Below are 57,671 nucleotides of genomic sequence, written 5' to 3'. Positions count from 1 at the left end.
TTGTAACTAGTATGTTTAGCACGACTAATAGCGATAAAGCATACGCAGAAGACCATTCATATGATGGGAAAAGTCCTTATTATAACAGCTGTGATCAATCTGCAGTAACGAAAGAAAAGAAGTGGATTGATTCAAATTCGTATGTGGAATTAAAATTTAGCACGACGTGTAAAACAGCGTGGGCAAAAGTTACTGTAACGCGTGCAGCGGTTTATAATAACGAAGCTGATGCAAGGATTGTTAGAAAAACAGATGGAAAGGCATACACTTGTGGAAGTGCTGGAGGAAATGGTGTTGTAAATAAAGGGCAAACATCATGCTATACGCCAATGGTATATGACTTAGATCCAAGAAAGGCGCAAGCGCAGGGGAAACATGCAATACCGAATAGTGATGCTTATAATTATGCGGAGACTATTTGGTATTGATGAGGATATGGAGATTGTAAGATAGAATATTTTAAGAGCATGTTTTGATTGGATTTCAAAACATGCTCGTTTTGTATTCATTCTAATTTTTTCGGTAATCATGGACCATTGAATTAACTAAGGTCTGTATCAGGAGGATTGTATCCAAGGTGACGAGCCATTGATACAATTTGTCCTTTATGATGAAACTCATGAGTCTCTGTATGAGTTAAAAGCCATAGCGGAGTTGTGCTCCAAGGTTCTCTTTGCCATTTCACTTCATTTGCTATGTTTTCAAGCCAACGATCATTGTATTCATTTAAAAAACTTTGTACAGTCTCATCTACTAATTTAAATCTAGCACGGACTTTCGCGACATCTGCATGCTCAATTTCGTAATCGCTAGCAAATGAAAAATCTGCTCTTTTTTGCTTGAATGCGAATGACCCAAGCCAGTATCGATAGCAATCGGCTACATGAATATGTGTCTTTATAATGCTACCGCTCCCGAAATTCGGAACAGTGCTATGTAATTTTTCTAATGGGATTTCTTCTAAAAATGTGAATAGAGTTTCTCTTGTAGAGCTAATAAGATTATATTGCTGTTTTAAAATATGTAACATGCAAGTACACTCCTCTTTTATTTACATAGTAAGTAATTCTATATTTACGAGGAGTGAACCTTTTTATTATTTTTAATAAGCATATTAGATGTATTTATTATTTGTTTCTGATAGATTAAACAAGGTGAAACTTTAATAAGTTGAACATTCTTAGTTCATAATAAATTGTACATCAAGAAGGAGAACGATAAAATGAATAGACTAGTGGGTTTAAAACAATTTGAAATAACGCGCGGGGCGTTACTTAAATTTATGGAAACGTTAGATGATAAAACTGCGGATACGCAGCCAGAGGGTTTTAACAATACAATTCGTTGGCATATCGGTCACGTGTTAACAGCAGCAGAAGTTTTCATGTTTGGAAAAGAATTCAAACAATTACCAACTGAATATCCAGGTATGTTTGGGTATGGATCACGACCATCTAAATGGAAAACAGAAGGACCATCGTTAGAAGTATTAACGGCTCAATTAAAAGAACAAGCAAAACGTATTAACGAAATTCCAGCAGAAGCATTTGAAAATAAACTGCCAGAGCCATTCCTAGGATTGGAAACAGTAGGGGAGCTTTACGGTATGATGCTTTATCATGAAGCTGATCATATTGGGCAAATGAAAGCGATGGAACGTATTATTAAAGCTCTTTAGTCTTAATTGCATATAACAAGCAATACAGTTGTAATGTTAAATAATATATACAAAAAAGGTAGATAAATTATTATCTACCTTTTTTGTATAACTTCTTGAAGGATTAGGGATTATCATCGTGGTGCTGATGAAGAAGGATAAGAGAATGTTATAATTTTTATGGTGTGATTATTAATTATAGTATTCCTAAATATGGAATATACGTATAATAATAGAGAAGAACTAGAAATAGGGGTGAATACTATGATTACATTAGAGCAAAAGTTGGAGCAATATAAACATACATATGTACAGTTAAAGGGAGAACTAAAATGGAAAACGAGTGATTCTCGAACAGGAATGATGATTGCTGCTATGTATGCAGGTAGTGATAAATTGTTTGATCTCGGACGTTTTTTAGAAATTAGTAGTTATATTAAGAATCAGGTAGGGATGTTTTCATACTTAAAGTCTTATCATCGTTTTGTAGTGGCCGCAACATTAGATATTCACTTTACAGATTACAAGGAAGCTTTTCGGACGTTTTTAGATTTATATGAACAATTGGTCACTGGTGGCTTTAGCCGGAGTATATTTACTTATCTCGCAGCAGCTGTGCTTTTAACAGAAGAAAATGAACAGCATGGCACACATATTCAGCGTTCGATGCAAGTATATAAACGCATGAAAAAGGATCACCTCTTTCTTACAAGTACAAATGATTATCCGCTCGCAGTTTTATTAGCAGGACAATCAGAGCATGTAGAAACACTTATGGACCGAGTGGAACGTCTTTATCAGAAACTAGCGACAGCTGGTTTGCGTAAAGGGAATGATCTTCAATTTTTGAGTCATATTCTTTCACTAAAGAAGGATGTCAGGGAAGAACTATTAGTTGCAAAATGTACAAATATATGGAATTTGTTAAAGCAAGAAAAGATAAAAGTAAAACAGATGCATTACCCAGCTATCGGGCTACTAGCGTTACTCGAGGACGGAGAAAAAGAGATTCATTCTATTCGAGCATTTATTGAAAAATTGCAGGGGGATAAATTATTCCGTTGGCATACAGATACAAATATTCTTATTGCTATTCAACTGTTCGTAAGTCAGAAAGGTGAGGAAAGTAAAGCTACCAACACAGGTTTACAAACAATGATAGAAGTCCTCATACAAGCACAACAAGCAGCTATGATGGCAACGATTGCCGCTTCATCTGCAGCAACCTCTTCTGCTAGTAGTAGTTCATAATATGCAACTGCTTATGCTCTTGTAAATTATAACTCCTTTGATAAGGACTGTTTAAAAAATATTACTAAAAAAGCCCATCACTCTCTTATGAGTGATGGGCTGCCTGTTTTTACATAATCAGTATTATCTTTTTGATTCCTTCAAATGTTTGAGCTGCGTGACAATCATAATGCTAATAACAACGAGTAAAAACCATGAGCTAATTTTACTTAAGTGAACGAGATTCCACGCTTCCCGTTGATTTGGATATTGCCATGCACCGAAAAATGTTGCGATGTTCTCTGCAATCCAAATGAAAAATCCGATAAGGAAAAAGGAGAGAATGAGTGGCATTTTATATGTAACACCTTGTAATGAAAATTGTACAAATGTGCGAGAGAAAACAATGAATAGTAGTAAAGTTAATATCCATCTAAAGTCGTATGTAAAGTGGTGTGTGAAAAAATTGAAGTAAATCATAGCTCCTAACGGTACGGCAAAAATAGCTTTCGGCCAATGATGCATTTGTAAATGCAACCTTCTCCACGCTTGGCATATGTAACTTGCGACACTAGCATACATAAAACCGCTGTAAAGCGGGACTCCAAAAATCTTTGAATATGCCTCTTCAGGATAACTCCATGAACCAAAATGGACTTTATATATTTCTAGAAAGAGTCCGATGAGGTGAAAGACAGTGATTACTTTTAACTCGTCTTTCGTCTCAAGTCCAGTCTTGTACATAATCCACTGCATAAGAAGGCATACGATGAGTATGAAATCATAACGATATAACCCTGGGATTGAAACAATTTTTGACAGGGCTAGTGTTAAGAAAATAACGACTGGGAATAAGCAAGATAATGCTTGCTCGTAAGTGAAATATAGTAGTTGTTTTATATAGAACATTGTGTCACCTTCGGTATCTTTATTAGAAAAATCAAAATAATTAATAAGTATACTACAATTTAAAAAATAATCCAGTAGTCTATTTTGCATGTATTTGTAAGTTTTAGAAGGGAATTGTAATGAGTATTTTAATATTGTAGCAAAGTAAAAAAATAGTTTGCTATTTAAAAAAAGTGGGGATATAATATCTAAATGAAAATGATAATTATTATCAATAATAATTACAAATAAAAAATAATTATAAAAAACAACTGAATATAAAGGATGAAATGAAACATGTTACATAAGTCTACTGTACATGCTGGTAGTAACCGCTGGATACATATTAAGTTCATATGTTTCATGAGCTTAACAATTTTATGTTTAATTGGATCTATATTTTTAGCCATTTCATTTGGTGCAAAGGATATTCATTTACAAACGGTGTGGACAGCGGTTTTGGATTACAATCCGAAATTAACGCAGCACCAAATTATTTATGAATTAAGGCTCCCGAGAGTAATTGGAGCAGCAGTTGTAGGGGCAGCTTTTGCGGTCGCTGGAGCGGTTATGCAAGGAGTAACACGAAATCCTTTAGCTGATGCAGGTGTACTTGGCATAAATGCAGGAGCGATGTTTGTAGTAGCACTTAGTTTTGCTTTTTTTCCGCATATGCCGTATTCCTATTTAATGATTGTTTCCTTTATTGGAGCAGTCTTAAGTACAGTACTTATTTTTGTTATTGGATCAGCAACATCAGGTGGGTTAACACCAATGAGGTTAACGATTGCTGGAGCTGTTATGGCAGCGCTTTTACATTCATTAAGTTCAGGTGTTGCGATTTATTATGATTTAAGCCAAGATTTAGCGTTTTGGTATGCTGGTGGTGTTGCAGGGGTTAAGTGGGAACACTTGAAATTTTTAGTGCCTATTATTCTTATAACGATTATTTTTGCGATAGTGTTAGGGCGATCTATTTCACTCATATCAATGGGGGATGATGTTGCTACAAATTTAGGAGTGAAAACGAACCGAACGAGAATACTAGGGATGACTATAGTAGTTATTCTGGCAGGTGTTTCTGTTTCAGCTGTTGGTTCTATTGGATTTGTAGGATTAGTTATCCCACACATTGCTAGAAAATTAGTTGGTGTTAATTATAGACTCATTATTCCTATGTCAGCATTATTAGGAGCTATGTTATTAGTTGTAGCTGACCTAGGAGCAAGAACAGTAAATCCTCCTAAGGAACTTGCGATAGGGATTATGGTAGCTCTTGTTGGAGTTCCGTTCTTCCTCTATATAGCACGTAAAGTCGGGAGGGAGCTATAAGTGAAAGATCTTTTTAACACGGATAAAAAGAGAGCTATTACTGTAACTGCAATCTTCGGATGTGTAAGTATCGCTGTAATTTTAATTAGTTTAAATACAGGGACACTGAGTATAGCGCCACTTAAAGTAATTGAAACACTTTTTGGTTATGGTGATTTTGAGAGCGCAACCGTGCTATACGATTATCGTATGCCAAGAATTATTATCACAATGTTAGCCGGTATTGGCCTTGGGATTTCCGGTGCGATTTTGCAAGGATTATCACGTAATGCACTTGCAGACCCTGGTATTCTTGGACTGCATTCAGGTGCATCTTTCGGGCTAATTATATTCGTTACATTCTTTCATTCTATTAATGAAAGTGCATCCATTTTAATACCGTTATTTACATTTGGCGGAGGAGTATTAGCTGCATTTCTTATTATTTTACTTGCGAGTGATCGGTCAAAAGGTTTACTTCCTATTAGACTTATTCTCGTTGGTATTGCAGTTTCAGCTGGTTTTAGTGCAATTTCGTTATTTTTCTCTCTCAAGTTAAATGATGAGACGTATACATTCGCTTCTAGATGGCTAGTTGGTAACGTGTGGGGAAGGGATTGGATTCATGTCCTTGCATTATTACCTTGGATTTTCATACTAACCCCTTATGCGTGGCTAAAATCTAAAACGTTAAATGCGTTGTCACTAGGTGATAGTGTAGCGGCAGGACTTGGTGTTTCTGTTCAAAAAGAACGGTTATTACTATTAGCTACAGCGGTTGGATTATCTTGCGCAAGTGTATCGATGGCAGGAGGGATTGGTTTTATCGGTTTAGTTGCTCCACATATTGCAAGAAAGTTAGTAGGTACTACCTATCAACATTTTCTTCCGCTAGCTGGCATTATCGGAATGATTATTTTAGTACTAGCAGATACGATAGGTCGTTCTATATTCGAGCCAAATTCTATTCCAGCTGGTGTAGTAGTGGCAGCTTTAGGAGCACCTTATTTTCTTTATTTACTTACAAAAACAAAATAAATACTTCAAAGAGGAGAACATATGAAAAAGAAACTTACTATTTTATTTAGCATCATGTGTATTTTAGTATTAGCAGCATGTGGTCAAACGAAAGCTAATGAAGAGGCAACGAAAAAAACTGAAAAAAGTAATAATCCGAAAATCGCTTCTATGTCCATTCACTTAACGAATAATTTACTTGCATTAGGAATTACACCTGTAGGCTCTGTTATTGGTGGAGATTTAAAAGATTTCTTACCGCATGCTAAAGAGAAGTTGAAAGATACGAAGAAGCTTGGTGTTGTAACAGATCCGAATATGGAAGCGTTGCTTCAGTTAAAGCCATCTGAAATTTATGTGGATGAAAAATACGCTGGCAAAGATTTAGCGAAATACGAAAAAATTGCAAAAACACATTCTTTCAATTTAGATGAAGGTACGTGGAGAGATCATTTAAAACAAGTTGGTAAACTTGTAAACCGTGAGAAAGAAGCAGATAAATATATTCAAGATTACGAAGAGCAATCAAAACGAGTAAAAAGTTTAATAGATAAAGAGCTAGGTAATAACGAAAAAGTAATGGCAATTCGCGTTACTGCAAAAGAATTACGTGTATTTAGTACGAAAAGACCGATGGGACCAATTTTATTCCAAGATTTAGGATTACAACCTGCAAACGGTGTAGAGAAAATTGATGGAAACCGTCCTTTCGAAGTCATTTCACAAGAAGTATTACCTGACTTTGATGCAGATGCGATTTTCGTTGTTGTAAACAGAGATGATAAGGCAAAAGCTGCATTTAAACAACTTCAAGAAACACCAATTTGGAAAGATTTAAAAGCAGTTAAAGGCAAGCACGTATACATTATCAATGATCAACCATGGCTTGACTATTCTGCTTTAGGAAACAAAATGGCAATGGATGAAGCGGAGAAAATGTTTACGAAATAATATCGATTCGTTGTTAGGAAGACCCTCTAAATTTTGAGGGTCTTTTTTTATTGTTAGAATAAATGAAAAATTATACAATGAATTTAATTTAACGTAGAGGAGATATGCCAATGTCAGCGCTTATTGTAAGTATCCCGTTTATGAAACAAGGGGATAAATAGGTTAAAATAAGTATCCCCGCTATTAAAAAAAGGGGAGTTTGAAATGACAATGAATCTTTTTCGAAATAAAACGATTAAATTATCAGCTATTAGAGAAGCTGATGCTGAAGTAATGGCTATGTGGCAAGAGGATAGTGAATATTTAAGAAATGTAGATACAGATGTAGCATTCCCGCAATCGATACAAGAAATAGCAAGTGATGGGCTATTAAAAGGACGGAAATCGAATAGTGTATCTTTCATGTTGAGGACAGTTCAAGATGATCGTTTAATTGGTTTTGTGGCGATTCATGGCATAGAGTGGAATAACAGAACAGGGTTATTAGCAATTGGTATAGGAGATGCGAATGATAGAGGGAAGGGATATGGAAAAGAAGCGATCCATCTTATCTTAAAATATGCTTTCTATGAATTGAATTTGCACCGCGTCGGTCTTGATGTTATCTCTTATAATAAAGCTGCGATTGAGTTGTATAAAAAGATGGGTTTTCAGATGGAAGGTTGTATGAGAGAAGCAGTTCAAAGAGATGGGAAGTGTTTTGATCGTATGATTATGGGGATATTGCGGGATGAATGGATAGAGCTGCAAGATTAGCGAATACATTCAATATTATATATGTAGTATGCAGGAGATATAATGATAATTGGCGAAAATTTACAGTGAACTGATTGAATTTATAAGGAGTTATGTAAAATGAATTTAGAAAAAGCAAAACCAGTAAATGAAGAGGTCGCTGAATTAAAGGAACTAATTAAAGAGTTACACGGAAGTGTACATCAACTGCAAAGCGAAGTGCAGCAACTAAGGCACGAAAGACCAGTTGTTGAAGTGAGAAAAGGTGTTCAATTATCACCAACAATTGTCGGACAAATTGGTGGTATGATTTTAGGTGGGTTAGCAATTATCGGTATATTTTGGTGATGAAAAAAGGTTTGCAGCACGATGCTGCAAACCTTTTGTATTTGACGATATAATTTCATGCAATACAACTTTTACATTAAATAACGTAAATATATATAAGCATGTGATAACAAGAGTGCAACAATAGTTAATGGTAAACCAATTTTTAAGAAGTCCATATAAGAGAAAGCATGTCCTTCACGTTTTGCAATACCAGCAACGACTACGTTTGCAGATGCTCCGATTAGCGTTCCATTTCCTCCTAAGCAAGCTCCAAGAGATAACGCCCACCATAGTACTTCGATTTGCGGAGAATCGACAGATAGTCCGAGTCCTGTAGCTAAGTCTTGAATAAGAGGAATCATCGTAGCGACAAATGGGATGTTGTCGATTGTCGCAGATGCGATGCCAGATACCCATAAAATAAGTATAGCTGCGAATCCGATGTCACCGTTTGTTACGTCGATTACTTCTTTTGCAAGTGAAGAGATAAGTCCGATATCAATTAACCCGCCAACGAGAACAAATAGTCCGGCGAAGAAGAAAATGGTTACCCATTCAACGTGGGCAAATACATCTTCAATGTCATGTTCTTTCACGCCGATTAACATAAGAAGTGTAGCGCCTGTCATCGCGATAACAGCAGCGTCTACATGAATAATCGAATGAAGTACGAAGCCTAAAATAGTTAGTCCTAAAATCGAAATAGATTTTAAAAGGAGGCTTTGATCTTTAATGTAATCTTTTTCGTTTAATGCCATTAGTTTTTCGATTTGTTCAGGTGTTGTTTTTAGTTTGTTACGATACATGAAGTAAATAATGCCAAGTGTCACGATAGAAATAATAATTACGATTGGAGCTAAGTTAAGTAAAAAGGCGTTAAAGTCTAAATGCTTGTTTGCTGATCCAATCATAATATTAGGTGGATCACCGATTAATGTTGCTGTTCCGCCTATATTTGAAAACAGCACTTCTGAAATCAAATAAGGCACAGGATTTACTTTTAAAATACGTGTAATGGATAATGTAACAGGAACGATTAATAAAACAGTCGTTACATTGTCCAAAAATGCTGATCCGACAGCAGTTAATAGGGATAGTAATAATAAAATGCGAATCGGTTTTCCGCCAGCCGCTTTTGCCGCTTTAATGGCCACAAATTCAAAGACGCCTGATTGACTCGTAATATGTACGAGAATCATCATCCCAATTAAAAGGGTAATCGTTTCCCATTGAATATGTGATGTGAAAGCAGTATGTAAATCTACAACTCCAAAAATAATCATAATAGCAGCACCGAATAGTGCGATTACAGCACGATTCAATTTCTCAGAAATAATAAATCCGTACGTGATTAAAAATACGGCAATTGCAAAATAATATTGCCAATTTGCTACTTCATGTGCTGATTGTTCCAATCATGTCACCTTCTTTAAATTATGTATTCAATTGTCGAAATGTATCTCGCTGCAATAATGCGGGATAAAATATATTGTAGCAAATTCAAAAAAGAAAGAAAACTATTTAACAAAGTGAAGGAAAAAATGTATTTTTTACATATCATATAAAAAATATAAAAAACACAGTGCAAATTATTAGGAAAAGTGAGCGTTGTCCTCTAATATAGAGATAGCAATTTACATTATTTTTGCGTAAAATGGTTTAAAGAGGTGAATTCCGATGGAAATAGTAAAAGATAGTTCTCTTATTCAAAATGAAATTGAACGTTTTGTAAATAAAGATGTATATATTCATTTAGAAACGACAAACGGAGCGTATGCATCACACATAAATGAAAAGATGATGACAGTTGGTGCTTTCATTCGAAATGCAATTATCCGTTTTGAACGCGGGAAGATAACTGGAACAAATCCATACCGAGTTGGTTTAAAAATGGATCATGGTTGGGTATATGCTGAAGGTATTACGCACTGGGAAGTAGACGGTCAAGAGCGTTTATTACTAGCTGGACATGATAATTTAGGTCGTCTAGCAGTCGCACTTGAGTTAAGCTTAACACCATTTAAGTAAGAAGGAGGGAAACTTATGGAGAGACATGTACTTGTTGTATTTCCGCATCCAGATGATGAAGCATATGCTGCGGGAGGAACAATTCGCTTATTAACAGATCAAGGAGTACCTGTAACATATGCATGTGGTACTCTAGGACAAATGGGACGTAACATGGGTAAGAACGTATTCGCTAACCGTGAAACGATTCCAAATATCCGTGAGAAAGAATTGAAAGATGCTTGTGAAGCGATGGGGATTAAAGATTTAAGAATGCTTGGCTTCCATGATAAAACGTTAGAATTTGAAGATGTTGATTTCGTTGCTGACAAAATTGAAGCAATCATTCAAGAAGTAAATCCATCTCGAATTATTACATTTTATCCAGAGCACGGTGTACATCCAGATCATAATGCATTTGGCCGCGCTGTCGTTCGCGCTGTATCACGTATGCCAAAAGAAGAGCGCCCAGTTATTCATGCGGTTGCGATTACGAAAAATCGTGAAGCAGTATTAGGAGAACCGGATGTTGTAAATAACATTAGTGAAGTATTTGATCATAAATTAACTGCACTAGGTGCGCACCGTTCACAAACAGAAGCAATGCTTGAAGACACGCATGCAAAAATAAAAAACAAAGATGCAGCAACATTAAAATGGCTGCAACTTGAACAATTTTGGACTTATAAATGGGAGTAGGCTAGAAGGGTATCTTCTAGTTGCTCTTACATAGAAAAAGCGCCGTCACTTGTGATGGCGCTTTTTCTTGTTGAAGACTATATATTTCTTAGGGTGCTTCAAAATTTTAAAATTAACGTGCAGTATAGCCTCCATCAACAAGAAGTGTTGTACCGTTAACAAAACTAGCATCATCACTTGCTAAAAATAAGACAGCTTTAGCGACTTCTTCTGGTGTTCCAAGTCTGCCTTGTGGATGAAGTGAAGCTAAATATTCTTTCTGTTGAGGATTAACACTACCTAGTAAAGGGGTGTCAATATAACCAGGGCACACCGCGTTAATACGTATTCCATATTTAGCGTAGGCAGTACATAAATTTTGAGTTAATAGTTTCACACCACCTTTTGCAGAGGAGTATGCTGTTGGGGTAGGTAATGAAACAAAACTATGAATCGAACCAGCGTTAACGATGACACCACCTGTACCTTGTTTAAGAAATTGTTCAATCGAATATTTATCAGAAAGGAATACCCCAGACAAATTAATATCAATAGTTCTTTTCCACTTTTCATAGGATAATTCGTTTGCCGGTGCATCATCAGCAACGCCGGCATTGGCATACATAATATCTAATTTACCGTATGTACTTACTGTCTCATGAATTAGCTGTTTAATATCTGCCTCTTTTGTTACATCGGTTTTAATAAATAACGTATTATATCCATGTGCATTCAATTCATCTGATAGTTCTTTTCCACGTTCAGAAAAGTCAGCAATAACTACTTTTGCACCTTCTTCGATAAAAAGACGAACAGTAGATTCGCCAATTCCACTTGCACCACCAGTTATGATTGCTACTTTGTCTTTTAATTTCATATAAACCTCTCCATTCATCAATGAATTTAAGTCGAATTTTTAAATCTTGTTACTAAACTATTAACCTTAAATAGTAAGTAGATAGAAGAAAAAGCTCGCGTTTACTTAATCGTGAGAGTGCTTTTTTTCTTTAGTGTACTTTTTGATACAGGTATGGACGAAAATATTAATTTGGTCAATTTTATCATTAGATTGAATATTTGGTAAAGAGCTCTCGAACAGAGCGAGTACGGATGCTGAAAAATTAAAATAAACATGCAGTATTATTTGTAGGGTAAGGAACAAAGAAGAGAGATGCATAACGAAAACTACTACTCTAGTTAAATAGGAAAAAGCCTTGCAGGGGGGCAAGGCTTTAAACAGGGTATTAAAAATTATTGATTTATTAAGAATAACTTCTTCTTGTGAATAAACTAATTTTAGCATGATAACTCATATATATGTGTTACGAATTTGTGAATAAAAACTTAATGATAAAAGTATGAGTGAAAGGAAATAATGTATTTGAAATATGCATTATTACACAAAGTTCAGTTGAAATAGGGATGGAAATAAAAAAGCGCAATGAGCAAAATAATTAAGAGACGAATTATACGAAAGATCAGTGGAACGCCTAATATTTAATTTGTTTCACTATATTATTATTTCCGATGCTACAAAATTCAAGAAATGAATTATTAATATAAAAACAAAAAATCCTCAGAATCTATGGCTTTAAAATGAAAAAATTTTAATCATTGGGCATAAGGGAATTCTATATTGATTGGTTGAAAAAGGGGATTTGTATATTTAATTTCTTTTTGCATTTAATTCTTTAGAACTGATTTTTAATAATGTATATAAGAAGCGTATATTTTGAATTATTTAATAGAATAATATATATTTATATTGATTTAATGATTTTAGTTTGTTAAAAATGGGGAAATCGATATGAAGGTTAAATTTGCTGTAATAAAAGATGAGAATTTTGATTGTAGTTTATTGGAAACAAAATTATTGAAAACTTTTAAAGAAGTAGATTGTGAAGCAGATATTGTAAAGGTTGAGGATGAAATTATTGAAAACAATGATATACAAACGCATTTATCAGAAATAACCATTCATGTTACTGGAAAAAATATCGGATATAGATCCGTTTCAGCCAGTATATTTATTGTTCTAGAGAGTTTATCAATACAGCTATTTCGTATTAATATTAGTATACATTAAGCAGCTGAAAAAGTGGATTCTTCAGAAAATCATACTGATTATATTGAGTTGTAAATATGAAAATGGTGATGAAAACAATAGAAATTATCGTAGGTGCTCCCGAATGTTGGATTGCATCTTGTTTGTTGTTAAATAAACAAGGGATTCCTTTTCTAATTTTAATTTATCTTAACGCTAATTTATAAATAGAAAAATGGAAACATGTGAGTAATTCAATTAGATTGTACAAATAATTTGGTACGCGGATATACGCAATGTATTCACAGGTAAGAGGGTTGTCTCATAATATATATAGATTTTTCTATTAAGATGAACAGAGGGTGTGAATATATGGAAGATGTTTACGCTAAAATTGACAGTCTCAAGGCGGAGCAAAAAGAAATTATGAGAGACATTCGAAATTTAGAAACGCGTACTACTATTAATGAGAAAGATATAGCAACAATCAATAAGCAATTAGAAAAAATAAGTACAAACACAACTTGGATTTTGCGGATTATTATTAGCGCGATAATAATGTCAGTTTTAGGATTAATATTAAAAGGAATGATTTAGTCTTGTGAAATAGAACGATAGAAAAGAAAGAGGGGAGCTCCCTCTTTCTTTTCTGTAAATGAGAAGCTATAAATTTTCCGTTTCCTTTTCACCTGCATATTTTTCCTCTAAAGAAATTAATAGAGGAATGGATACAGTTACTAGAATAATTAAAGTAGTTATAAAAGATTTAGAAAGAGAAAAAGAACCTTCAATTAAAGGTGATAAAAACTTGAATGAAAGTATACTTGTTATGAAGGAAATTACTAAAAAGCTCAAAAGAGATATATTTTTATTCTTTATAGATGTCTCTATAAAGTCTTTAATACAGGTTATTACGACAAAAATAGTTAATATGATAAGAGAAATAAAATAATGTGTTACATTTGTCATACTAATAGTAGGATCGTCTATTATGTAAGCAAGTAACTTAGATACTAACATGCCTCCAAACAATAAAATAATAAAAGCGAGTAATCCTTCCGATATATAAGTGCTTAAATTGTTTTTCTTGTTAAAGAGTTTATAGTTTAGAGTAGATTGGGTTATTTGAATTAGGAATAGGGTAATAATCCATACATAATATACAAATGGTAATTCTCCTGAGAATAGAGAAATTAGAAAGTTTACTACTGTCCTTAAAATTTCAATCATTACGAAAGTCCTCCTGTTTGTAAGCTTGTGACATTAAAATATACTAGTCTATCGTTTAATAATTAAACTTATGAATTCAAACTATTTCTAATTATTCCATAAAAAGGTGACTGCATCAAGTTATCTTTTTAACAATCCTCCAAGGCCGAGCACTAGTAAAAGAAACGCAATATGTAATATAATTGAAAAAGTATATTTAAAAATCAATGTTAATATTACCCTCCTATAAGTATTAACATACGTAATTGAGGTGTTTTCTTTGTTGTTTTATGATCGAATTTCTATAATGGCCCCTCCTGTTCCGTAGCTAAGGAAAGTCTTTTTATTTCTGAGATTTTCAAAGTTATAGGAGGGTATGAAAAATGAAAAAAGTCTCAGTACCATCACTTTTGTTAATGATTATTCTTGTCGCATTTCCGCAAATTAGTGAAACGATTTACACACCGTCTTTACCGGACATTTCAAAGGCGTTACATGTAAGTAATAATGAGGTGCAGTTAACACTTAGTGTGTATTTTGCTGGATTTGCGTTAGGTGTATTTTTTATTGGGTGGTTATCAGATATAATTGGTCGTCGCCGAGCGATGTTACTTGGAATTTTCATATATGGCGCTGGGAGTTTCTTATGCTATATTGCAAGTTCCATTGAAGTTTTATTGATAAGTCGTTTTATTCAAGCGTTTGGAGCAAGTGCAGGATCCGTGGTTACACAAACGATTCTTCGGGAAAGTGTAGAAGGGCATAAGCGGCATGTTATGTTCGCTCAAATTTCGGCAGTCATTGCTTTTACACCAGCTATAGGACCGTTAATTGGTGGCTTTCTTGATCAAATGTTTGGATTTAAAATAGTATTTTTAAGTTTAGTTGTTATGAGTGTCGGGATTTTTCTGTATACGTTTGTTTCTCTTCCAGAAACAAAAACGGACTCAGTGACAAATGAAATAAATGTCTTTTCAGTATTGAAAAGATTAATTACAAATCCGAAAGTAGTAACATATGGGCTATTAATTGGAGGAGCAAATGGTGTTTTATTTAGCTATTATGCAGAAGCGCCGTTTATCTTTATTGAATACTTTCAATTATCACCTAGTATGTATGGATTTTTAGGAATTGTTGTAGCGTCTGCTTCTATTGTTGGAGCGAAAGTTTCAAAACGTTTACTTGCTACTTATAAACCAGAGAAAATTATATATATCGGTTGTCTCGTAATGATAGGAGGAGCTATCCTTTTATCTGTTATTACGTTTGTTGGATCAAATCCGAATGTTATATATATGGTTGTATTTTTAATAGCGATGTTTATATTGTTATTAGGGATTGGAGTAGCGTTACCTAACTGTTTAAGTTTAGCATTAGTAGATTTTCAAGATGTTATTGGTACAGCAGGTGCATTGTTTAGTTTAGGGTACTATGTAATTGTAACGATGACAATTTGGGGAATGAGTCAGCTGCATACAGGCTCGTTACTGGTGATGCCACTTTATTTTCTGGTTATTGTAGTTATAATGGCAATGTTTACTAAAGTGTTTATCTTTGGTAAGAAAACTTCGAAATCGATTTAAATATGAAATCGTAAAAGAGTCTCATTTTTTAATGAGACTCTTTTATATTTTATGCCTCAAAATTGGACTGGACTAAAGAAGTTAGTAATTTATTAATATATTAAATTTCTGATTGGTATATGAATCTAGCGTTTGGGAAATTACGTTATCAACTATGAAGATTGAAGTGCATGAAGTATGAAACCGAGGAAGATAAGATCTCCTCGGTTATTTATATTGTAATAATATACATGCCGGAATCATATTGAATAGATGTATTTTATTGTTAATTTAGTTAAAAATTAAGTGCGATCATGCATATTGATTTATTGAAAAAATAATTGAATTTTTCAGATTAATGAATTAATATAAGGTGAGTAATTTTAAGATTTATAGAATATTGGAAGATGAAAGGTTTTGAGAATTTTATTAGGAGCACAAAACGATTTTAGGATAGCTTTAAAGCTAGTGTAAAATGACGTTTGCTTCATCATTTTCAGGGCCGAAAGGAATTAGGGGAAAGCATCTTGTTTTAAAATGCGGCTATGAATCATCTAAGAGGGGGAAGTGAAGTGGCAAACAAAGAATTGAAAAGAGGTTTAGAAGCACGTCATATTCAAATGATTGCTTTAGGCGGAACGATTGGTGTTGGTTTGTTTATGGGGTCAGCCAGCACAATTAAATGGACAGGTCCGTCAGTAATGCTTGCTTATGCAATTGCAGGTATTTTCATCTTCTTCATCATGCGTGCCATGGGAGAAATGTTGTATATGGAGCCAAGTACAGGCTCATTTGCGACGTTCGGTCATAAGTATATTCATCCGCTAGCTGGTTATATGACAGCTTGGAGTAACTGGTTCCAGTGGGTTATCGTTGGGATGTCAGAAATTATCGCGGTTGGAGCGTATATGCAATATTGGTTCCCGGATTTACCAGCTTGGATACCAGGTATAATCGCAATGGTTATTCTTGGTGCAGCTAACTTAATTTCAGTTAAGTCATTTGGTGAATTTGAATTTTGGTTCGCGATGATTAAAATCGTTACGATTCTATTAATGATTATTGCAGGGTTTGGCCTTATTTTCTTTGGAATTGGTAACGGCGGAGAAGCGATTGGCATATCTAATCTTTGGTCAAATGGCGGTTTCTTTACAGGTGGTTTTTCAGGATTCTTCTTTGCATTATCACTTGTAGTTGGAGCGTATCAAGGTGTGGAATTAATCGGAATTACTGCTGGCGAAGCGAAAAATCCGAAGAAGACACTTACAAGAGCGATTCAAAGTACAATTTGGCGTATTTTAATATTCTATATTGGTGCTATTTTCGTTATTGTAACTGTATATCCGTGGGATCAATTAAGTACAATTGGTAGCCCGTTCGTAGCGACTTTTGCGAAAGTTGGTATTACGGCAGCAGCTGGACTTATTAACTTCGTTGTAATTACAGCGGCAATGTCTGGTTGTAATAGTGGTATTTATAGTGCTGGACGTATGCTTTATACGTTAGGTGTAAATGGACAAGCACCGAAATATTTCACGAAACTTTCTGGAAATGGTGTACCTTTATTCGGTACAGTTGGCGTAATTATCGGTCTGGCGGTTGGTGTTGTTTTAAGTTACATCGCACCGAAAAATTTATTCGTATATGTATATAGTGCGAGTGTACTCCCTGGTATGGTACCATGGTTCGTCATTTTAATTAGTCAAATTAATTTTAGAAAAGAAAAGGGAGCAGAGATGAAAGATCATCCGTTCAAAATGCCATTTGCTCCTGTAACAAACTATTTAACGATTGCCTTTTTAATTATGGTATTAATCGGAATGTGGTTTAACGATGATACTCGTATTTCATTAGTTGTAGGTATTATTTTCTTAGCTATCGTTACAATTAGTTTCTATGCTTTTGGAATAGGAAAGCGAGCTCCGTTAGACGTTCAAAATAATAAAGAGATTTCAAGTAAATAAAGAAAAGGCTGTTCATCTGGAACAGCCTTTTCTTATTGTTGTTATTTGTCGATAAATCGATATACCTTGTCGAATCGTTGATATAATTTGGTTTGTGATAGATATATTTGAAAAATCGTTGATATATTGTACGTTATGATAGATATATTCGAAAAATCGTTAATATAATTTTACATACTATCTGTCACTATCATGATTAAAATTTCTCTAATACGATTTTTTCAATGGTGTGCCCGCTTTCAAGTAGTGCATGTGCTTTCTTTAAGTTTTCAGCGTTAATCGGTGTTAATGTTTCATTTTTATGCAAGCTGTACTGATAGTCTAGAAGGAGTTTATTTCTAAAAAGAAGAATTTTTTACTGTATTACTTTATCCAAAACTAAATGTAAAGGTGGATACATAATGACAGTAAAGAAACTTTATTTCATCCCAGCAGGTCGTTGTATGTTGGATCATTCGTCTGTTAACGGTACTTTAACTCCAGGGAAACTATTAGACTTGCCGGTTTGGTGTTATCTTTTGGAGACGGAAGAAGGTCCTATTTTAGTAGACACTGGTATGCCAGAAAGTGCAGTTAATAATGAAGGGCTTTTTAACGGTACATTTGTTGAGGGACAGATCTTACCGAAAATGACTGAAGAAGATAGAATTGTCAATATTTTAAAGCGTGTAGGGTATGAGCCAGAAGACCTTCTATATATTATTAGTTCTCACTTACATTTTGATCATGCAGGAGGAAACGGTGCTTTTACAAATACACCGATTATTGTACAACGAACGGAATATGAGGCAGCACTTCATAGAGAAGAATATATGGACGAATGTATATTACTGCATTTGAACTACAAAATTATTGAAGGGGATTATGAAGTGGTACCCGGTGTTCAATTATTGTATACGCCAGGGCATTCTCCAGGCCATCAGTCGTTATTCATTGAGACGGAGCAATCCGGTTCAGTTTTATTAACGATTGACGCATCGTACACGAAAGAGAATTTTGAAGATGAAGTGCCGTTCGCAGGATTTGATCCAGAATTAGCTTTATCTTCAATTAAACGTTTAAAAGAAGTTGTGACGAAAGAGAAACCGATTGTTTTCTTTGGCCATGATATAGAGCAGGAAAAGGGTTGTAGAGTGTTCCCTGAGTATATATAGTGCAAAAAGTCATGAGCTCGCGTGCTCATGACTTTTTCGTTTAAATAATTTTTTTGAATAAGTTATATACTTTTTTCGAATTGTCTTCATTTAATTGGTAATACGTAAGGTTTACATCATCAGGAGTATCTTGTTGCGCAATCATCACTTCGCTATTGTGATGATCAACTACCCATATGAAATATTTTTTATAAGTTCCATCTTCGAATGTAATCCACATATCACAATCTATTAAATCTGATCCTTCCTCATCCAATGTTAATTTTCCTTTTTTTGCGGTATTCATACTCGTAATAAACGTTTTTAATTCATCTGTTTTTGTGAGAAAGATATCCTTTTTTGTTTTAATTGATTCTACATGTATATCTTTTATTTCCTGTTTTCCTAAAAAAACAGGGGGCTCATTTGGATCTCGCGAGCTTGAAATAATAGTAGCTTTCTTTTTCAGTTGATTTGCAGTATAGAGATCTTGAATAGATTTTCCCGAGTTTATAAACCATACAATTCCAGAAATAATTAATACGCTACCTAGCAATAAAATAATTTTTTTAATAGGGTTTTCTCCTCTCTATTACTTCGTGTGAAGAGCTTTTCTATTAATATATGATAGGTAAGCGTAAAGTATTATAGTTGAACTTGGTTATGCTTCACAGTTTTTATCGGGCGATCTATGAGTAAATTGTAAGTGAGCCCAATTAATACGAAAATGCCACCGATAACTTTACCGATTGAGAGTTCATTTGTCAGGAAGAAATCAATAATAGTCCCCGCAAATAATTGTCCGATAAAGATGAGTAATGTTAAATAAAAGGCTGATATTTTAGGAGTAATATAGTTGGATAATGAAATAACGATAACGCCTACTAATCCACCTAAGTACACGGCGATAGGAATAGATTGCAACGTATGAATAGGAATATACAATGAATCTGAACTGAAAATTAAAAATAACATAGAGAAAAATAATCCAGTAATATAATTGAAAAACGTGCCTTCCCAGTTTCCAATTTCCTTTGCTAAATTCGCGTTAATAATTCTAGCAATGACGATAGAAACACCAGCTAAAATAGCGATCGTAATATATAACATATTTTTGCCCCCATTAATATATTGTCATGATAATAATCCCAGAAGAGATGAATGCCAATCCAACTAGTTTTTTCTTTTCAAACTTTGCAACTTTCATTCCTAATAAACCGAAATGATCAATAACTATGGAAGCAATGGATTGACCGAGTAAACTTAATGCGATCGTAATAGAAGCACCAAGGACGGAGAAACTTATATTGTTAAAAAGAACAGTGAATACTCCAATCGCTCCAGCGCTATATAAAAAAAGTGGAATACTTTTATCGAAACGAATTTTGTTTTTGTTTATGATTAAAATGAAGATAACTGCAATTAAACCGACAAGGTGAATGACCACGCTTGCTGTGTACTTGCCAATTAACTCAGATAAAATCCCATTCAGTGGAAGCATAACGGCGATGAGCACACCAATAAAGACAGAAAGAAAGTTATACAATGTAATATCCCCTTTATATTTCATATTTGTAATGACTGTATCATGCTGAAATTGTGTATTGTTATGACATATGTCATAGTGGAAGAAGAAAATTTTGATTACAATGGGGATGAGTTGTAAAGGTGGGGGACTATGAAGAAAGTATGTAATTCTATTAAATTAGCAGAGTATATGAAGCAAAATAATATTGATTCATTTTTTAGTAATGATATGAAGCCATATATGGAACTTATATTTTTTAAAAAGAATGAGTTTATTTGTAGAGAAAATGAAGAGATAGATTATTTATATTTCTTTGTTGAAGGAAAAGCGAAAGCGTTTAACACATTAAGTAACGGGAAATCGGTATTATTATGTTTTTACGATAGTTTGCAGTTACTTGGAGATGTGGAGTTAATTCATTCTCAAAGAATCACTTCAAACGTACAAGTGATGGCAGATTCGTATTGTGTGGGGTTACCTTTAGGAAAAGTGAGAAATAAGCTATTTCATGATGCGAAATTTTTAAGATGTATTTGCGGATCATTAGCACATAAATTAAACCGACTTTCCAAAAACAGTACAATTAATTTATTGTATCCACTTGAAAATAGACTGGCGAGTTACATGTTAGCAGCAGGAGAACGAGCAGTTCAGCATGAAAATAGAATTGTGTTTAGTGGGAATTTAACGGAAATAGCGGAATTGTTAGGAACGAGTTATCGGCATTTATTACGTACTTTGAATCTCTTTTGTGATAAAAATATAATCAAGAAAAACAATGGTTGTTTTGAAGTAGTGAATGTAGAAGTTTTGAGGGAATTGGCTGCGGATGTTTATAAATAGGAGATGAAGTTATAAATGATTACACCTATATTTAGAATTTTTGATGTTGAAAAGGCTCAGTTATTTTACTTGAATTTTTTAGGTTTTAAACTGGATTGGGAACATCGGTATGAGGAAAATATGCCATTATATATACAAATTTCGTTAGATGATACTGTGATACATTTATCTGAGCATCATGGGGATGCTTCACCAGGTGGTGCAATTCGGGTCAAAATAGATAATGTAAAGGCTTATCATGCTGTATTATCAAGTAAAGAATATGCTTATTCGAAGCCTGATATAGAAATAACACCTTGGGGGACAAGCGAATTAACTGTGATTGATCCGTTTTTAAATAGAATTATATTTTATGAGGGAAAATTGTCGGAGTAGAAAGGCTTCATATACAAATATTCATGGGTTAAGTAGTGTAGTTACGTGGTAAATGGAATGAAGAGTAGTTCATAAAGTAGTGAACTGCTCTTTTTCATGTTGTTAAACAGATTGAATTATTGAAAAATAAATCGTATGATAAAATACATGAACAAATGAGCATATATTCATTTGTTGTAAGGAGGAGGGAAAAGATGTTAGATGCAATCATTGTTGGAGCTGGTCAAGCGGGATTGAACATAGGATACTACTTGAAGCAGGCAGGATATAATTTTTTATTACTCGAGGCAGGAAACCGAATTGGTGATTCATGGAGAAATAGATATGATTCTTTGCAGCTTTTTACCCCAAGGTCCTACAGTAGCTTACCGGGTATGGTGTTAATAGGTGAAAAAAATGAATTTCCATATAAAGATGAAATTGCAACTTATTTAGAAGAATATACAATACATTTTCAATTACCGGTACAATTGCAAACGGAAGTTTTAAAGATAAAGAAAGAAAAAGAAATATTTGAATTACACACTCCTACAGAAATTTTACAAACGAAAAAAGTTATTATCGCATCAGGTGGTTTTCAGCATCCATTTATTCCCTCGCTTTCAGAAAATCTTTCACCACATATTTTTCAAATACATTCATCACAATATAAATCATTATCGCAAATTCCACAGGGGAAGGTACTTGTAGTAGGGGGCGGAAATTCAGGAATGCAAATCGCAGTAGAACTTGCAAAAACGCATGAAGTTACGGTGTCTATTAGTCATCCTTTAACGTTTTTACCGTTACAACTTTTTGGAAAAAGTATTTTTAATCTGCTAGAAAAAGTGGGTTTATTGTATGCTGAAATAAATACAAAGAGGGGAAGATGGTTTCAGAAGAGAAAGGACCCTATTTTCGGTTTTGAAGGTAAGAAACTTATTCGTAATGGAGCAATTAAACTGCAAGAAAAAGCAGTAAGTGCATCAGGAAATAACATTATGTTTCAGAATGGTGATATTTATAGTGCAGAAAGCGTTATATGGTCAACTGGTTTTGTTCAAAATTATAATTGGATTGAAATTGAACAGGCAGTGAATGAGAAAGGATTTCCTAATCATATAAAGGGAATTAGTCCAGTAAGAGGATTGTATTATATCGGTTTGCCATGGCAATCTCAAAGGGGTTCCGCACTTATTTGTGGTGTAGGAAAGGATGCAGCATATTTGCTTTCTGAAATCAAAAAAATAGATCAGTAGCAATAACTACTGATCATCCATATGTACATGAATTAGGAGAGGTCAAACATTTATTAACTTTATTATAATAGATTTTCATAAAAATAAAAACTGAAAATTCTAATTTTATGTTGAGAAAGTTTTTTGTATCGAAATATATGAAAAAATAGGGATTTTTATTAAAACAGAAAAAGATATTTCTATTTTAGTAAATTATGATATAGTCTAAATAAGCGTGTTTTTCCATAAATGTAATTATTTTCATTGTAATTTCGTTTATATGAGGGAAGGAGAAGTAATTATGAAGTTTGATGATCAACGCTTACTAGGAGTCCGATTAGGTTCTGTACTTGTGACAGAGGAAAATCAATATTTAGTAATTAAGAAAAAAGATCATTATGCACTATTAAATATACATAATTTAGAATGCACTCATGTTGAAGTGCAGTTAGAACATTTGGAAGAAATGTTACATGAAGATTTCCAGGAAAGTATAACGGAAATTATCGCACCAGAACATATAAAAATTGTTGCGAAAAATGTTATATAGATAAAGAAGCTGGAAGGAACAGCTTCTTTATTTTCATTATAAGGATAACGTTTTTACAACCTCACCAATGATCCCTTCCATTTGATGAACACCTAAATCGGAATTAGTCATAATAACAGCCCCATTCCCGCAGTATGGATAACAAACCATCATACATTGAAATCCAACGCCCCATCCGAGTGAATAAATCTGTAATTCTTCATTAGAATCATCTAGAAAAACACCTAATCCAGTCCATTTTGAACAACCTTGAGGAGAAATCATGTCTAGTACTAATTTTTGAGAAAGTTTTAGTTTGCCCTTTCCTTGTAAGGAATGAATAATTTCAATTACTAAAGTTGATAAGTCAGTTGGTGTTGTCCAAATACCTGAAGCAGCTGCGAATGGATAAAATGGAAATCTCTCATTTGTTACAGTTCCATCTTTATTATGGCCGCAAGCAAAAACATCGGTTTTATCTATGTCTTTTGGAGAGAAGAGTGTACTATTTTTCATTTGTAGTGGCTGGAAGATATGTTCTTCTAATAACTGACTAAATGATTTTCCTGTAATATCTTCTAGTAGTAGTTCGATTATACAAAAGTTTGCGTCCGAGTAATGAAATTCACTTTCTGGTTTATAAGCTACCTCTATAGGTACAGGGCAATATAGTGTTTTACCGGAAAGGAGCTCAGACATATTAGGTAATCCTTTTGCAGGTGTATAATGTTCAAAACTATTAGGTGGATCAATGAGTCCAGATTGATGGCTTAATAAGTTTCTCAAAGTGATGCTTTTTTGTGAAGTAAATAGATTGGTAGGAATGTTCCAAGATGTGAGTTTATCATTTACGTCTTCATCTAAATGCACGATACCATGCTCTGATAATGTTAGTACGAGCATTGTAGTGATGAATTTGCTGATAGAGCAAGAATTAAAGAGAGAATTTGTAGTAACAGCTCTAGTTGTTCCAGCTTCAAGTGTTCCAAAGGCAGTCGCTTCATCTAGTTTGCCATTACGTATAACAGCGAGGCTTAAACCTACAACGGAATATTGGTTCATTTTCTCGTATATATTGCTACTTTTTAAGTTCATGGTGACTCCTTCCTTTAAAAACAGAATATTAATTTTATTATACAGTAGTAAAAAAAGAAAACACTCCGTCATTCACCAATGAAGTGTTTTCTCTTTTAGTTAGTTTGAAGTGAACTTTTGAAAAAATTTATCGCGGTACATGTACATAACCCATGAGGTTGTTATTAAAGGAATAATGATTTGTTTGTTTTTAATTGGTGCATTGAAAACCAGCCAACCCACTATATCAAATAATAAATGTAGCACGATTGAAAGAACTACAAATTGAAGTAACGTATATAAAAATCTTTTCATAAAGTGTCCCCCTAAAATAATAGGTTTTATTAACAGTTTGATATAGTGATATTATACATTAAATGTGTTATGTGGTAAAATTTACATAAGTTAGTGAGATAAAACAAATGAAAGTTAGTAAGGGGGAACATTCATGGAATTCTGGATGGTTATACCGATAGTAGCCTTTGGTTTCATTTATATCGCTGAAAAATTAACTACAATTGAAAAGAAAAATGATGCGCGTTTAAAGAGAATTGAAGATAGATTACAATTAATTACGAAAGAAATGGGAATTATAGAAAGAGAACCTGAAATTAATAAAGAACTACGTCAGCTTGTAGAAGAAGGCAAAAAAATTACAGCAGTTAAGAGAGTAAGAGAAGCTTTTGGTTTTTCCTTACTAGAAGCGAAGCAATATGTTGATAAATTATAAAAAAGATCATCCATTTGGGTGATCTTTTTTCACTGCACCATGCGTGTATTTACATAAGCGGCGATAATAAAGTGTCCAATTATAATGATAGGAATAACGATTGTGACATTAGGAGTAGTGAAGACACTACCGATTGTGGCAATGACACCAGCAACTAAATTATAAAGACCAACTATTTTTGATAACTTCACTTTATCAGGCACGCGGCGTTCGTTGAATCCTGATAAGAGCCAAGTGTATTGTTTTACTCCAATGAAATAAGCTAGTGCAAATGAAAGGATTGCCACTATGAATAATGATGGGGAAGCGAAGAGAGTCATTGAAAACACCTCCGTTAATAGGCTATAAATAAATTATAGTCTGAATGTTATAATTTAACAAAATGCAATTTTGATTTTAAGGGTAATAGAAAAATGGAGTATTTGTAATGAGGGGAGATTAAGTATGAATATTGTGGAATTTCAGAGGTATGTATCAAATTTCAGTAAAAAAAAAGGATTTCAAGACACAACAATTGAAGAGCGTACGATATATACGATAGCGGAATTAGGTGAATTAGCGGAAGTCATATTAAAGCGTGATACAATACAAGATGCGAAAAGAGAGATCGGTTTAGAAATGTTTGATGTAATTTGGAATGTATGTGATTTAGCAAATAAATTAAATATTGATTTAGAGAAGGCGTTTAAAGAAAAAATGAAAATTAATAAAAAGCGTGAATGGTAAGTAGAATTTTAATTTGTAAAGATGGGTGATATGAATGAAAAAGAAGCTTTTTATAGGAGGAATCTTTACTTTAATTAGTGTAATAAGTGTTGTCGTTTACTTAGTTTTTCAAGGCATATTCATTCCGAATCAAATAAGTGCTGATAAGTATGAAATAAAAGGTGTAGATGTCGCATCGTATCAAGGGGATATAGATTGGAGAGAGTTGGAAAAGCAAAATATGAAGTTTGCGTTTATAAAGGCGACTGAAGGAAGTTCGTTTGTGGATGAGTACTTTTCGAAAAATTGGAGGAATGCGAATAAGACAGATATGCGTATCGGAGCGTATCATTTTTTTAGTTTCGATAGTAAGGGTGAAACACAAGCAGAGCAATTTATACGAACTGTTCCAAAATATAAACAAGCACTGCCACCCGTGATTGATGTTGAGTTTTACGCTAACAAAAAAGATAATCCACCTAAGCGTGAAGATGTTACGAAAGAGTTGGCGGTCATGATTGAAATGCTAGAAAAACATTACGATAAGAAAGTAATATTGTATGCAACGCAAGAGGCGTATGATTTATATATAAAGGATGCGTATCCAAAATGTGATATATGGATTCGTAGTGTTCTTACAAAAACAAGTTTATCTGATGAGAGAAAATGGACGTTTTGGCAATACACGAACCGCGGGAGATTAAGCGGTTATAATGGAAAAGAAAAGTATATTGATTTGAATGTGTTTTATGGGAATGAGGAAGAGTTTGAGAATTATGGAATGGAAGATTAAGTTTTAAAGCGTACAAAATTTTGTACGCTTTTTTGTTAATTACATAAAAGTATGCAAATGAAGATGGAACAAACATTTGAGATGAATTGTCTAATATAGGTAATAACTATTTAGCTTGAAAGAAAGGGTTGATAACATGAAAAAGAATACGTTGTTAAAAGTAGGATTATGTGTAAGTTTACTAGGAACAACTCAATTTGTTAGCACGATTTCTTCTGTACAAGCATCACAAAAGGTAGAGCAAAAAGTAATAAAAAATGAGACGGGAACCATTTCAATATCTCAGTTAAACAAGAATGTATGGGTTCATACGGAGTTAGGTTATTTTAATGGAGAAGCAGTTCCTTCGAACGGTCTAGTTCTTAATACTTCTAAAGGTTTAGTACTTGTTGATTCTTCTTGGGATGATAAATTAACGAAGGAACTAATAGAAATGGTAGAAAAGAAATTTCAGAAGTGCGTAACGGATGTCATTATTACACATGCGCACGCTGATCGAATTGGCGGAATAACAGCGTTGAAAGAAAGAGGCATTAAAGCGCATAGTACAGCATTAACCGCAGAACTAGCAAAGAAAAGTGGATATGAAGAGCCGCTTGGAGATTTACAAACAATTACGAGTTTGAAGTTTGGCAATACAAAAGTAGAAACGTTCTATCCAGGGAAAGGACATACAGAAGATAATATTGTTGTTTGGTTGCCACAATATCAAATTTTAGCTGGAGGCTGTTTAGTAAAATCTGCGGAAGCTAAAGATTTAGGAAATGTTGCGGATGCGTACGTAAATGAATGGTCTACATCGATTGAGAATGTGCTGAAGCGATATGGAAATATAAATTCGGTAGTACCTGGTCATGGAGAAGTAGGAGACAAGGGATTACTTTTACATACATTGGATTTATTAAAATAAGAAATTGTAGAAATACAAAAGAGAGGAGAAATAATTTTCTCCTCTCTTTCTTCTAACTATATTTAAATGCTGAATCTGTCGATTACGCCAGCATATATTACTGAGATTTTAATTCCAAGTATACAAATACTAGTACTGTCATAATTGCAATAACAACGTAAGTAGCATCAAGCATTATAAGTGTTTTTAAAGTTTCAGTCATCGTAATTCACCCCTGTTATAAAAATATAACATGATCTTTTTATTGATTAGATTAGAGATCATAAAGATAAAATGTATATGAAATTTCTTAAGTAGCTTCTATATAAATATATCATATAAATAATGTAAGTAATGTTAAGATAGTGTAAATGTATTGTAAATAAAGAGGTTTACAATAAAGGCTTTAATAAAAAAATGATAGTTCCTTAAAATAAAAAATACGCTATTCTCTTTCTATTGAATGATAGAAAGAATAGCGTATTTGTATGTCTATTTTCATATGTGATGAATTGCAACTATTTGTATAAGGGATTCAAAAAAAATTTTTCTTTGTATATATTTCTCCAAATTAATTATTTAGCTATTTAAAAGTATCGAAAGGTGTGTGCACACTAATGTATTTTTTAGTGTCAATAAAAATATTATGTCAACAATATGAACTGTCACAAATCTTTATATATTATTGTGATTGATATCACATCACTTTTTTTCAATGGGTATTATGCTTAAGGTGTAATGAATGATTGGGAGAGGGTGGGATGATATGTTTTGTTATCAATGTGAACAAACGCCAACAGGTGGATGCAAAGTAATGGGTGTGTGTGGCAAGAATGAAACGATTGCTAGTTTACAAGATACGATTGTGTTTGGGTTAAAAGGAATTGCGGCTTATCGTACTCATGCTGCTCAGCTAGGGTATACGGATGCATTTGTAGATGCTACAACACAAGAAGCTTTATATATGACATTAACAAATTCTAATTTTAACGAACAAGAGCATATTGATATGGCTATGAAAGTTGGGAAATCAGCTTTACAGGTGATGGAGTTATTGGATGAGGCACATACGAATCATTTTGGTGTGCCAGAACCTGTCCAAATTACACAAAATCGTGTAGAAGGTAAAGCAATTGTAGTTACGGGCCATAATTTATTTGCATTAGAAGAACTATTAAAGCAAACAGAAGGAAAAGACATTAATATTTATACACATTCTGAAATGCTACCAGCACACGGATACCCGCAGCTGAAAAAATATAAACATTTAAAAGGAAACATCGGTAAGGCATGGTATGATCAAAGACGCCTTTTTGAAAAATTTACTGGTGCCATATTAGCTACAACGAACTGTGTTATGCCAATTAAAGGATCATACTCTGATCGATTCTTTTCATATGATATTGCAGGTTTAGAAGGTGTACAAAAAATTGAAAATGATGATTTTACACCATTAATTCAAAAAACGCTAGAACTTCCAGAAGTACATATGGAGTCGGATGAACAGTTAGTGACAGGGTTTCATCATAATACAGTATTATCATTAGCTCCAGAAATTATTGACGCAGTAAAAGAAGGGAAAATAAAGCGTTTCTTTGTTATCGCCGGTTGTGATGCACCGGGAAAAGGCGGAGAATATTATCGTGAATTAGCAACGTCACTTCCGCCAGAAACGGTTATTTTAACAACTTCTTGCGGGAAATTCCGCTTTAATGATGTGGATTACGGTGTTGTACCTGGTACGGAAATTCCGCGTTACATTGATTTAGGACAGTGCAATAATTCAATTTCTACAGTGAAAATAGCGGCTGCTTTAGCTGATGCTTTTCAATGTGAAGTGAATGAATTGCCAGTAAGTATTGTCCTATCATGGTTTGAACAAAAAGCGGTTGCTATTTTACTAGGGCTATTTAGTCTTGGGATTCAAGATATTCGCATCGGTCCAAAGGCTCCTGAATTTATTTCACCTGGCGTACTTGATGTATTACAAGAAACATTCGGTTTAAAACTGATTACAAATGCAGCAGAAGACATGGCTATGATGTTATCGTAACAAAAAATGATCTGTCTTATTAATAAGAAGAGCTAGCCATATTCATTAACTTTGGTATAGTATAGCGCCCCAAAATAAAAATGTAGAATTTTTTGTTTTGGGGTATTTTCTTTTCTTAGTGGGATAGGTATGGGGCAAAATAAAAAAAGAAAATAGGCTGTATCGAATAGGTAATAGTTGATTTTAGAAAAAATATAAAAATCGAGTTGACATTCATCGCTACTTAGTCATACAATGTACTTGTAGTAAGCAATACTGAGTAGTGTTGTTTCTCAAAATATTTTCAGTAGACAATAGGTAATAGCGGATTTTAGAAAAAATATAAAAATCAGTTGACATCCATAACTACTTAGTCATACAATGTAGATGTAATAAGTAATACTGAATAGTTCGGATTCACAAAAACTACTCAGTAAAAAATTCGCCTTAGTACTCTGTGATACTGAATATAAGTCAGACAGAATAGGGGGTAAAGGAGGATCTGGACATGGAAAATTTAACTGAAATGCTGAAAGGTTCACTGGAAGGGTGTGTACTGGAAATCATTAGTCGCCGTGAAACGTATGGCTATGAGATTACCCGCCACCTGAATGATCTTGGGTTTACAGAAGTTGTGGAAGGTACGGTGTATACTATCCTCGTACGATTAGAGAAGAAAAAGCTTGTAAATATTGAAAAGAAACCATCAGATATGGGACCGCCTCGTAAGTTTTATTCATTAAATGAAGAAGGCCGCCAGGAGCTTGAATTGTTTTGGAAAAAATGGGATTTTGTATCGTCAAAAATTAACGTCTTGAAGTCAAAATAGGTTCATAAGATAAAATGTTCTGGCCGATACTTTGGGAATTTCTTGTTCGGTTTTATAAAAAAGGAGGAAAATAAGATGTTAGAAATGTTCAAAAAGTTAATTGGTGATAAAAAAGAGTACAAAATGATGATGGCACGAGTTGAGGCTCTGCCAGAGGACTACCAATTTGTATTTAAGAAAATTCAAAACTACATGTGGAATTTCTCAGCGGGTAACGGGATGGATATGTTACACATACAGTATGAATTAATCGATTTGTTCGAAGCGGGTGCAGCGGAAGGAAGACAAGTGCTTGACATTACTGGGGATGACGTGGCTTCCTTTGCTGACGAACTAGTGGCAAACGCTAAAACTTACGTCTCCAAGTATCGAGAAGATTTGAATGAAAGTATTATGAAGAAATTGAGAAAAAAATAAATGGAATAAGTAGTACCGACTGATTAGCTGGTTACACATATGAATTGCCACCATAGCTATTCAGTTATATTTTTAACTCGGTACTAAGTAATACAGAATATCAGTGATACTAAATAGATAGAGGTAAATAAATTATCTTCGCAAAACATTTTTATCCCGCATTAACGGGCAGTAAGACCCTCACCTCAAAATTCAGCGTAAGCAAAGAAGTTAGGTGGGCGATCAACTGCCCGTAAAAGCCCGATTGATTCAACTAATAATCAGTGGGGGATGAACAAAACCCCCACTGATTAAAATTTCACTTTATAGGGAGGAAAAAAGTATGAGTAATGCAGCGATTTCTGTAAAAGGCTTGAAAAAATCCTTTAAAGACAAAGAAGTTTTAAAAGGGGTAGATTTTGAGGTGCAGCGTGGAGAAATTTTCGCGCTGCTAGGCTCAAATGGAGCGGGAAAGACGACAACGGTCAACGTCCTTTCGACACTAATGAAGCAAGATAGCGGTGAAGTAAGTATTTGCGGATTTGATGTACAGCGTCAACCAGATCATGTTCGTCAAAGTATCAGTTTGACAGGGCAGTTCGCAGCTTTAGACGGTATGCTGACTGGGAGGGAAAACTTGATAATGATCGCCAAGTTACGTGGTGTTTCCAATCCCGCTCAAGTTGCTGACAATCTACTTGCAAGATTTAGCCTGACTGATGCGGCAAACCAAAGGGCAGATCAGTATTCAGGCGGAATGAAGCGCCGGCTTGATATTGCGATGAGTTTGATTGGGGCGCCAGCAGTTATTTTTCTTGACGAACCAACGACTGGACTTGATCCTGAAGCGCGAATCGAAGTGTGGGATACAGTTAAGGAGCTTGCCGGTAGCGGTACAACTATTTTGCTTACGACTCAGTACTTGGAAGAAGCAGAACAACTGGCAGACCGTATTGCTATTTTGCATGGCGGAAAAATTATTACGACAGGTACTCTTGCTGAACTAAAAGAGATGTTCCCACCGGCAAAAGTAGAGTATATTGAAAAGCAACCGACATTGGAAGAAATCTTTCTTGCGATTATCGGTAAAAAGGAGGGGATGTAAATGAAAAGTAAAACAGGTGTATTACTAGGTCGTTTAATGCGTAACATTATGCGCAGTCCGGATACAATTATTACAGTAGCGATTACACCGATTATGATGATGCTATTATTTGTTTACGTGTTTGGCGGCGCAATAAAAACTGGAACGGAAAACTACGTTAATTATTTATTGCCGGGAATTTTGCTAATGGCTATCGCATCCGGTGTAGCTTACACTTCTGTGCGACTATTTTCGGATGTAAAGAGTGGGCTGATGGCACGTTTCATTACGATGCCTATTAAGCGCTCATCGATATTGTGGGCTCACGTTTTAACCTCTCTAGTTGCTAATGTACTTACTATCGTGGTGGTTATTATTGTTGCACTCTTAATGGGTTTCCGTTCTAGTGCTAATATTCTAGATTGGCTCGCGGTAGCTGGGATACTTGGGATGTTTACGCTGGCGCTAACATGGCTAGCTATCATTCCAGGATTGAAAGCGAAGTCTATGGAAGGGGCGACTGCTTACTCGTACCCGCTAGTCTTTCTTCCATTTATTAGTTCGGCCTTCGTACCTACTGAAACGATGCCAAAAATTATTCGTGCATTTGCTGAGAATCAGCCTGTAACTTCAATCGTGAATGCGATCCGTGCTTTATTATATGAAGGAACTGTTGGCAACGACATTTGGATTGCGCTCGCTTGGTGCGTAGGTATAATGGTTATCTCTTACATTTTCGCCAGTAAAGCATTTAAACGTCAGTTAGGGTAAGAAACGAGATAAACGAAACCTTCAGGAATAATATATATTTAGAAAAGCACGGGAGATTTTCCGTGCTTTTATTATTTATTATGCTCTCATTGTAGTAAATGAAATGGTATTTAAAAATAGGATAATTGTCCAGTGATAAAGTTTAATATTTGAGGCTCACTGCTTATGGAATGTATAAGCACACTCGTTTTTTTAAATCTGCTAATACTTCATCGGGTATTTCTTTGATTTTAATATCCTTCCCTAGAAAAAGCAGCCAATTTATTATTTCCGTCACTTCATCGGGATTGTTAATATTGATAAAAGTTTTTAAAATGGCTGTGGATTGGTAAGGATTAGTATAAGATATTGAAATTTTTAAAGGATGGTATTTTTTGAACTGGGCAATTGCTTTTGGTCCAAGTTCAAGTACCAAGTTGATTATTTCGTCCTTCTTACTTAGTTTTTCTAAAATCTTTTTCTTATTTAGCCTTTTTTTCGTCGTGTATGGTTCGATATTGGTGAGGTCATCGACAGGAAACATTATCTTCTTTTCTTTTTTTAAGTCAAACCCTTCAATGATCCAATGGCTTTTTTCTTGATAAAGGTGCAATAGATAAATTGGATAAGACTTGATTTCTTCATCTTCTTTCATAGTAATCAATAAATGGTTATCCAAAAGAAGGATTTGAATGAGTTTTTCTAACATAGGATGGGGGAGATCAGAAAGCTCAAGGAGATCGGGATTATGAGGGTTAGTCCCTTGGAAAAGCAAGAGTTGATTTAAAAGAACGAGATCATCTTGCTGGGTTTCTGAGATGAGTCCTAGTAGTTTTTCGGCTAAAGATTGACGACTCTTTAGGTAGGGAAGTTGTTGATTCCTCGTAGCCATAAAGGCAATAAAAAGAGCTTTCACTTCATTATCAGTAAAGCGAACAACGGGCAGGATAGAGTTGTGCATAACAAAATATCCCCCGGTCCTCCCAACTTCAGCGACAAGTGGCATTCCCATAGCTTCAATTTCTCTAATGTCTCTAATAGCTGTCGACCGTGATATGTTAAATTCTTGTATAATTTCAGAAATTGTAAAGTGAGAGCGGTTGTTGATATACCGCATAATTGTATTAATCCGTTCAACTTTTTTCATTTTGGTCTCCTAAACAGTATCATTTTTTGACATGGTTTAAAGGTATTATAAACGTATCAGATGAAAAGATAAATCGTTTGATTAATAAAAAAAGAGGCAGGTTTTGAATATGAAAAATTATACTATAGAAGAAAAAGATAGCTTTATTGTGTTAGGTATTGGAACTGAAATTAAGAGTGAATACACAGACTTTGCTGGAATAAATAAAGAAAAGGAAGACTTTTGGTCGGCTGTTAAAGAAGATGGAAGGCTGGACACTTTAAAAGCTTTAGCTACAAATGAATACATTTTTTCCGTGAGCGAAGCGGTGAATAACAAAATGATGTATTATGCGGGTGTCATGACAGAAGCACAAATAGAAGAAGAATCTAGAGTGATTCAGTTTCCGAGGGGAGAATACTTAGTAGTGAAAGGGGAAGACAAAACGGCTGAAGAGCTAAGTAATAAGCTTACTGGCATCGCCTTCGGTCAAGCTTTACCAGAAGCAAAGGATTTTGCCTATGTTGGTGGACCGAATACAACGGTTGAGATGGGGCAGAGAAATGGCTTAGTATTTGGTGAAATGTGGATTCCTGTTGTTAGGAAGTAAAGTGATAAAAGGTGCGAATATGGAAATTAGAGGCTAACGATCTTGTATTGTTGGCCTTTTTGAAATGAATATAATATTCATATACTGCTACACAGTATGTTCTGATAAAATGGAATAAAAGGGAATTGCTGTAAGGTGGTGGCAGATTGAATAAAAAAAGATTATTTGAGCTATTCATAGTAACGTTTGTTTTTCTATTCCTTCATGTAAGTACATTTACTAATGAAAAATTTAACGATAAATTGGGATCCTTTACTTTCATTGTGCCACTTCTTATGCTTTCTATTTACACTGCATTTATAGAAAAGTATTTTGATGATATACAAAAGTGGATTCGAAATATTACATGTTGCTTTGCTTTATTCGTAGTGGTTTTAGTAGCTCTATGGATAGGTTATTTTTAGTCCTTACCTAAGAGAATGAGAAATATGTGATTACACTACATTCGATTCGATAATATTACTTAGTTGCATCGGTTTATATTAATTTTCTCTCTCCACAATCAGGATAAAATGTACAATAGGAAATTTTATGTAAGATAAAGAAGGAAGGTTTATGGTGAGCCTGAGTACTTTGCTAGCTTTTGCGCTTGTTTCACTTAGTATGGTGAGCCTATTTTGATTTATCTTATTTCTCATTCCATTACGTAGGGGCGTATGGCAGGATTTATTTTGTTTATTGAGCATCATGCTTGGATTTGTAATTCATATAAATGAAGCAACTTTAGTATTCACTCAAAAATCCATTGTCTATGAAACAACTAGATTTGTAAACGGCTTTAATAGAAAGATGTCTATTGTATTTTTTGCGGCAAGATTAAATGGCTTTTTTGTTACTTTACAATAAAGTATACTTAATATCAGTAATTCATGTAATTAGGGGTGGTTTCTATATTTAGAGAAAATACAAAAAGGATACTTCTGTCATTAGTAACAAATCCAATACTAATAATTGTATATGGGATTTTTTGTTATGATTTGGCCTTATACTGTAAGTACGGAAGAATGAATTATAATATTTACATTTTGTTATTATGTATAGTACTTTTTATATCCATAACTACATTTACTACAATGCGGGTGATAAAAAATAGAGAATATGAATCTAAAAAATTAACAAATTCAATAGCATGGAGATCCATTTCTATTATCATTATTGTTGCAATTACATCATTTTATGGGATGCAGATTTATAAAAGTGCAATAAATTACAATGGTAAATTGGCATGGTTTATAGAAAAGTTAAAACATGAAAGGTCAGTTAAACTTAAACATAATAATATATATAAGTCTGGAGTAGAAGGTATTTTTGAAGATATAAATAAAAAATATCCTTTGCCAAAGAAATTGTATATGGCAACTGATTTTGATCTTACATTTCATTCAGATGGAACAATCACAGCGTTTGATACATTTGTTTATGGGAAAAATGATGATGGGAAAGAAGAAACTTATTTAATCTCTTATAATAAGAAGAAGTCAGAAGATATTACTATAATACGAGACGGATACGCAAAGCCTGATTATAATGATGATAAATTAGTAGAACCTTTAATTGAAACGGTTAAGGCGATTCCAGTTAAGCAAACGGTTAGAAAATGGAATGAAAATAAGTATGGGTTGATTTATTATGGAAAAAGAAATTGGGGATCCAATACAGAGGGAATTATTAATATTACTGAGGATGGTAAGGGGCAGAGTCTTAAAAAAGCAGCTTCTGATATCATTGGATATACTGTATCTATATTTGTCCCTGGAAAAGAGCAAGAGCTAGTCCCTGCTAGATATAATTTAATAAGTGACGCAAGTTGGAGTAAATCAAAGACGCCTCCAAAAGAAGATATGCTTAAAGAGAAGAAACAACAAGATTTAAAGAATGAAAAAGAACAGTTTTTCCTATCGAAAGAAGTTGGTTATAAACTAAATATGACAGATAAAGCATTAGGGAGCGCCTTTTATTCATTAAGCAAGACTAGTGATGAAGGGAAAACATGGGAGGTTATCAATCCAGACCCATTTAATGGGGGGATTGGTAGTGTATCAGGAATCACTTTTATAAATGATAAACTTGGGTTTTTAGGAGCAATTAGGCCTTCTGGTAATGAAGGAGAGTTATATCGCACAGATGATGGGGGAGTATCTTTCAAAAAGGTAGAATATCCGCCGCATGAAGTGAAATTAGATCATACACAGTCCACAATAAGTCCTTTTGATTCACCTAGTATGCCATATGAGAAAGATGGGGTTTTTAATATGTTAGTTGGACAAGGGGCAGATGGAGACTACAATGGCGATAGTAGTGCACTTTATCAATCAAAAGATAACGGAGAGACATGGGAATTTGTAGAAGAAGTGAAAAAGAAATAATTAGAATTTTTTTGAAAAATAAGGTAACTACTCAGCTATACATTTTATTTAGAAGTTTGGTAAGGGGTATAATTCCAGCCATGAAGATAAAAATGGACCTATACCTCGCTGCCTTTCTTTGTTTTATTTCTTATGCTTACTATCAACGCTATATTTATAGAAAGGTATTTTGGTGATATACAAAAATGGATTCGAAATATCACATGTTGTTTTGCTTTATTTGTAGTGGTTTTAGTAGCTCTATGGATAGGGTACTCTTAGATCCTTACTTAAGAGAATGAGAAGTATGTGATTACAATACATTCGATCCGATAATATTACTTAGCTGCATCGATTTATATTAATCTTTTCTCTCCTCAATCATGATAAAATGTACAATAGGAAATTTTATGTAACATAAAGGGGGAAGGTTTATGGTCAGCTTGAGTACCTTGGTAGCTTTTGCAATTGTTTCGCTTAGCATGGTCTGTTCACCTGGGCCTAATATGATTTACCTCATTTCCCGTTCCATTACGCAGGGACGTATGGCGGGATTTATTTCTTTATTGGGCATCATGCTCGGATTTGTAATCTATATAATCGCAACTATGTTTGGACTTACAGTTCTATTCGTTGCTGTTCCCGCTGTATATGAAGCAGTAAAGTGGGCAGGTGCTGCTTACTTGCTCTGGCTCGCCTGGAATTCAATAAAACCTGGTGCTACATCTATTATGAAACCTCGTACGATTTCTAATGAGCCACCAAGGAAATTATTTCTGATGGGACTCATGACGAATCTTCTGAATCCAAAGATTGCTATTTTGTATGTATCACTTCTACCTCAATTTGAAGATCCAGAGAAGGGATCGTTGCTTTTTCAAGGTGCAGTTTTGGGCCTTACACAAATCACTGTTAGCTTTATAGTTAACCTCCTAATTGTATGTACAGCAAGTAAAATTGCAAAATGGTTTGGCACACGCCCGACGTGGCTACGAGTACAGCGTTGGCTTATGGCAAGTGTTTTAACGGGGCTTGCTATACGCCTTGCTTTTGAACGTCGACAGTAAGAGCCTCTTTACCGTCAGTTTCTATAATATAACCTAATAAATATTAATATAATTTATGTATAGTAGATATTTACCTTATAAAATAGGGGGGAATATTATGACTGAGACAAACGAATCTTCAGGAGTTAATTTGAAAAAAGATGTGAAGTTTTCTATTATAATTCCTGCGCATAATGAAGAAAAGTACATTAGAAAATGTTTAGATTCAATTGCAAAGGCATCAGAGGCATATAAAGAGCAAACGGAAGTTATAGTTGTTTTAAATCGTTGTACAGATAAAACAGAGGAAATAGCAAAATCTTATAATTGTATTACATTGAAAAATAACGATAAAAACTTATCTAAAATTCGAAATGCAGGGGCTAAAATAGCTAGTGGAGAAATAATCGTTACTATAGACGCTGATACCATAATGACAGAGTCTATGTTGTCTAATGTAGATAAATATTTAGCTTCAGGTACATACATTGGTGGTGGGGTGAATGGGAAGTTTGAAAGAATATCTTTAGGAATATTTCTCTCCGCAATGTTAATCATAATCCCTTTACTTTTTAAGTACGGAGCTATATCTGTAGGGATTTTTTGGTGCTATAGAAAAGATTTTATGGCAATCAACGGATTTAATGAAAACATGCTTATGGCAGAAGATGCAGATTTCGCTAAACGTTTAAAAGAATGGGGAAAGAAAAATAATAAGAAATTCGGTACTATTAAAAATGGAATGATAACTTCATGCAGAAGATTTGATACATATGGAGACTGGACTTTACTTAAAAATCCAAAAGTAATTTTAGCTTATCTAAAAGGAAATGATAGAAAATACGCAGATAAGACATATTATGATAACCAAGAAAGATAAAAATGGAGAAAATCGGCAGAGGATAGCTAGTACTTTTTTAGATATAATGAGAATCCAACTTAATTTAATAGATATTATAAGAAAACCATCAATTTGATTATCCTTTTTCAAATTGATGGTTTTTATTTTTGAAATAAATATATATTTTTTTATAAAAATATTTTTTGACCCCCATAAAACTATGTATTCCTCCGAATATGTATAGTGAAGAAAATAAATAGAAGAAAAATGACTAGGAAAGAATATAGAAGCATTAATAAAATTACTAGATTAAGTGGGTATCCAAAATAAAAGGATGAAATTACCAATGATATAGAGAAGAGTTATTCAAGGATTGCAGATAAAATAGAAAAAGAATAAGCAAAACGAACGGTAGAAAATAAGAAAGTAGATAAAAATATAAACTTAACTTTAGTGCCGAGAGAAAAGGAAAATCATTAAGAAAACGTTGGGAAAAGTTAGACTCGAAAAATATAACTAACAGCAAGAAGACAAGCCCGAAGAAAAGTACCAAGAAAATCTGGTTAAATGGTCACTTGTGTAGTGGCCATTTTGCTATTTGAAGGAGGCTGGGAGATTACAAGTGTTGAGTTTAGTAATGAAGATCTTAAGAAAACCGAAAATAGAAGATATCGTATGTAACATACAAAACAACGAAGAAGATAAAGAAGCATTTATCGTACAGTATCAGCCTTTTATTAGAAAATCAATCTCATCTGTCTGCCGCCGATATATTACAGAACAGGATGATGAATATAGCATTGGATTGTTTGCGTTTAACGAAGCAATTGAACAGTATTCCTATACAAAAGGAAAATCCTTTTTAGCGTTTGCTGATCTTCTTATAAAAAGAGATGTAATTGACTATATACGTAAGGAGTCTAAACATAACTTTGTCTTTTTAAAAGAAGATGAGCAAGAGGAAATGTTAGAAATGCAAGTGTCGCTTACGGAGTATATGAAAGAGATGGAAAATAGTAACCGTAAGGAGGAAATTCTTCATTTTCAAAGTGTGCTAGCTGAGTTTAAAATCACATTCTCAGAGCTTGCTAAAGAATCTCCTAAGCATCGTGATACGCGTGAGCACTTAATAGAAATTGTGAAAATTATTATAAAAGAAGAGGAAATGATGGAAGAGCTGTTCCGAAAGAAAAAGTTACCGCTTAAACATATTGAACCGCGTGTTAGGGTGAGTCGTAAAACGTTGGAACGACATAGAAAATACATTATTGCAATGTGTATTATTTTTGCAAACAACTATACATATATTCTGGATTACATAAGAGGGGAAAAGCATGATGAATAAAGGAATTGTGATGGATATAAAAAAGCATAGCGTAGTTGTTTTAACACCAAATGGAGAGTTTATTACGTGTAAAAGAAAAGGGGATTCTTGCATGATTGGGGAGGAAATCTCATTTGATGAGCAAGAACAAAAAGCATCGCATTTTTCGATCCCTTCCTTTTTAAAACCTGCATCAATACTTGTTGCTTGTTTTCTATTTGCAGTGCTGTTTTTCTACAACCAACCAGAAGAAAAAGTATTTGCTTACGTCTCAGTTGATATAAATCCAAGTTTAGAGGTGAGCGTAACGAAGGATTTTCGTGTTATAGATTTGCAGGCTTGTAATGATGATGGAAGGCGTATTTTAAAAGAATTGAAGCAATGGGAAAATAAACAATTGCAAGAAGTAGTACGTACTATTATACAGCAAAGCCAAGAGGATAAGTATTTAACGAATGATAAGCAAGTTATGCTAACAGCTGTTGCAAAGGACAAGGCGCTAGAACAACAGTTAGAAAAGGCAATGAAAGAATTGAAGAAAGAATATGAGTTAAAACATATTACAGTTGAATATCAAAGTAGCACGATGCAAGTACGAGAGAATGCTAGAAAAGCTGGAATTGGCACAGGTGTCTATATAAAGCAAGAGAATGAGAAAAACAAATCGCTTACTCCTCCTGCCACGCCGCCTAATCCGGTGGAAAATGAAGAAGAGGTGCAATCACAGCCGGAGTCATCTCCTGATGCATCAATGGATTTATCTCCTGTAGACGAAAAAAAATATGAAAAGCAAGAGCAGAAAGAACAAAAGAAAACAGAGGAACAGCCATCGAAGCAAATAAAAGAAAACAATGGAAGAGGATCACAGCAAGAAAATAGAGGGAATCAACAGGAGAATAACAGTAGAGAATCACAACAAGGAAATAATGGGAATCAGCAAGGGAACAACGGAAGAGGATCCCAACAAGGGAATAATGGAAATGGGCAAGGGAACAACGGAAGAGGATCCCAACAAGGAAATAATGGAAATGGGCAAGGGAACAACGGAAGAGGATCTCAACAGGGAAATAACGGAAACGAGCAAGGGAACAATGGAAGAGGGCCTCAACAAGGGAATAATGGAAATGGGCAAGGGAACAATGGAAGAGATTCTCAACAAGGAAATAATGGGAATCAGCAAGGGAACAACGGAAGAGGATCTCAACAGGGAAATAACGGAAACGAGCAAGGGAACAATGGAAGAGGATCCCAGAAAGAAAATGATGGAAACGAGCAAGGGAACAACGGTAGGGGGTCTCAACAAGAAAATAGAGGCCACCAGCAAGGGAATGAAAAGAAGAATCAATAGAATCTGGAAGTGAGAGATTCATTTCAAAGCTAAAAGGATTTCTCTCGCTATTGTGGGCAGTAAAACTCCCATCTCAAAATTTGGCTGGAGCAAAGAAGTTAGGTGGGAGTTGGGCTGCTTGTAAATGCCCAATTGGTGAGGGCTGATTAAAGTTGCACTTTATTATTTTATAGTTCTATTAAGAAGGAGTATGTGAAAAATATAATGGAGAAAAACATTCAACAAGAGAAAGATAAAGAAAAACCTGTTTTTTATGATCCGAAAGGAAGGAGAAACATAGCCTTTATTTGGTTTCTATGTACCTCAATAGTTAGTGTAGGTGTTGTATTTTATTTTTTCTTTCAAAGTATTTTTTCAACACCAGAAATTCCAAATATGAATACCGCTGTACAACAAGATACTAAACTTGTACCAATTAATCAAAAACTTAGTGATCAGCAGTTAAAGAAGGAAGAATTTAACCCAAATACCGAAACGAAGGATAATAAAAATTTGGTGAATCCGCCGAAGGATAGTAACCAACCTAAAGAAGTGTATGGTTTTTATGTAAACTGGGATGAAAATAGTACCGCTTCTTTAAAAGAAAATATCGATTCCTTAACTACGTTAGTACCAGAGTGGTATCATTTAAAAGCAGATTTAACGATTAGAAGTGAGATCAAACCTGAGATAGTAAAGTTGGCAGAAAAAAATCAAGTGAAGATTATGCCTTTGCTTACTAACTATACTGAGGAAGCTTCTGGTCCTGATAGTGGGCTAATTCATAAGTTACTGAATTCCTCAAATGATGTAAAGACAAAGTTTATTAATGATTTAGTAAGCCAAGTTAAAAAGAATCATTTTTCAGGAATTAATATTGACTTTGAGGCCGTACCTGAAAGTGATAGAGAAAACTTAACAAATTTTATGAAAGAACTTACTACGGAATTTCATCAACATGATTTGCTCGTTACACAAGATGTTCCAGCTAATGATAAGGCTTTTGATTATAGTGCGTTAGCAAAAATAATAGATCGAATAATTGTAATGATGTACGATGAGCACTATGGAGCCGGGGAACCAGGACCAATTTCTTCAAATAAATGGTTCCAACATACATTAAAAGAACTGAATATTCCGTCTAATAAGCTTATAGTTGCTTTCGGTAACTATGGATATGATTGGGAAGTAAATAGTAAAGAAGCTGCGAAGTCTTTAACTTTCTCAGAAGTTATGGCAATGGCTCATGATTCAAATATGAAAATTCAATGGGATAAGATGAGTGGAAACCCTTATTTTAGGTATAAAACAGAAGGGAAAGAACATACTGCTTGGTTCTTAGACGGTGTAACTCTTTATAATCAAGTGAAAATCGCAATGGACAATAATGCAAAGGGATTTGCGTTATGGAGATTAGGAGCAGAAGACCCTACAATATGGAAAGTTTTAAAAAATCCTATTGAGGTACAAAAAAATCCTAATGTATTACATAAAATCAATAGTTTAGATGAAGTAAATTATTCCGGACAAGGTGAAATTTTACAGATTGAGAATGAAAGAAAAAATGGATTGAGAGATTTTAAAGTAGGCAAAGATGGTTACCTTACAGATGAAGTATATCAATCCTTACCATCTGCATATGAAGTGCAACGATATGGAAAACCAAATGGAAAACAAGTAGTATTAACATTTGATGATGGACCAGACCCGAAATATACGCCAGAAATATTAGATATATTAAAAGAGAATCAAATAAAAGCTGCTTTTTTTGTACTTGGTGAAAACGCGCAACTAAATACTAGTATTGTAAAAAGAATATACGATGAGGGGCATGAAATTGGCAATCATACTTTCAAGCATCCTAACATAGCTGATACGTCTTTACTACGAACGAAAGTAGAACTTAATACGACGCAACGTTTAATTCAGGAAGTAACTGGACATTCTACGGTTTTATTTAGACCTCCATATGAAGCAGATGCTAACCCGGATTCAGCAAATGAAATATTGCCTATTTTACGTGCACAAAATATGAACTATACAATGGTAGCGGAAAAAGTTGATCCTGAAGACTGGGCAACACCATCAACAAATGAATTAGTAAAGCGTGCTCTTAATCCTGTTTATAAGGAAGAGGGAAATGTTATTCTTCTCCATGATGCAGGAGGGAATCGTACACATACAGTAGAGGCGCTCCCGATCATTATTAAAGACCTAAAAAAGCATGGATATAGTTTTGTAACAATTTCAGATTTAATGAATAAAGAGCGAGATGAAATTATGCCTCCTGTTTCTTCTGAGGGGAAGCAATATTTACTTTACAATAAAGCTGTCTTTTCAGGAGCCGGATATTTTAAGCATATATTAACTACTATTTTTTATATTGCTATTGGATTAGGGATTTTTCGATTTTTATTCTTAATTTATTTTGCATGGAAGCAGAAAAGAAAAACGTTATCTCGCTATATTAATTCGTCTTATCAACCTTTTGTTAGTGTTGTCATAGCGGCATATAATGAAGAAAAGGTGATAGCCAAGACGATTCACTCAATTTTGAATAGTAATTATAGAGAATTTGAAGTTATTGTTGTGGATGACGGATCGACAGATGGTACGTCAAAAGTAATGAAAGAAACATTTTATAAACACCCTAAAGTTCGTTTCATTCAGAAAGAAAATGGCGGGAAATCATCGGCAATGAACCTAGGGTTTCAACAATCGCGAGGAGAAATCATTGTCACTTTAGATGCGGATACTATTATTGCGCAAGACGCTATTTCTTTAATGGTTAGACACTTTGAAGATCAGAATGTAGCTGCAGTTTCAGGTAATGTCAAAGTGGGGAATAGACGGAATTTGTTAACTACTTGGCAACATGTTGAGTATATTACAGGGTTTAATTTAGAACGTAGAGCTTTTGATGAGTTAAATTGTATTACAGTCGTTCCAGGAGCTATTGGGGCGTGGCGCAAGAAGAATGTAGTTGAATCTGGATATTTAAGCGAAGATACATTAGCAGAAGATACCGATCTTACTATTACATTTTTACGTCAAGGGCATAGAATTGTATATGAAGAAAAAGCGCATGCTTTTACGGAATCACCTGAGGATGTGAAAAGTCTTCTTAAACAGCGATATCGTTGGTCATATGGTACACTTCAATGTCTTTGGAAACATCGAAAAGCGTTGTGTAATTCAAAACATAAAACGTTAGGGTTTATTGCACTGCCTAACATGTGGTTATTCCAATATGTTCTGCAATTCATTGCTCCTTTTGCAGATATATTAATGATTATAGGACTATTTAGTAGTAATCCGCTAAAAGTTTTAGGATTTTATTTTGTATTCTTTTTAATGGATCTTCTCGCTTCTCTGTTCGCATTTAAATTAGAGGAAGAAAATCCGAAACCATTAGTATGGTTAATTTTACAACGTTTTATTTATCGTCAATTTATGACTTATGTTGTCATTAAATCTATATTCTCATCGCTTCGAGGAGTAGCGGTAGGGTGGAATAAACTAAAGAGACTGGGGAGTGTTAAACATTCCACGGAACATAAGGAGGCATCATAAAAGAGCGGACTATCTGCTCTTTTTTTCATTGATTTTAGTTAGTTGAATGTAGAGTTGTAGCATAAAAACTACTGCTTCTATAACGAGATTCCTATTCATTATGAATAGTGAGACATTATGTTAAGCTAATCCTTTAGTTTCGGATTAAAGTTTTTTTATATTTTTTTAAAATGACGGACACAAAAACGCATATACCTTCGAATTATATATATGGATAACATAAATATGTATATAAAAGGGGAGAAATAGGATGAAAGAAAAAAAAGAAATGTTTCAAGAAATCGCTGAGGTGTTAAAGGTATTGGCGCATCCAGTTCGTCTATCTTTAGTAAAAATAATGCTTGCAAAAGGTCCTACTAATGTAACAACAATGTATGGGGATTTACAAATGCCTCAAAGTACAATTAGTCAACATTTATCTAAATTAAAAGCTGCTAAAATGGTTACAGGTACTCGGAAAGGATTAGAAATTTATTATGAAGTAACTGACAATCGTACAAAATCAATATTAGCATGTTTAGTTTAAATACAGACTTCTATTTCAAAATAAAAAACGCTATTCTTTTCTATGATTTTAAAGAGAGAATAGCGTTTTTTATTTTTAAGGAGTATCTTTTTATATGCCTATAGAATGGAGTGGAAGGTTTATGGGTTTAAATGTACCTACTATTACCTTAGGTTCTAATGCGTCTAATAATGAAAAAATTCTCGGTTTAGGGGTGCTTCTTTATAGCTTACGTACAATTGAGATTAGAAAAAGTAGAGCGAGCGTTTAATGAGGCGGAAGTAGTGTTTATATGCGAAACTTTATAGAAATCTCATTTTTCTAATTGTATCTTTTTAGATTGATGGATGTGGGGTCACGTCCATCAATCTAAGAAAACAAGTTAGCTAAAAAATGATGAAAATGAACTTTATAAAAATAAAAAATATGAACGTAGAGGATTAAACAAAGTATATAGTGTTTTTTTAGTCATGTAATCTTTTAATCTGATGATCTTTTCCCCATTCAAACAGATCATTCATTATTTGCATTAAAGATTTTCCGTATTCACTTATGGTGTACTCAACCTTTGGTGGTACTTCTTGATATACGGTACGATAGATAATCCCATCAGCTTCAAGTTGCCGAAGTTGTTGTGTAAGAACCTTTTGTGTAATGTTTGGGATTTCTCGTTTAATTTCATTTGTTCGCATTTTTCCATCCGACAAAATACATAAAATATGAACTTTCCATTTTCCACCGATTACATCGAGTGTTGTTGCAATTGGACAATTATCATTTTGATTCATATAACACCTCCAAAGGTACTTCAAGGTTCCTATAGTACCTGAAAGTACGTACTTTTCAATTATATGTAACTCATTCATACTAATACGTAAAGGATTGATTAATTTATAAAGGGGCTGGAAAATGATGAGAACACTTGTAATTGTAGCACACCCTCATATTGAAAAATCAAAAATTAATAAAAGATGGATAGAAGAACTTGAGAAACATTCAGATGAAATTACGGTGCATGAATTATATAAGGTGGCACCGAATTGGGAGTTTAATATTGAAGAAGAGCAAAAGTTATTAGTAGAGCATGACAGATATATATTTCAATTTCCGCTTTACTGGTACAGCACACCACCATTATTAAAAAAGTGGTTCGATGATGTATTAACATATGGATTTGCGTACGGATCACAAGGAGATAAAGTGAAGGGGAAAGAATTTGGTGTAGCTATTTCTATAGGTGGATTAGAAAAAGACTATGAAAATAGTGGGATTACAATGGATGAGTTGACGAAACCATTCCAAGCTACATGCTTATATACGGGTATGGAATTTATGCCTTCCTTTTATTTATATGGTGCAGAATATAAACTAAGTGATGAAGAGATTGATAAAAGTGCACCTGAGTATGTGCAATATGTGATGAACAAGAAGTATTCTAATATATAATGAAAAATAGCCATTTACTTCACAAGTAAATGGCTATTTTATATTCTTCTTATATTCACTAAGTGTAATCTTTAGTAAATTAATAGTTAATCTGGTAAAATAAAAACCCTAACATATATAAAGGGGAGTTTTACTTGAGAACGATGCGACAATTATTACAAAAGAGAGCAATGCAATCACCAAATTTGGAAGCGCTTGTAGGGGGAAAGAAAAGATATTCGTTTCAGCAATATAATGAACGAGTAAATCAGCTTGCACAATATTTGTTACATAATGGTGTGCAAAGAGGAGAGCGTATAGGAATACTATGCAAAAATAATCACCCATTTCCAAGCGTTATGATGGCATGTCTAAAAATTGGAGCGGTATTTATTCCGCTAAATCATCAGCTTACTGTTTATGAATTAGAAACGATTGTAAAAGAAGCGAAATTAAAAGTGTTAGTTATTGATGAAGAATTTAGTGAAGTATTATTAAAGATTGATGCTGTAAAAGAAATCCCTTATGTAATTCAAACGACAAAAGAAGGCTTTGGTTCATTTGAATTAGAGCTGCAAAAACAGCCAACGACAGAACCGAACGTAGAAGTTCATGAAGAAGACGATGCCATTTACTTATTTACTTCAGGAACGACTGGACAGGCGAAAGCATGTGTAATTGGACATAAAAACTTGCATCATTATTTTGCTGAAATTGCGGGCCAAAGAGAAATTCCAGCAGGTGAACGCTTTTTATCTGTGCATCCATTGTTCCATATGAGTGGCGTGCTTTCTATTTTAAATTGTATTTATCATGGCGTTACGATGATTTTCTTAGCTGATTCGAATCCTACTCTTATTTGGGATAAGATTGAAGAAGAGAAAATTACTACGATGCTTGCGTTCCCAGCTGTTTATAGTTACATGCTTGATGAATTAAATAAAAAAGAACGTAACATTTCAACCTTTAAAGTAGCACAAAGCGGTGGTACAAAAGTGCCAGAAACACTCATTCAAAAATATATGGAAAAAGGAATATATATGGTGCAAGGTTATGGTAGTACAGAAGGTTGGGTTGTAACCTCATGGCATCCAATGATGGGAAAAGAAAAGATGTCTTCTGTAGGAAAAACCTTGAAAAATGTAGAGGTGAAAATTGTTCATCCGGAAACAGGACATGAACTAACAACAAATGAAGTTGGAGAGATTCATGTGAAAAGTCCATACATGTTTAAAGGGTATTGGAATAATGAAAAGGCGACAAAGAAGGTAGTAAAAGATAACTGGTTTAACATGGGTGATGCTGGCATGATAGATGACGATGGATTCCTGCATATTATGGGAAGATATAAAGACGTTATTATACGCGGTGGTGACAATGTATATCCAGATCAAGTAGAAGATGTTATTCATGAAATACATGGTGTTTTAGAAGTTGCAGTAGTTGGAGTTCTAGATGACTTTTGGGGAGAGGTTCCAAGAGCTTTCATTGTGAAGGATAGCGAAACAATATTAACAGAAGAAAGTATTACTCAGTATTGTAAACAGAAATTAGCCAGTTACAAAATACCAGAAGTGGTATTCATAGATGAGTTACCGAAAAATGCTTTAGGAAAAGTGTTGAAGAGGGAATTACGAGATGTAGTTCTTGTGAAATAGAAAATTATGAAACGATGGAGAACCCAGTTATGTATAAAGCATGACTGGGTTTTTGTTAATGTTTCTGTTAGTGGAGAGTATAAACGTTTTTGTTTTTTTGATGCAATTTTTTAGCTTGGTAACGCTCGAACGATATTCGGCTATTAGGCAATTTAAACCTCGCTACCTCCACTTGAAATTGTTATAATTAAAATGTTTTTAATATTTCAATAATTAGGAGGCTAGAGAATGAAAATTGCGATAGTCTGTTTCGATAACTTTACTGATATAGATGTTTTTTTACCATGGGATTTATTAAATCGTGTACGTTTAGTTGGCGGTATTTCTGATTGGAATGTCCAGCTATTAGGAACGGAAAAAACTCATATATCCATGTCTGGCTTACGTATCCCCATGACAGGAAGCATATCTGATATACCTTCCGCTGACGCAGTAATATTTGCAAGTGGCAAGGGGGTCCAAGGTTTATATCAAAATCAAGAATATCTTAATAGCATTCATGTAGATCTTCAAAGACAATTAATAGGCTCTATGTGTTCTGGTTCACTACTACTAGGAGCTAAAAAATTGTTAACTGGCAAAAAAGCAACTACATATCCATCTGTAGTAGAACAACTTAAAGAATTTGATGTAGACGTTATTGAACAAAGATTCGTAAACGAAGGGAATATCTCGACTGCCGCAGGTTGTTTTGCTGCTCAAGACCTCTCAGCTTGGATTATAAGAACCTTGATTAATGAAGAAATGGTTGACACTGTGCTTGAAACTGTTCAGCCAGTGGGCAAAGGTTTATATTTTAAATAATCAAGTTAGAAATAGATAATCTGACTTGATTATTTAAAATGACGTTTTTGTACAATTTTTTCATTAGTGAATCCAAGTAATTCTCCTAAGGAGGGCGACCGTCACATCGTTATCAAGCCAAGGGTTTGGAATTACCTCAAAATGAAAAATTTCCCCTTATACAGTTAATTATAGAATTCGACTTATTTTTTTCGTATTGGGGAACTACTAATTTCTTAAGTTGATGGGCATAAGGTTTGTTACTAGATTTTGTATTTCGTGTAAGATAACAAAGAATATTCAATCAATTACTGGAGGAAGAGATGTAAATGAAGCTACCGTTATTAGAAGTAGAGACGGATAGACTCATTATCCGTCCATTTCAAAAAGATGATTACGAAAGTTGGTTAGATGGATTTAATAAGAGACTGCCATCGCAGTATAAATATGACGATGGCTATCAAGTTATGGCATCACCAACAAAAGAATGGTTCACGGAATGGATTAGAGGGTTTGATGAAGCAGCACATCGAGATGAGATGTATGTATTAGGTATTTTTCGTAAAGAAGATGGGGCTAATATTGGAAAGCTAGAGCTAATAAAAATTTTACGTATGGATTATCAGTGGGCAATGATGGGCTACTCTATTCATAATCAATATTGGAAAAATGGATATGGGGTAGAAAGTGTAAACGCTACGTTATCGTTATTTTTTAATAGCCTTAATTTTCATAGAATCGAATTACATATACATGTTGATAATGAGCCATCAGTGCGTCTTGCGGAAAGCGCAGGCTTTTCATTTGAATGCAAGAGAGAGGCATTTTCATTAGAGAATGGTAAGTGGATGGATTTTCTTATTTATTTTAAAAATAAGGAGATGAGTATATGAGAGTGGTTATTACGGATAGAAATTGTAGATTGGAGGTGAAGTGGTGAAGTACGATCTTACAGTCATTAAAAACTTATTTGGTCCTTCTAAAAAAGTATTAAATGGCTTACCAAATGCAGTGACAATTGAAGAAATAGAAGAAGATGTTTTGTATAACGTACAAACATATAAAGAAAAGATAAGTAGATTTGAAGAGGTTTGTTTTAATTGGGAGTTAAAAAGAGCAAGTATTGTCTTAAACAAAAGGTTTAGTAGTTATAACACAAGTGCAAAAGTGTTACTTGATGCGGGTTTTTCTTTACATGCAGCAAAGATAGAAGTGTGTAGGGAGTTAAACAATGTAGAGATGGTTGAAAAACAATATACATATCGATCAATAGCAGAAGGAACGTTATCGGAAAAAGAATTTAAATATATTTGGGAACAATGTATGTCGGGGTCAGGGAATCAAACTTCAATTTTAACTATCGATGAACATTTTTATTCCGTGCAAACAGAGTTAGGTAAGGGTTGGGAAAAGTCATGTATTGTTTTTTATGATAAAACTGAGCCAATTGGTATGTCCATACCGCATATAGAAACTGGAACAGAAAGTGAAGGACGATTATTTTACTTTGGAGTAATGCCTTATTATCGCGGGAAAGGAGTTGCTTCTCATATGCATCTTCAATCTTTACATATGTTAAAGGAAATGGGGGCTACTTATTACATCGGAAGCACGCATACTTCAAATGAAAAGATGCAGAGGATATTTTGGAGAAATAATTGTTCGATGAAAACGGAGACAGAGCTTTATTATAAAATTTTTAAAGTAGATTAGGAGAAAAGAAGATGAAGACTATAAACGTATTTCATTACGATGCATTTACGAATAAACCAAATAAGGGAAATCCAGCAGGTATTGTATTAGATGCAGATGGATTAACGGAAGAGGAAATGCAGCGTATTGCTGAAAAAATTGGATTTAACGAAACAACTTTTGTTCTTTCTTCAGAAGTAGCACATATAAAAATGCGCTATTTTACACCTGGTTTTGAAATGGATTTATGTGGTCATGGGACAGTAGGGACGATATATGCCTTGCGTGAAAAAGGTTTATTAGAAGAGAAAAGTAACCTTACGATTGAAACGAAGGCTGGGATTTTACCGATACAAATACGTGTAAATGAAAATGGAGAAACCTTTATTAAAATGAGACAGGCAGCACCTCAGTTTAAAGAGTTTACAGGTTCAAAAGAAGAATTAGCTCATAGTATCAGTTTAGAAGTAAATGATTTAGATGTAAGTTTACCGATTGTATATGGAAGTACGGGAAATTGGACTGTAATTGTACCGATTAAAAATCTTAATGCATGTGAGAGAATGAAACCTAATAATGCTGCATTTCCATCAGTATTAAAAGAAATACCTAATGCTTCTATTCACCCAATTTGTCTAGAAACTTATGATGAACTAGCACAAATGCACGGCCGTCATTTTTCATCAGCTTACGCTGGGACGATTGAAGATCCAGTGACAGGAACAGCTTCAGGTGTAATGGGAGCGTATTATGCGGAGTATTTAGAGAAAGATTTTGAACATGAATTGGATTTAATCGTTGAGCAAGGACAGGAAATAAATAAAGATGGTCGTGTAACCGTTTATGTAACGAAAGGGATAGAAAACGAAAAGTTACAAATAGATATCGCTGGAACAGCGGTGTATGTGAAAGAGTTTGAAGTTTCAATATAAAAAAAGAAAGCCCGGCATACATCCGGACTTTCACTATCTGTTCAATACTTCAATATACGAAGCATCTCCAGTTGTTCTTAAAGCAGAGCGAAAATTGTTATTTTCTAGCGTTTTAGCGACTTGTTGTAATTGCTGTGCATCATCATGATGGATAAGTAAGCTGTCAGCACCGCTTTCTTCTATATGAATGTGTTCAACATTTCCAATGGCATCATGTATAGCTTTTAAAAATTCAGGTTTCATGGTGTCCTCCTATATGTATGTAACGTTTTTATTTAGTATTTCCTTATTTTTGAAATATAAAAGTAAATGAAAGGAGAAATAAAATGAATATAAAGCAGTTTAACGAACATATAACATCACTATTTGGAGAGCATCTTCATAAATACGGCGATGATGAATATGGTTTTACTCATATAAGTAAAGATGAATTTCACAAAATCGGTTACACAACAAATTTAACGTTAGAAACTATTGAAGAAGCGTATAGAAATGGAGTCGATATGATAGTTACACATCATGCGCCGTGGAGTTTTTTATTTGGTATGGAAGAGGCTTGTATTGAGAAATTGAAGCAATATGAAATGAATCATTTTTGGGTTCATTTACCGTTAGATTTTGTAAAGTTTGGCACGTGTACATCGTTATTTAACGGAATTGGGATAGATACAATACTGGAATATTCCACGTATGAGGAAGAAGAACTACCGGGAATAGGAGAATATAAAGAAGCGATTCCTTTTTCAAACTTAGTTGGAAAACTTGAAGAAAAAATGGAAGAGAAAGTGAAGAGCTGGAGAAATCACGATAAACCAGTAAAACGGATTGCGATTTTAACCGGTGCAGGAAACAATACAAATTTGATTGAACGTGCATTAGAAAAAGGGTGTGACACGTACATAACAGGTGAAAAAACATTATATACAGTTCAACATGCGAAATTTAAAGGGATTAATTTAATTGTAGGCAGTCATACGTTTACAGAAGTGTTTGGTGTAGAAAGTTTGGCTCATAAATTACAAGACATAGACCCTGCAATAGAAATTATTAGAGTATATGAAGAGCATTTAGAGTGATAAAATCACGTTATCATAAATGGGATATTGAAGAAAGCCATTGTAATAAAATAAAATTGTTGTTTGTTATATTAGGATGGTTGGGAGGATTTTCCTTGCGTTTGTCAAATAATAGTAAAGTTGTCTTTTGAATTAAGGGAATCTTCCGAATTAAAGGGTGAGAGAATGGACATTTCAATAATCACTGCACAACTAGTTAAGGAAAAAGTTATTTCACATTATCCAAATAGCGTAAAAGCATTAAACGGGGGTACGACAAGTACTATATATTTGTTAGATGAACAATACGTTGTAAAGTTGAATGAATCGGATGTCATACGTGAAGAAGGTTATTTTCTTCAGTTTTATAAACAGGACGAATTATTTCCAAAGTTTTTATATAAGGAACCTTTAAATCGCTATATTGTTTATTCATTCCTTGAGGGCACAACTTCTTGCAAACTAGGCCATAAACGGAGTGTTCTTTGTAAACTTGTAAAGGAAGTTATCAATAAGTATGAAGTAGCTACAGAGGTAGATGGCTGGGGATGGAAAGAAAGTCCGGTTCAATCTTGGAGTGAATTTTTAACAACAAATGTGATAGAAGCTCATGAAAATGTAAGACGTTACATAAGTGAAGAAGAGTATAGAACGGTTCTTAAGTTAGCGAATAGGGACGTTGGAATAAATCAGCCGTTTTTATTGCATGGTGATCTTGGATTTCATAACTTTATATTTAAAGAGAATGAGCTGCACGGTGTAATTGATCCTTTACCAGTGTTAGGAGATCCTATGTATGATTTAATGTATGCGTTTTGTTCAACTCCGGAAAATTTAACAAAAGAAACAATCGATTATGCGATGAAACAATGTGTATTTCATAAAAAAGACCGTGATTTATATGAAGAAATAGTCATAGGCTTATATTTACGTATAGATAGGTGTTTACGGCACCACCCGAAAGATTTAGAAGATTATTTAGCAGCTTGGCGTTATTGGATGGGTGAGGTTGAGACTACTTTATAGCACAAATATTTTGGGGAGATAGTGAGATGAATGTTGCAGAAGCGAAAAAGGATTTAGCAATCAAAACGAAGAGAGGCTTACCGATTATATTAGCCGGCGTTTTATTTTGGATAGTTATGAGTATAACGGGATTTGTTCTTTCTGAAAAACAAGTGGTGTGGGTATATTTAATCGGTATGGGCTGTGTGTTTCCTTTCGGCTTAATGATAGCTGCTATATTGAAAATTGATATGTTTGCGAAAGGAAATCCGTTAGGGGTTTTGGCAGGCTTAATTGGTGGGATAAATGTATTGAATATTCCACTTGTATTACTTGCCTATTTTCAATTTCCAGAATGGTTACCTTTTGTAGTAGCGATGTTAATAGGTGTTCATTTTATTCCGTACGTATGGATTTATGAAAGTAAAAGCTATGGTTTATTGTCAGTAGGGATTGTATTTGTAACGTCAGTTTGCGGGATTCTTTTTGCAGAAAAAGGATTTACTGTAATTCCGTTATCGGTTACAGTTGTCTATTTACTTACTTTTATAAGTTTATTAATTGAAAATAAAAAAGCAGATCATTATCAACAAAAATCAGCTTAATAAAAATATAGGGATAGGGGAAATTATTATGGAAAATTTCGTTTGTACAACGTGTGGCGTGCAGTATGCGGCGAGTGTAGAAGAACCGGTGAGCTGTCATATTTGTGATGAAGAGAGGCAATATGTGAATCCAAAAGGACAATCTTGGACGACACTGGAAAGCTTACAAATTGGTGATACATATAAAAATGAAATAATCGAAGAGGAAGGTGGACTTTATAGCATTACAACAAAACCAGGATTTGCAATCGGTCAAACGGCATTTGTAGTGAAAACAGAGTCATATCGTTTACTGTGGGACTGTATTACGTATTTAGATGAAACGACAATTACGAAAATAAAAGAGCTTGGAGGATTAGATGCGATTGCATTGTCTCATCCTCATTATTATTCAACGCAAGTAGAATGGGCAGAGACATTTGATGTACCAATTTATATACATGAAGATGATAAAGAGTGGGTGATGCGTCCGAGTAGTCGTATTATTTATTGGTCTGGTGAGTCTTTACAATTAGCGGATGGGATTACTGTACATCGTCTTGGAGGACATTTTAGTGGTGGTTCTGTATTGCATTGGGAAGAAGGTAATGACGGAAAAGGGATTTTGTTAACAGGTGATATTATTCAAGTTGTAGCAGATGAGCGGTGGGTAAGCTTCATGTACAGCTATCCAAACTTAATTCCACTACCAGCGAGAAAAGTGGAAGAAATGGTGAATCGAGTGAAGCCGTTACAGTTTAATCGTTTATACAACGCTTTTCATCGAGTAGTAAAAGAAAATGCAAATGAGGCAGTTGAACGTTCTGCTGACAGATATATAAAAGCAATAGAAGGAAAGTTGTTTCATACGTAAAAGGAGAGTAGCTTAATGAAAACGTTAGTATGTTTTGGAGATAGTATTACAGCTGATGAAACATTTTTTGATGGAATGCCGAGATTAACACCACGTTTGCAAGAGATGTTTCCGAACTGGAAAGTAGTGAATGCAGGTGTTCCAGGTGATAATACATTCGATGCGTTAAATAGGATTGAAGAAGATGTAATATCATATAAACCAGATTTCGTAACAGTTTTTCTTGGTACGAATGATGCAGTTTCTTTTTCTCAAGTGTCATTACAAGCATATAAAGAAAACTTAGAGAAGATTGTGAACCAAGTTTCATCAGATAAAGTACTACTGATTAGTCCTGCACCAGTTGATGAAGAAAGACAGCATAATAGAACAAATAGAGTGCTTAGTCAATATGCAGACGTGGTGGAGAAAGTGGCGAGAGAAACAGGAAGTTATTTTCTAAACGTATTCGCTGAAATGATTCAAGAACGGGATTATAAAAGATTTGTAGAAAATGATGAAAAAGATGGATTACACTTTGGGCCAGAAGGTTATGAGTATGTAGCGAAGTTAATTGGTGAAAAGTTAAAAGGGATTTTATAAGGAGCAAAGCACTTAGTGCTTTGCTTTTTCGTATTTCTTTCGTAGTCCATAAACTTATTGATTGCTGTAATTTGGATAGATATTTTGCATTTTTATCCCGCATTAACTGCCCGTAAATGCCCGATTGGTGAGGGCTAATAATCAGTGGGGGATGAGCAAAAAAACCACTGATTAAAGTTTCACTTTATGTGGGTAAAAGGTTAGTGCTGTTTTAAAGTAATATAAATTTATTTTTAAAAATTTATATTTCGTAGTTGAAAATTAATAAAGGTGTAACTATAATAGTTACGGTAAGTTTGTTGTTTTGAGATGTACATATTGAATTACAAGAATGAAGGGAGTTTTTATGTAAATCAAAAAGCTATAAAATCTATTGATTTTTATAATAAGATAAAATGCTTTTGGTTCATACACATTATTAAATATGTTATTTCTAATAGAAAACTAGAGGTGGAAAAATGAAAAATTTTAAAGGTATGTTAATATCATCACTTGCAATTACAGCTTTTGCTGGGGTAGGTACGACATTTGTAACAAATACAGTACATGCTGCTAATGACGATTCTAGTAAAATACAAGTTCGTTCTAATAAGAGTATAAACACAACAACTGGCTCGAGATTGCCTGTATTATCAGTCAATCCTTATGATGAACCTAGATTTTCAAGACAGGGATATCTTGAAGAGGCACCTTTAGGAATTAATGCTCCTTATGCTTGGGGAATTAAAGGAGGAAATGGCCAGGGAGCAACTTTTGTAGATTTGGAAGAAGGTTGGTTATTAAATCATGAAGATTTAGTCGGTCAAAATATTGAATTTATGTCTGGAAAAATGAGTAATGATCTTTCTCACGGTACTTCAGTTCTAGGTGTTGTTTCTGCAGCTGACAATGGGATTGGGAATATTGGGATTGCACCAAAAGCAAAGGCAAAAGTAATTTCAGTGATCCGAGATAATGGGAGAATCGATGTAAGAGATGCTATTTTAAGTGCCGTAGATTCTTTACAGGCTGGAGATGTTTTATTATTAGAAGAATCCTTTAAATATGATGGATATGGAGATGACCCTTTACCAGTAGAAGTATACCCGAGTATATTTAACGCAATTCGCAAAGGTACAGATAAAGGCATTATTATTGTAGAAGCAGCTGGTAATGGTGGGGTTGATTTAGATGAATTTAAAGACCGTAATGGTAAGCAGATTTTAAATCGAAATAGTCCAGACTTTAAAGATTCAGGAGCTATTATAGTTGGAGCATCTACTGCAAGAGTTCCTCATAAACGTTTAGCTTTCTCTAACTATGGTAGTAGAATTGATGTATATGGTTGGGGAGAGTATGTTGATACATTAGATACATATCAAAATCAAAATAGTAAAGGACAAAAAGTTACAGATCAGAACATAATTAATCGTTATACGTCTAATTTCCGTGGTACTTCTAGCGCTTCGCCTATAATTGCTGGGGCTGCTGTATCGATTCAAGGGATTGCTAAAGAACATTTAGGTAAGGCATATACACCAAAAGAATTGAGAGCAATTTTAAGTAATCCAAATACAGGCACAAAGTCTAATAACCCATCATCAGATAAAATAGGGGTTTTACCAGATTTAAGAGCGATTTTGTCTAACCTTGGATTTCATAGTGATTTGACTACCCAAGATTCTATGGTATTTCCAGATAACGTAGAAAAAAATGAAGGAAAAGAAAACTCAACTTTCGTATTTCCAGGTGAAGAAACAAAAAGAACAGGGGATAAAAATTCAACTGTAAACTTCCCAGAAGAAGATTTAAAGCAGGATGAAAAAGAAGAGGGATTAATTGTTTTTCCGGACTAATAAAAAATACTACCTTCCATTTGGAGGTAGTATTTTTTCAGAGTGTTGGGAAACCCTTT

Annotated in this window: 64 protein-coding genes and 1 pseudogene (1 of these 65 running past the window's edge); 51 read left to right on the top strand and 14 right to left on the bottom strand. The window is 34.1% G+C overall.

Annotation, left to right across the window (positions count from 1 at the left end; translation table 11 throughout):
- On the top strand, positions 1-428 hold the 3' portion of the coding sequence (locus RT27_RS12390; protein ID WP_029442908.1) for a DUF2690 domain-containing protein. It extends 49 nt beyond the left edge of the window; only the last 428 of its 477 coding nucleotides appear in the window; its start codon lies beyond the left edge, outside the window; it ends in the stop codon at positions 426-428.
- 113 nt (positions 429-541) lie between these two features.
- Here the strand turns inward: RT27_RS12390 and RT27_RS12385 are convergent, their stop codons facing one another.
- The gene (locus tag RT27_RS12385) at positions 542-1,030 is read right to left on the bottom strand and encodes a DinB family protein (RefSeq protein ID WP_000902416.1); all 489 of its coding nucleotides are present in this window, start codon (positions 1,028-1,030) and stop codon (positions 542-544) included.
- 192 nt (positions 1,031-1,222) lie between these two features.
- Here RT27_RS12385 and RT27_RS12380 point away from each other — a divergent pair, with 192 nt between their 5' ends.
- Both RT27_RS12380 and RT27_RS12375 read left to right on the top strand, forming a co-directional pair.
- Complete coding sequence (locus tag RT27_RS12380; protein ID WP_001081119.1) at positions 1,223-1,678, top strand: DinB family protein; 456 nt, start codon at positions 1,223-1,225, stop codon at positions 1,676-1,678.
- Positions 1,679-1,870: 192 nt separating this feature from the next.
- Positions 1,871-2,908: a DUF4003 domain-containing protein gene (locus RT27_RS12375; RefSeq protein WP_141542558.1), complete on the top strand. Its 1,038-nt coding sequence runs from the start codon at positions 1,871-1,873 to the stop codon at positions 2,906-2,908.
- Between the two features lie 123 nt (positions 2,909-3,031).
- Here the strand turns inward: RT27_RS12375 and RT27_RS12370 are convergent, their stop codons facing one another.
- Complete coding sequence (locus RT27_RS12370) at positions 3,032-3,796, bottom strand: DUF817 domain-containing protein (RefSeq protein WP_016080793.1); 765 nt, start codon at positions 3,794-3,796, stop codon at positions 3,032-3,034.
- A 276-nt stretch (positions 3,797-4,072) separates the two neighbouring features.
- On the opposite strand from RT27_RS12370, the gene RT27_RS12365 reads away from it, so the two are divergent.
- The 5 genes from RT27_RS12365 (at position 4,073) to RT27_RS12345 (ending at position 8,137) form a co-directional block, all read left to right on the top strand.
- A complete protein-coding gene (locus tag RT27_RS12365) occupies positions 4,073-5,107 on the top strand; it encodes an iron ABC transporter permease (protein WP_016080794.1) in 1,035 nt (344 codons plus the stop codon).
- The gene (locus tag RT27_RS12360; protein ID WP_043936323.1) at positions 5,108-6,124 is read left to right on the top strand and encodes an iron ABC transporter permease; all 1,017 of its coding nucleotides are present in this window, start codon (positions 5,108-5,110) and stop codon (positions 6,122-6,124) included.
- Positions 6,125-6,145: 21 nt separating this feature from the next.
- On the top strand, positions 6,146-7,054 hold the full coding sequence (locus tag RT27_RS12355; protein ID WP_029442903.1) for an iron-hydroxamate ABC transporter substrate-binding protein: 909 nt from the start codon (positions 6,146-6,148) through the stop codon (positions 7,052-7,054).
- Between the two features lie 204 nt (positions 7,055-7,258).
- Positions 7,259-7,810, top strand: a complete 552-nt coding sequence (locus RT27_RS12350) for a GNAT family protein (protein WP_016080797.1) — start codon at positions 7,259-7,261, stop codon at positions 7,808-7,810.
- A gap of 99 nt (positions 7,811-7,909) precedes the next feature.
- On the top strand, positions 7,910-8,137 hold the full coding sequence (locus RT27_RS12345; RefSeq protein WP_001047304.1) for a hypothetical protein: 228 nt from the start codon (positions 7,910-7,912) through the stop codon (positions 8,135-8,137).
- Between the two features lie 71 nt (positions 8,138-8,208).
- Here RT27_RS12345 and RT27_RS12340 read toward each other — a convergent pair whose 3' ends face one another.
- Entirely contained in the window at positions 8,209-9,534 is a 1,326-nt protein-coding gene (locus tag RT27_RS12340) for an ArsB/NhaD family transporter (RefSeq protein WP_043936322.1), read from the bottom strand.
- Positions 9,535-9,796: 262 nt separating this feature from the next.
- Between RT27_RS12340 and RT27_RS12335 the strand changes: the two genes are divergently transcribed.
- Complete coding sequence (locus tag RT27_RS12335; RefSeq protein WP_000407046.1) at positions 9,797-10,147, top strand: YojF family protein; 351 nt, start codon at positions 9,797-9,799, stop codon at positions 10,145-10,147.
- Positions 10,148-10,162: 15 nt separating this feature from the next.
- Positions 10,163-10,825 carry a bacillithiol biosynthesis deacetylase BshB2 gene (gene bshB2 / locus RT27_RS12330; RefSeq protein ID WP_000439487.1) on the top strand — a complete coding sequence of 221 codons (663 nt, stop codon included), beginning with the start codon at positions 10,163-10,165 and terminating at the stop codon, positions 10,823-10,825.
- Between the two features lie 112 nt (positions 10,826-10,937).
- Here the strand turns inward: bshB2 and RT27_RS12325 are convergent, their stop codons facing one another.
- The gene (locus tag RT27_RS12325; RefSeq protein WP_000768018.1) at positions 10,938-11,681 is read right to left on the bottom strand and encodes a glucose 1-dehydrogenase; all 744 of its coding nucleotides are present in this window, start codon (positions 11,679-11,681) and stop codon (positions 10,938-10,940) included.
- 930 nt (positions 11,682-12,611) lie between these two features.
- Between RT27_RS12325 and RT27_RS12320 the strand changes: the two genes are divergently transcribed.
- A complete protein-coding gene (locus RT27_RS12320; protein ID WP_029442902.1) occupies positions 12,612-12,890 on the top strand; it encodes a hypothetical protein in 279 nt (92 codons plus the stop codon).
- Positions 12,891-13,220: 330 nt separating this feature from the next.
- Positions 13,221-13,445 (top strand): hemolysin XhlA family protein, encoded by a 225-nt coding sequence (locus RT27_RS12315; protein WP_000390462.1) that lies wholly within the window; start codon positions 13,221-13,223, stop codon positions 13,443-13,445.
- A gap of 66 nt (positions 13,446-13,511) precedes the next feature.
- Here RT27_RS12315 and RT27_RS12310 read toward each other — a convergent pair whose 3' ends face one another.
- Complete coding sequence (locus tag RT27_RS12310) at positions 13,512-14,078, bottom strand: DUF5823 family protein (RefSeq protein WP_029442901.1); 567 nt, start codon at positions 14,076-14,078, stop codon at positions 13,512-13,514.
- Between the two features lie 362 nt (positions 14,079-14,440).
- On the opposite strand from RT27_RS12310, the gene RT27_RS12305 reads away from it, so the two are divergent.
- The 3 genes from RT27_RS12305 (at position 14,441) to aiiA (ending at position 18,737) form a co-directional block, all read left to right on the top strand.
- Entirely contained in the window at positions 14,441-15,640 is a 1,200-nt protein-coding gene (locus RT27_RS12305; RefSeq protein ID WP_043936321.1) for a multidrug effflux MFS transporter, read from the top strand.
- A 551-nt stretch (positions 15,641-16,191) separates the two neighbouring features.
- Positions 16,192-17,583, top strand: coding sequence for an amino acid permease (locus RT27_RS12300; RefSeq protein ID WP_001284410.1), 1,392 nt, complete (start codon positions 16,192-16,194; stop codon positions 17,581-17,583).
- A gap of 401 nt (positions 17,584-17,984) precedes the next feature.
- Complete coding sequence (gene aiiA, locus RT27_RS12295; RefSeq protein WP_043936320.1) at positions 17,985-18,737, top strand: N-acyl homoserine lactonase AiiA; 753 nt, start codon at positions 17,985-17,987, stop codon at positions 18,735-18,737.
- A 40-nt stretch (positions 18,738-18,777) separates the two neighbouring features.
- Here the strand turns inward: aiiA and RT27_RS12290 are convergent, their stop codons facing one another.
- The 3 genes from RT27_RS12290 to RT27_RS12280 all read right to left on the bottom strand — a co-directional run bounded on the left by RT27_RS12290 (position 18,778) and on the right by RT27_RS12280 (position 20,286).
- Positions 18,778-19,272, bottom strand: coding sequence for a hypothetical protein (locus RT27_RS12290; protein WP_043936319.1), 495 nt, complete (start codon positions 19,270-19,272; stop codon positions 18,778-18,780).
- An 89-nt stretch (positions 19,273-19,361) separates the two neighbouring features.
- Positions 19,362-19,826 carry a DMT family transporter gene (locus RT27_RS12285; RefSeq protein WP_043936318.1) on the bottom strand — a complete coding sequence of 155 codons (465 nt, stop codon included), beginning with the start codon at positions 19,824-19,826 and terminating at the stop codon, positions 19,362-19,364.
- Between the two features lie 13 nt (positions 19,827-19,839).
- Positions 19,840-20,286, bottom strand: coding sequence for a DMT family transporter (locus tag RT27_RS12280; protein ID WP_003271105.1), 447 nt, complete (start codon positions 20,284-20,286; stop codon positions 19,840-19,842).
- A 108-nt stretch (positions 20,287-20,394) separates the two neighbouring features.
- Here RT27_RS12280 and yeiL point away from each other — a divergent pair, with 108 nt between their 5' ends.
- From yeiL to RT27_RS12260, 4 genes are all read left to right on the top strand, one after another.
- Positions 20,395-21,087 (top strand): transcriptional regulator YeiL, encoded by a 693-nt coding sequence (gene yeiL / locus RT27_RS12275; RefSeq protein ID WP_016080807.1) that lies wholly within the window; start codon positions 20,395-20,397, stop codon positions 21,085-21,087.
- Positions 21,088-21,102: 15 nt separating this feature from the next.
- Positions 21,103-21,462 (top strand): glyoxalase superfamily protein, encoded by a 360-nt coding sequence (locus tag RT27_RS12270; protein WP_043936317.1) that lies wholly within the window; start codon positions 21,103-21,105, stop codon positions 21,460-21,462.
- Positions 21,463-21,656: 194 nt separating this feature from the next.
- Entirely contained in the window at positions 21,657-22,700 is a 1,044-nt protein-coding gene (locus tag RT27_RS12265) for an NAD(P)/FAD-dependent oxidoreductase (protein WP_043936316.1), read from the top strand.
- 280 nt (positions 22,701-22,980) lie between these two features.
- A complete protein-coding gene (locus RT27_RS12260; RefSeq protein ID WP_000666947.1) occupies positions 22,981-23,229 on the top strand; it encodes a hypothetical protein in 249 nt (82 codons plus the stop codon).
- A gap of 36 nt (positions 23,230-23,265) precedes the next feature.
- On the opposite strand, the gene RT27_RS12255 is transcribed toward RT27_RS12260, so the two are convergent.
- Positions 23,266-24,303: a serine hydrolase domain-containing protein gene (locus RT27_RS12255; RefSeq protein ID WP_029442895.1), complete on the bottom strand. Its 1,038-nt coding sequence runs from the start codon at positions 24,301-24,303 to the stop codon at positions 23,266-23,268.
- Positions 24,304-24,402: 99 nt separating this feature from the next.
- On the bottom strand, positions 24,403-24,597 hold the full coding sequence (locus tag RT27_RS12250) for a hypothetical protein (RefSeq protein WP_043936315.1): 195 nt from the start codon (positions 24,595-24,597) through the stop codon (positions 24,403-24,405).
- A gap of 133 nt (positions 24,598-24,730) precedes the next feature.
- On the opposite strand from RT27_RS12250, the gene RT27_RS12245 reads away from it, so the two are divergent.
- Positions 24,731-25,012 (top strand): hypothetical protein, encoded by a 282-nt coding sequence (locus RT27_RS12245; RefSeq protein ID WP_000397728.1) that lies wholly within the window; start codon positions 24,731-24,733, stop codon positions 25,010-25,012.
- Between the two features lie 29 nt (positions 25,013-25,041).
- Here the strand turns inward: RT27_RS12245 and RT27_RS12240 are convergent, their stop codons facing one another.
- On the bottom strand, positions 25,042-25,332 hold the full coding sequence (locus RT27_RS12240) for a DUF3784 domain-containing protein (RefSeq protein ID WP_000171769.1): 291 nt from the start codon (positions 25,330-25,332) through the stop codon (positions 25,042-25,044).
- 124 nt (positions 25,333-25,456) lie between these two features.
- Here RT27_RS12240 and RT27_RS12235 point away from each other — a divergent pair, with 124 nt between their 5' ends.
- From RT27_RS12235 to RT27_RS12200, 8 genes are all read left to right on the top strand, one after another.
- Positions 25,457-25,738 carry a MazG nucleotide pyrophosphohydrolase domain-containing protein gene (locus tag RT27_RS12235; protein WP_029442894.1) on the top strand — a complete coding sequence of 94 codons (282 nt, stop codon included), beginning with the start codon at positions 25,457-25,459 and terminating at the stop codon, positions 25,736-25,738.
- A gap of 34 nt (positions 25,739-25,772) precedes the next feature.
- Positions 25,773-26,510 carry a GH25 family lysozyme gene (locus RT27_RS12230; RefSeq protein WP_043936314.1) on the top strand — a complete coding sequence of 246 codons (738 nt, stop codon included), beginning with the start codon at positions 25,773-25,775 and terminating at the stop codon, positions 26,508-26,510.
- 136 nt (positions 26,511-26,646) lie between these two features.
- Positions 26,647-27,420 (top strand): BcII family subclass B1 metallo-beta-lactamase, encoded by a 774-nt coding sequence (bla2, locus tag RT27_RS12225; protein WP_043936313.1) that lies wholly within the window; start codon positions 26,647-26,649, stop codon positions 27,418-27,420.
- Positions 27,421-28,165: 745 nt separating this feature from the next.
- On the top strand, positions 28,166-29,452 hold the full coding sequence (hcp, locus tag RT27_RS12220; protein WP_016080816.1) for a hydroxylamine reductase: 1,287 nt from the start codon (positions 28,166-28,168) through the stop codon (positions 29,450-29,452).
- 487 nt (positions 29,453-29,939) lie between these two features.
- Positions 29,940-30,260 carry a PadR family transcriptional regulator gene (locus RT27_RS12215; protein WP_000429488.1) on the top strand — a complete coding sequence of 107 codons (321 nt, stop codon included), beginning with the start codon at positions 29,940-29,942 and terminating at the stop codon, positions 30,258-30,260.
- Positions 30,261-30,335: 75 nt separating this feature from the next.
- Positions 30,336-30,677 carry a DUF1048 domain-containing protein gene (locus RT27_RS12210; RefSeq protein ID WP_000891986.1) on the top strand — a complete coding sequence of 114 codons (342 nt, stop codon included), beginning with the start codon at positions 30,336-30,338 and terminating at the stop codon, positions 30,675-30,677.
- 322 nt (positions 30,678-30,999) lie between these two features.
- Positions 31,000-31,761: an ATP-binding cassette domain-containing protein gene (locus RT27_RS12205; protein WP_029442889.1), complete on the top strand. Its 762-nt coding sequence runs from the start codon at positions 31,000-31,002 to the stop codon at positions 31,759-31,761.
- Complete coding sequence (locus tag RT27_RS12200) at positions 31,762-32,511, top strand: ABC transporter permease (RefSeq protein WP_029442888.1); 750 nt, start codon at positions 31,762-31,764, stop codon at positions 32,509-32,511. It begins immediately after the preceding gene.
- 163 nt (positions 32,512-32,674) lie between these two features.
- Here RT27_RS12200 and RT27_RS12195 read toward each other — a convergent pair whose 3' ends face one another.
- Positions 32,675-33,637, bottom strand: a complete 963-nt coding sequence (locus RT27_RS12195; protein ID WP_043936312.1) for an HTH domain-containing protein — start codon at positions 33,635-33,637, stop codon at positions 32,675-32,677.
- A 109-nt stretch (positions 33,638-33,746) separates the two neighbouring features.
- Between RT27_RS12195 and RT27_RS12190 the strand changes: the two genes are divergently transcribed.
- From RT27_RS12190 to RT27_RS35220, 11 genes and pseudogenes are all read left to right on the top strand, one after another.
- Entirely contained in the window at positions 33,747-34,226 is a 480-nt protein-coding gene (locus RT27_RS12190; protein ID WP_003309742.1) for a GyrI-like domain-containing protein, read from the top strand.
- A gap of 146 nt (positions 34,227-34,372) precedes the next feature.
- The gene (locus tag RT27_RS12185; RefSeq protein WP_043936311.1) at positions 34,373-34,630 is read left to right on the top strand and encodes a DUF3963 domain-containing protein; all 258 of its coding nucleotides are present in this window, start codon (positions 34,373-34,375) and stop codon (positions 34,628-34,630) included.
- 477 nt (positions 34,631-35,107) lie between these two features.
- On the top strand, positions 35,108-36,592 hold the full coding sequence (locus tag RT27_RS12175; protein ID WP_082044854.1) for a glycosyl hydrolase: 1,485 nt from the start codon (positions 35,108-35,110) through the stop codon (positions 36,590-36,592).
- A gap of 114 nt (positions 36,593-36,706) precedes the next feature.
- Positions 36,707-36,853: pseudogene (locus RT27_RS33270) on the top strand (DUF3963 domain-containing protein); the annotation flags it as partial.
- Positions 36,854-37,005: 152 nt separating this feature from the next.
- Positions 37,006-37,638, top strand: a complete 633-nt coding sequence (locus tag RT27_RS12170) for a LysE family translocator (protein WP_029442885.1) — start codon at positions 37,006-37,008, stop codon at positions 37,636-37,638.
- A gap of 97 nt (positions 37,639-37,735) precedes the next feature.
- On the top strand, positions 37,736-38,497 hold the full coding sequence (locus RT27_RS12165) for a glycosyltransferase (RefSeq protein WP_029442884.1): 762 nt from the start codon (positions 37,736-37,738) through the stop codon (positions 38,495-38,497).
- 583 nt (positions 38,498-39,080) lie between these two features.
- Entirely contained in the window at positions 39,081-39,803 is a 723-nt protein-coding gene (gene sigI, locus RT27_RS12160) for an RNA polymerase sigma factor SigI (protein ID WP_002082432.1), read from the top strand.
- Positions 39,793-41,130: an anti-sigma factor domain-containing protein gene (locus RT27_RS12155; RefSeq protein WP_043936309.1), complete on the top strand. Its 1,338-nt coding sequence runs from the start codon at positions 39,793-39,795 to the stop codon at positions 41,128-41,130. The genes sigI and RT27_RS12155 overlap by 11 nt, the downstream gene beginning before the upstream one ends.
- Before the next feature lie 204 nt (positions 41,131-41,334).
- Positions 41,335-44,682, top strand: a complete 3,348-nt coding sequence (locus RT27_RS12150; protein WP_043936308.1) for a glycosyltransferase — start codon at positions 41,335-41,337, stop codon at positions 44,680-44,682.
- A 250-nt stretch (positions 44,683-44,932) separates the two neighbouring features.
- Positions 44,933-45,208: a metalloregulator ArsR/SmtB family transcription factor gene (locus tag RT27_RS12145; RefSeq protein WP_000660066.1), complete on the top strand. Its 276-nt coding sequence runs from the start codon at positions 44,933-44,935 to the stop codon at positions 45,206-45,208.
- 94 nt (positions 45,209-45,302) lie between these two features.
- Positions 45,303-45,458, top strand: coding sequence for a hypothetical protein (locus RT27_RS35220; RefSeq protein ID WP_016080830.1), 156 nt, complete (start codon positions 45,303-45,305; stop codon positions 45,456-45,458).
- A gap of 193 nt (positions 45,459-45,651) precedes the next feature.
- On the opposite strand, the gene RT27_RS12140 is transcribed toward RT27_RS35220, so the two are convergent.
- On the bottom strand, positions 45,652-45,975 hold the full coding sequence (locus RT27_RS12140) for a helix-turn-helix domain-containing protein (protein WP_001072980.1): 324 nt from the start codon (positions 45,973-45,975) through the stop codon (positions 45,652-45,654).
- A 124-nt stretch (positions 45,976-46,099) separates the two neighbouring features.
- Here RT27_RS12140 and RT27_RS12135 point away from each other — a divergent pair, with 124 nt between their 5' ends.
- From RT27_RS12135 to RT27_RS12110, 6 genes are all read left to right on the top strand, one after another.
- Positions 46,100-46,633: an NAD(P)H-dependent oxidoreductase gene (locus tag RT27_RS12135; RefSeq protein WP_016080832.1), complete on the top strand. Its 534-nt coding sequence runs from the start codon at positions 46,100-46,102 to the stop codon at positions 46,631-46,633.
- A 134-nt stretch (positions 46,634-46,767) separates the two neighbouring features.
- Entirely contained in the window at positions 46,768-48,270 is a 1,503-nt protein-coding gene (locus tag RT27_RS12130) for a class I adenylate-forming enzyme family protein (RefSeq protein WP_043936307.1), read from the top strand.
- 228 nt (positions 48,271-48,498) lie between these two features.
- Positions 48,499-49,074, top strand: coding sequence for a DJ-1/PfpI family protein (locus tag RT27_RS12125; RefSeq protein ID WP_029442882.1), 576 nt, complete (start codon positions 48,499-48,501; stop codon positions 49,072-49,074).
- Between the two features lie 308 nt (positions 49,075-49,382).
- Positions 49,383-49,946, top strand: coding sequence for a GNAT family protein (locus RT27_RS12120; protein ID WP_016080834.1), 564 nt, complete (start codon positions 49,383-49,385; stop codon positions 49,944-49,946).
- A 43-nt stretch (positions 49,947-49,989) separates the two neighbouring features.
- Entirely contained in the window at positions 49,990-50,766 is a 777-nt protein-coding gene (locus RT27_RS12115; protein ID WP_043936304.1) for a GNAT family N-acetyltransferase, read from the top strand.
- A gap of 11 nt (positions 50,767-50,777) precedes the next feature.
- The gene (locus RT27_RS12110; protein WP_043936303.1) at positions 50,778-51,677 is read left to right on the top strand and encodes a PhzF family phenazine biosynthesis isomerase; all 900 of its coding nucleotides are present in this window, start codon (positions 50,778-50,780) and stop codon (positions 51,675-51,677) included.
- Between the two features lie 33 nt (positions 51,678-51,710).
- Here RT27_RS12110 and RT27_RS12105 read toward each other — a convergent pair whose 3' ends face one another.
- Entirely contained in the window at positions 51,711-51,920 is a 210-nt protein-coding gene (locus RT27_RS12105) for a hypothetical protein (RefSeq protein ID WP_001992924.1), read from the bottom strand.
- An 83-nt stretch (positions 51,921-52,003) separates the two neighbouring features.
- Between RT27_RS12105 and RT27_RS12100 the strand changes: the two genes are divergently transcribed.
- The 6 genes from RT27_RS12100 to RT27_RS12075 all read left to right on the top strand — a co-directional run bounded on the left by RT27_RS12100 (position 52,004) and on the right by RT27_RS12075 (position 57,612).
- Positions 52,004-52,753: a Nif3-like dinuclear metal center hexameric protein gene (locus RT27_RS12100; RefSeq protein WP_001022440.1), complete on the top strand. Its 750-nt coding sequence runs from the start codon at positions 52,004-52,006 to the stop codon at positions 52,751-52,753.
- A 165-nt stretch (positions 52,754-52,918) separates the two neighbouring features.
- Positions 52,919-53,758, top strand: coding sequence for an aminoglycoside phosphotransferase family protein (locus tag RT27_RS12095; RefSeq protein WP_043936299.1), 840 nt, complete (start codon positions 52,919-52,921; stop codon positions 53,756-53,758).
- A gap of 26 nt (positions 53,759-53,784) precedes the next feature.
- On the top strand, positions 53,785-54,342 hold the full coding sequence (locus RT27_RS12090; protein ID WP_001099745.1) for a hypothetical protein: 558 nt from the start codon (positions 53,785-53,787) through the stop codon (positions 54,340-54,342).
- 28 nt (positions 54,343-54,370) lie between these two features.
- On the top strand, positions 54,371-55,195 hold the full coding sequence (locus RT27_RS12085; RefSeq protein ID WP_029442876.1) for an MBL fold metallo-hydrolase: 825 nt from the start codon (positions 54,371-54,373) through the stop codon (positions 55,193-55,195).
- Between the two features lie 15 nt (positions 55,196-55,210).
- Positions 55,211-55,777 carry an SGNH/GDSL hydrolase family protein gene (locus tag RT27_RS12080; protein ID WP_029442875.1) on the top strand — a complete coding sequence of 189 codons (567 nt, stop codon included), beginning with the start codon at positions 55,211-55,213 and terminating at the stop codon, positions 55,775-55,777.
- 458 nt (positions 55,778-56,235) lie between these two features.
- Positions 56,236-57,612, top strand: coding sequence for a S8 family peptidase (locus RT27_RS12075; RefSeq protein ID WP_043936298.1), 1,377 nt, complete (start codon positions 56,236-56,238; stop codon positions 57,610-57,612).
- Positions 57,613-57,671: the final 59 nt, after the last annotated feature.

This window comes from Bacillus sp. L_1B0_5 (genome assembly GCF_000836715.1).
Classification (GTDB): Bacteria; Bacillota; Bacilli; order Bacillales; family Bacillaceae_G; genus Bacillus_A; species Bacillus_A thuringiensis_S.
Note: the sequence above shows the minus strand (reverse complement) of the source record. Positions and strands in the feature narration are given on the sequence as shown.

What these genes read in the sequence shown, in the direction of transcription:
- RT27_RS12135 (WP_016080832.1), top strand. Translation starts at nt 46,100, where the DNA reads ATGAGAACACTTGTAATTGTAGCACACCCTCATATTGAAAAATCAAAA.
- RT27_RS12245 (WP_000397728.1), top strand. Translation starts at nt 24,731, where the DNA reads ATGGAATTCTGGATGGTTATACCGATAGTAGCCTTTGGTTTCATTTAT.
- RT27_RS12285 (WP_043936318.1), bottom strand. Translation starts at nt 19,826, where the DNA reads ATGTTATATATTACGATCGCTATTTTAGCTGGTGTTTCTATCGTCATT.
- RT27_RS12105 (WP_001992924.1), bottom strand. Translation starts at nt 51,920, where the DNA reads ATGAAACCTGAATTTTTAAAAGCTATACATGATGCCATTGGAAATGTT.
- RT27_RS12315 (WP_000390462.1), top strand. Translation starts at nt 13,221, where the DNA reads ATGGAAGATGTTTACGCTAAAATTGACAGTCTCAAGGCGGAGCAAAAA.
- RT27_RS12325 (WP_000768018.1), bottom strand. Translation starts at nt 11,681, where the DNA reads ATGAAATTAAAAGACAAAGTAGCAATCATAACTGGTGGTGCAAGTGGA.
- RT27_RS12350 (WP_016080797.1), top strand. Translation starts at nt 7,259, where the DNA reads ATGACAATGAATCTTTTTCGAAATAAAACGATTAAATTATCAGCTATT.
- RT27_RS12240 (WP_000171769.1), bottom strand. Translation starts at nt 25,332, where the DNA reads ATGACTCTCTTCGCTTCCCCATCATTATTCATAGTGGCAATCCTTTCA.
- RT27_RS12265 (WP_043936316.1), top strand. Translation starts at nt 21,657, where the DNA reads ATGTTAGATGCAATCATTGTTGGAGCTGGTCAAGCGGGATTGAACATA.
- bshB2 (WP_000439487.1), top strand. Translation starts at nt 10,163, where the DNA reads ATGGAGAGACATGTACTTGTTGTATTTCCGCATCCAGATGATGAAGCA.
- RT27_RS12125 (WP_029442882.1), top strand. Translation starts at nt 48,499, where the DNA reads ATGAAAATTGCGATAGTCTGTTTCGATAACTTTACTGATATAGATGTT.
- RT27_RS12075 (WP_043936298.1), top strand. Translation starts at nt 56,236, where the DNA reads ATGAAAAATTTTAAAGGTATGTTAATATCATCACTTGCAATTACAGCT.
- RT27_RS12195 (WP_043936312.1), bottom strand. Translation starts at nt 33,637, where the DNA reads ATGAAAAAAGTTGAACGGATTAATACAATTATGCGGTATATCAACAAC.
- RT27_RS12140 (WP_001072980.1), bottom strand. Translation starts at nt 45,975, where the DNA reads ATGAATCAAAATGATAATTGTCCAATTGCAACAACACTCGATGTAATC.
- RT27_RS12155 (WP_043936309.1), top strand. Translation starts at nt 39,793, where the DNA reads ATGATGAATAAAGGAATTGTGATGGATATAAAAAAGCATAGCGTAGTT.
- aiiA (WP_043936320.1), top strand. Translation starts at nt 17,985, where the DNA reads ATGACAGTAAAGAAACTTTATTTCATCCCAGCAGGTCGTTGTATGTTG.
- RT27_RS12120 (WP_016080834.1), top strand. Translation starts at nt 49,383, where the DNA reads ATGAAGCTACCGTTATTAGAAGTAGAGACGGATAGACTCATTATCCGT.
- RT27_RS12260 (WP_000666947.1), top strand. Translation starts at nt 22,981, where the DNA reads ATGAAGTTTGATGATCAACGCTTACTAGGAGTCCGATTAGGTTCTGTA.
- RT27_RS12150 (WP_043936308.1), top strand. Translation starts at nt 41,335, where the DNA reads ATGGAGAAAAACATTCAACAAGAGAAAGATAAAGAAAAACCTGTTTTT.
- RT27_RS12110 (WP_043936303.1), top strand. Translation starts at nt 50,778, where the DNA reads ATGAAGACTATAAACGTATTTCATTACGATGCATTTACGAATAAACCA.
- RT27_RS12215 (WP_000429488.1), top strand. Translation starts at nt 29,940, where the DNA reads ATGGAAAATTTAACTGAAATGCTGAAAGGTTCACTGGAAGGGTGTGTA.
- RT27_RS12305 (WP_043936321.1), top strand. Translation starts at nt 14,441, where the DNA reads ATGAAAAAAGTCTCAGTACCATCACTTTTGTTAATGATTATTCTTGTC.
- RT27_RS12165 (WP_029442884.1), top strand. Translation starts at nt 37,736, where the DNA reads ATGACTGAGACAAACGAATCTTCAGGAGTTAATTTGAAAAAAGATGTG.
- RT27_RS12085 (WP_029442876.1), top strand. Translation starts at nt 54,371, where the DNA reads ATGGAAAATTTCGTTTGTACAACGTGTGGCGTGCAGTATGCGGCGAGT.
- RT27_RS12200 (WP_029442888.1), top strand. Translation starts at nt 31,762, where the DNA reads ATGAAAAGTAAAACAGGTGTATTACTAGGTCGTTTAATGCGTAACATT.
- RT27_RS12235 (WP_029442894.1), top strand. Translation starts at nt 25,457, where the DNA reads ATGAATATTGTGGAATTTCAGAGGTATGTATCAAATTTCAGTAAAAAA.
- RT27_RS12320 (WP_029442902.1), top strand. Translation starts at nt 12,612, where the DNA reads ATGAAGGTTAAATTTGCTGTAATAAAAGATGAGAATTTTGATTGTAGT.
- hcp (WP_016080816.1), top strand. Translation starts at nt 28,166, where the DNA reads ATGTTTTGTTATCAATGTGAACAAACGCCAACAGGTGGATGCAAAGTA.
- RT27_RS12205 (WP_029442889.1), top strand. Translation starts at nt 31,000, where the DNA reads ATGAGTAATGCAGCGATTTCTGTAAAAGGCTTGAAAAAATCCTTTAAA.
- RT27_RS12370 (WP_016080793.1), bottom strand. Translation starts at nt 3,796, where the DNA reads ATGTTCTATATAAAACAACTACTATATTTCACTTACGAGCAAGCATTA.
- RT27_RS12380 (WP_001081119.1), top strand. Translation starts at nt 1,223, where the DNA reads ATGAATAGACTAGTGGGTTTAAAACAATTTGAAATAACGCGCGGGGCG.
- RT27_RS12355 (WP_029442903.1), top strand. Translation starts at nt 6,146, where the DNA reads ATGAAAAAGAAACTTACTATTTTATTTAGCATCATGTGTATTTTAGTA.
- RT27_RS12095 (WP_043936299.1), top strand. Translation starts at nt 52,919, where the DNA reads ATGGACATTTCAATAATCACTGCACAACTAGTTAAGGAAAAAGTTATT.
- RT27_RS12280 (WP_003271105.1), bottom strand. Translation starts at nt 20,286, where the DNA reads ATGAAATATAAAGGGGATATTACATTGTATAACTTTCTTTCTGTCTTT.
- RT27_RS12080 (WP_029442875.1), top strand. Translation starts at nt 55,211, where the DNA reads ATGAAAACGTTAGTATGTTTTGGAGATAGTATTACAGCTGATGAAACA.
- bla2 (WP_043936313.1), top strand. Translation starts at nt 26,647, where the DNA reads ATGAAAAAGAATACGTTGTTAAAAGTAGGATTATGTGTAAGTTTACTA.
- RT27_RS12250 (WP_043936315.1), bottom strand. Translation starts at nt 24,597, where the DNA reads ATGAAAAGATTTTTATATACGTTACTTCAATTTGTAGTTCTTTCAATC.
- RT27_RS12255 (WP_029442895.1), bottom strand. Translation starts at nt 24,303, where the DNA reads ATGAACTTAAAAAGTAGCAATATATACGAGAAAATGAACCAATATTCC.
- RT27_RS12145 (WP_000660066.1), top strand. Translation starts at nt 44,933, where the DNA reads ATGAAAGAAAAAAAAGAAATGTTTCAAGAAATCGCTGAGGTGTTAAAG.
- RT27_RS12090 (WP_001099745.1), top strand. Translation starts at nt 53,785, where the DNA reads ATGAATGTTGCAGAAGCGAAAAAGGATTTAGCAATCAAAACGAAGAGA.
- RT27_RS12170 (WP_029442885.1), top strand. Translation starts at nt 37,006, where the DNA reads ATGGTCAGCTTGAGTACCTTGGTAGCTTTTGCAATTGTTTCGCTTAGC.
- yeiL (WP_016080807.1), top strand. Translation starts at nt 20,395, where the DNA reads ATGAAGAAAGTATGTAATTCTATTAAATTAGCAGAGTATATGAAGCAA.
- RT27_RS12190 (WP_003309742.1), top strand. Translation starts at nt 33,747, where the DNA reads ATGAAAAATTATACTATAGAAGAAAAAGATAGCTTTATTGTGTTAGGT.
- RT27_RS12345 (WP_001047304.1), top strand. Translation starts at nt 7,910, where the DNA reads ATGAATTTAGAAAAAGCAAAACCAGTAAATGAAGAGGTCGCTGAATTA.
- RT27_RS12210 (WP_000891986.1), top strand. Translation starts at nt 30,336, where the DNA reads ATGTTAGAAATGTTCAAAAAGTTAATTGGTGATAAAAAAGAGTACAAA.
- RT27_RS12230 (WP_043936314.1), top strand. Translation starts at nt 25,773, where the DNA reads ATGAAAAAGAAGCTTTTTATAGGAGGAATCTTTACTTTAATTAGTGTA.
- RT27_RS12375 (WP_141542558.1), top strand. Translation starts at nt 1,871, where the DNA reads ATGGAATATACGTATAATAATAGAGAAGAACTAGAAATAGGGGTGAAT.
- RT27_RS12310 (WP_029442901.1), bottom strand. Translation starts at nt 14,078, where the DNA reads ATGATTGAAATTTTAAGGACAGTAGTAAACTTTCTAATTTCTCTATTC.
- RT27_RS12100 (WP_001022440.1), top strand. Translation starts at nt 52,004, where the DNA reads ATGAATATAAAGCAGTTTAACGAACATATAACATCACTATTTGGAGAG.
- RT27_RS35220 (WP_016080830.1), top strand. Translation starts at nt 45,303, where the DNA reads ATGCCTATAGAATGGAGTGGAAGGTTTATGGGTTTAAATGTACCTACT.
- RT27_RS12335 (WP_000407046.1), top strand. Translation starts at nt 9,797, where the DNA reads ATGGAAATAGTAAAAGATAGTTCTCTTATTCAAAATGAAATTGAACGT.
- RT27_RS12270 (WP_043936317.1), top strand. Translation starts at nt 21,103, where the DNA reads ATGATTACACCTATATTTAGAATTTTTGATGTTGAAAAGGCTCAGTTA.
- RT27_RS12385 (WP_000902416.1), bottom strand. Translation starts at nt 1,030, where the DNA reads ATGTTACATATTTTAAAACAGCAATATAATCTTATTAGCTCTACAAGA.
- RT27_RS12365 (WP_016080794.1), top strand. Translation starts at nt 4,073, where the DNA reads ATGTTACATAAGTCTACTGTACATGCTGGTAGTAACCGCTGGATACAT.